This is a genomic window from Acinetobacter sp. YH12144 (assembly GCF_013418345.1).
Classification (GTDB): Bacteria; Pseudomonadota; Gammaproteobacteria; order Pseudomonadales; family Moraxellaceae; genus Acinetobacter; species Acinetobacter amyesii.
On sequence record NZ_VPCD01000002.1, the window covers coordinates 115,344 to 173,014 of the forward strand.

Consider the following 57,671-nt stretch of genomic DNA (forward strand, 5'->3'; position numbering starts at 1 on the left):
TTTTGGGACCTTTCCGAGCTAAATGAGTAATTGCTTGAAAGTTCAATGACAGTAAATACTGAAATGAATCAACTTTTACTCAGTTACGGTGGTTTCCGTGCGCTGACTATATCAAACCTTGCATCATCTGCCTATGGGCTAAGCTTATGTTTCTTGCGAAAAGTATAGCTTAAATGATCAATTTTTAATCAATTTTAGTATTTTTTTAGGTCACAGTAACTGTATGAATTCTACGCAAGAATGGCAAAGCGTCACCTGGTTTGAAGTGGACGAGCATCAGGCGGGTCAACGTATTGATAATTTCCTGTTTAGTCGTCTGAAAGGTGTGCCTAAAAGTCGCATTTATCGTCTGATTCGTGAAAGCCAAGTTCGCGTCAATAAAAAACGCGTCAAAGCGGAAACCAAACTCAATATTGGTGACCAAGTTCGAGTTGCTCCAATTCGTTATGAGCAAAAAGATGAGTCTGCGGTTCCCGTATCGGACAAAGTGGCACAAAGTTTACTGAGCCGTGTGGTGTACGAAGATGAAGGCTTAATGGTGGTAAACAAACCTTCGGGTATTGCAGTTCACGGTGGTAGTGGTGTGGCGTATGGTTTAATCGAAGGTCTACGTGCTGCAACTGGAAAAAAATACCTTGAATTGGTTCATCGTATTGACCGTGATACATCAGGTTTAGTGATGATTTCGAAAAAACGCAGTGTCTTAAAAACCCTTCAAGACATGCTGCGTGAACATAAAATCAAAAAGACTTATGCTGCTGTTGTCAAAGGCAATGTAGCAATTGACCGTCAGTTGATTGATGCACCTTTACACCGTTATGAACTTGCCAATGGTGAACGTCGTGTATGTGTGTCACCAAAAGAAGGTAAAGAATCAAAAACTCAGTGGAATGTTGCTGAACGCTTTATGCATGCAACATTAGTATATGCATCTCCGCTATCGGGTCGAACCCATCAAATTCGTGTGCATGGTTTAAGTATTGGTCATCCATTGGTGGGCGATGAAAAATATGGTCATGAAACTGAATACCGTGGTCCAAAGCCACGTCGTTTATGTCTGCATGCTATGCGTTTAGAAATTCCGGGTTACCAAACCATTGAAGCGCCATTGCCAGAAGATATGCAAAGCCTTGTGGCGCAGCTACGCGCGCAAAAAGCCGACAAAGTGGTGAAGTCTTCAGAAGATGACGAGTAAGTTTTAAATACGAGACTTCTCTCCCTGAGCAGGACTGCTTCGTAAGTTTTCTTTCTCCCTCTCCTTTAAGGAGAGGGCCGGGGTGAGGTAAATAAATTGATGCACTCCAGAATCTGAATTACCAAACACTGAATCAAATCTAGGAAAACGTATGAACTCAGCTGTAAAACTAGTCATTTTCGATTGGGATGGCACTTTATTTGATTCTGTGGGTCAAATTGTAGCGAGTTTAAAATTTGCAGCAGATCAATATTCACAGCCGCTGACCGATGCTGATGCGAAAAGTATTATTGGTTTAGGTCTGCCGGAAGTCGCACAGCAGTTATTTCCGACGGTTCCTGAATTGCACAGCGACATTTTGCAAAGTTATGCCGATCACTATGTGGCCCATTCCAAAGGGGATATGTGGTTTGATGGTGTCGCGGATATGTTGCAGGAATTACGCGATGCCGGTCTACAATTGGCTGTTGCAACAGGAAAAAGTCGTAAAGGTCTAGACCGTGTCTTGGCTCAAACGCAAAGTCATGAGTTGTTTCGTGCGACCCGTGCAGCCAGTGAAACCAAATCTAAGCCAGATCCGTTGATGTTGGCAGAAATTTTGGCGGAAACAGGACTACGTGCCGATCAAGCCATTATGGTCGGTGATACGTCGTATGACTTGGAAATGGCACTGAATATTCAGATGCCGCGTGTAGGCGTGAGCTATGGAGTGCATACTGTAGAAACACTCCAGTATTTTCAACCCTTACATATTGCACATAGCGTAGGTGATTTGACTGAATTTCTACTAGAACACGTGAAATTACGTCTAGCTGTATAGTTTTAGATACAAACGAGTAAAAGGGTGAAATTTGTTTTCACCTTTTTTGTTACCAAATGAATAGTAATGCAAGCTCTACTTGTTGAAATGAGTAAATTCAATTATTTAAAAAAGTAATAACACTAGATTTTTCTATAATAACAAGCAGTCTTCTAGCAAATTTACCTTAAAAAGTTGAGCGCAACTATTTGGCCTTTTATCACAAGCTGGAATAGATTTTTTGTTTGAATTTTTGGTTTTATCTTATTGTTGTTTATTGATTTATTTTTAAATTTTCAATTTATTAAACTAAATTATATGAAATTGAACACCTATGCGTAAAAGTTGGCCTGACGCTAAAATAATCTTTTAATCTTATCTTTTAGTCGTATAAGCCAAGTTTTTTAGTAGAGATTCAGATTTAAGGGCGAAAAAAATAGTGAATTTTATTTAATTATTTTGACTTAAGTTTTTGAATATTAATAATAAATAATGATTAATTTATAGCTAATAGCTATAGTCATAAATAAAATAAGTATTGGTATTCACTTTATAAAATCTCGATGCTAAATGCATCTAAACATAACGTGTAGTATGTCAAGTGAAATGCTTTAGGCGAATCCTGACATGACTTTCATCACTTTGATTTTGATGGTGATGAAACACGTTGTGCATCCAATTTTTGCAGTTTAAGGAAACATTGATGTCGAATTCTGCTGTTGTTGAATCAGTTGCGCAAGCATTACGCGATGCGGAAGTAAATCAGGCTGCGATTGCACCGATCCGTCCACAACTTGGTGGTGAAAGTGCTGATGTAGATATTGCTTATGCCGTTCAAGAAGTGAATACCAAACGTGCGGTGGCAGAAGGTCGTCGCCTTGTAGGTCGTAAAATTGGCTTAACTTCAAAAGTTGTACAAGCGCAGTTAGGCGTTGATCAACCTGACTTCGGTATGTTGTTTGCTGACATGGCGTATGGCGATGGTGAAGAAATCCCTGCTGGTTTATTGATTCAGCCAAAAGTTGAAGCAGAAATTGCTTTGGTGATTAACCAAGATTTGACCAAAGAAAAACACACCTATGCAGACATTATTAGTGCAACAGAATATGCACTGCCTGCAATTGAAGTGGTCGATAGCCGTATCGAAAACTGGAAAATCTCGTTGATTGATACTGTGGCAGATAACGCATCTTCAGCAGGTTTTGTACTGGGTTCTAAGCCTGTAAAACTTGCAGATCTTGACCTTGTAAATTGCAAAATGGTCATGACGCGTGGTGAAGAAGTAGTTTCACAAGGTGTGGGTAAAGCATGTCTTTCTAACCCATTAAATGCAGCAGTGTGGTTGGCTGACGAAATGGTTCGTCGAGGTCGTCCATTGCTTGCAGGTGACATCGTATTGACCGGTGCTTTAGGCCCAATGGTTGTGGCAAATCCTGGTGATGAATTCAAAGTTGAAATTGAAGGCTTTGGTTCTGTGACTGCAGCATTTGCAGCGAAATAAGCTTGGGTTTTACGGAATTTTTAAGAGTACGCATTCATGAAAAAGATTAAATGTGCATTGATCGGTCCAGGGAACATTGGTACTGACTTGCTTTACAAACTTCAACGCAGCGAATTTTTAGAACCAGTATGGATGGTTGGTATTGACCCGACGTCTGAAGGTTTGGCTCGCGCTGCTAAAATGGGTTTAAAAACCACTGCTGAAGGCGTAGATGGTTTACTTGCACACGTAATTGAAGACGACATTAAAATCGCATTTGATGCAACTTCTGCCTATGTTCATGCTGAAAACAGCCGCAAATTAAATGAACTTGGCGTGTTAATGATTGACTTAACACCTGCTGCAATCGGTCCATTCTGCGTACCACCAGTAAACTTAGAAGCGTTATTGGACGCAGGTGAAGTTCCGAACGTCAACATGGTGACATGTGGTGGTCAGGCAACGATTCCTATGGTTGCTGCGATTTCACGAGTTCAGCCTGTTGAATACGGCGAAATCATTGCAACAGTTTCAACAAAATCTGTGGGTCCAGGTACACGTAAAAACATCGATGAATTTACCCGTACCACTGCAGGTGCGATTGAAAAAGTCGGTGGTGCTAAAGCAGGTAAAGCGATCATCATCATTAACCCGGCTGAGCCACCATTGATGATGCGTGATACTGTGCACTGTCTTGTTGAAGGTGAGCCAGATCAAGCTGCGATCACTGAATCAGTGCATGCGATGATCAAAGAAGTTCAAAAATACGTACCAGGTTACAAACTGGTGAATGGTCCTGTATTTGACGGTAACCGTGTTTCAATCTTCCTGGAAGTTGAAGGCCTGGGTGATTACCTGCCTAAATATGCCGGTAACCTTGACATCATGACTGCAGCTGCTGCGCGTACCGCAGAAATGTTTGCGGAACGCGTTTTAAACTCAGTTGAAGCATAAGGAGCGTCTTCATGTCTAAGATTATTATTAATGATATGACTTTACGTGATGGCATGCACCCAATGCGCCATCAAACTACACCTGAACAAATGGTTGCCATTGCAACTGCTTTGGATGATGCAGGTGTACCTTTAATCGAAGTTACGCATGGTGACGGCTTAGGCGGTAACTCTGTGAACTATGGTTTTGCAGCAGCAACCGATGAAGAATACCTAAAAGCGGTGATTCCAAACCTGAAACAGGCGAAAGTATCTGCACTTTTACTTCCTGGTATTGGTACGGTTGACCATTTGAAAATGGCACATGATGTTGGTGTAGCAACCATTCGTGTTGCAACGCACTCAACTGAAGCTGACGTTTCTGAACAGCACATTACTGCTGCACGTAAACTTGGCATGGACACTGTGGGCTTTTTGATGATGGCGCACATGGCAACTCCTGAAAAACTTTTGGAAGAAGCCAGCAAAATGGTGTCATACGGTGCAAACTGTATTTATGTGACTGACTCTGCTGGTTATATGTTGCCGCAAGATGTGACTGACCGTGTTGGCATTTTACGTGCAAACCTAGGTTCAGACATCGAAATTGGTTTCCATGGTCACCATAACTTAGGTATGGGCGTTGCGAACTCTGTATCTGCGGTACAAGCAGGTGCAACACGTGTCGATTTAGCGTCTGCGGGTCTTGGTGCAGGTGCGGGTAATACACCACTTGAATTGTTCGTTGCAGTTGCGAACCGTATGCAACTTGAAACAGGTGTTGACTTGTTTAAAGTGCAAGACGTAGCAGAAGATCTGATCATCCCGATGATGACACATCAAATCCGTGCTGACCGTGATGCAGCAACTTTAGGTTATGCAGGTGTGTATTCTTCATTCCTATTGTTCGCAAAACGCGCTGAAGCGAAATACGGCGTATCTGCTCGTGAAATTCTTCTTGAGCTTGGTCGTCGTGGTACGGTTGGTGGTCAAGAAGATATGATTGAAGACTTGGCATTGACCATGTCTAAAGCAAAAGAAGCCAATGCTTAATTTGCTTTAAGTCAAAAAGCGCCCGAAATGGGTGCTTTTTTTATGTCTCAACTGACTATATGGGCTTGGTTTTTAGTTGAGATTGAATTGATGCATAGAAAGCGGATTGAAATAAGAAAAATTCTGCGAACCAATGGTCGATTTCGAGCAGTCATGGTGGTGAAATTTAACTTTAAGTTGTTGATGATTATATAAATTAAATATCATGTCATAGCTAAATTTTATAACTCAAATAAGGATAAATCTCAGCAAAAAACTTTGTTTAAACTTAAAAGCAATTAATACAGCGCATGTAATTGCAAAAAATAAAAAACTTTAAATTTTATGTTAATAAAACATGGGGTTAATTTAATCAGTTGTTCTAAATGATAAAAAAGAGTTATTGTTTTAATCTCTAAGGAAAATAAGCAGAAATAGCTTCCAAAGTTCAAGTCGCACAAAAGCCTGATAAACCTTAATACTGTAGTCGGATTTTTTTCCAAGGTATTGTTGAGCATGATGATGTCATAGCTTAATTTGATCACTGGGAATAAGCCATGCGTCGTCAAAATTTATGGATAGCAATTCTTGCTGCGACAGCAACATTAGGAACATCTGCAACTTATGCGGACTTTGTTGACGACAGCCAAGTACAATTGAAATTTAAAAACTTCTACTTAGACCGTCAAATTAAAGAAAATCCGGCGAGTAACTGGGGTTCATGGTCACAGGGTGTGACTTTGGATGCCAAGTCAGGGTATCAAGATATTGGTGCAGGTATTCAAGTGGGTGCTGACCTTTTGGTTCAACATGCATTTAAACTTAATGCACGCGATAAAAACCCAGACTGGATCTTGCCGCACGATGGTAAAGAATCAAAAGATAACTTTGGTAAAGTGGGCGTGACCCTTAAAGCCAAAGTATCTGAAACTGAGTTGAAAGTGGGTGAGTTATTACCAGTTTCTCCAGTGTTGGTTTTCGATCCATCTCGTCAGCTAATGACAACTTATAGCGGTGCATGGTTAGAGTCGAAAGAGATTAAAGATACTAAGTTAACTTTGGCATACATTGACGGGATCAATAACCGTTATGACAACCAATTCCGTGATTTATCAATGTTCGCTCCAGGTAAAAGATTACCAGATGGCACCATGGGTCATTATGATCTTGGGCCAACTTCTGATGGTATGTATATTGCGGGTATTGACCATCAATTCACACCTGAAATTGGTGGTAGCTACTGGTATGCCGATGTTCAAGACATCTACACACAGCAATATGTCGGCGCGAACTATAAAACCAAGTTAGGTGACAAAGCCAAACTGGATAGCCATATCCGTTACTTCGATAACTCGGATTCGGGTGACAAACTATATGGCGAAATTGATAACCAAGCGTTATCGGTTGGTGCGAAAGTGAATTACGGTTCGCATACCTTTGGTTTGGGTTATCAACAAATGTTTGGTGATAATGCATTCCCAACACTGGGTGGATGGGTGCCGCAGCCGTACTTAGTCAACTGGGGTATAGCAACATTTACTGCAAAAAATGAAAAATCATGGGGCTTTACGTATGGTTATGACTTTGCAGAGCTTGGTGCGAAAGGCCTAAATGCTACAGCGGTTTACTTTACAGGTTCTGATGCAGAAATTGGTACTGCAAATGGCATCCTGAAAGATCAAAAATCTGATGAGCTTAACTTAATCGTGAACTACACCGTGCCTGAAGGTAAGTTGAAGGGCTTAGGCTTCCAGGCAATGTATATCGATGCCGATTTCGATTACAAATCTGACTTGCAAGAGTACCGTGTCGCGACAACTTATACCTATAAGTTCTAATTTCTCAGGATAAAAAAGAGGGAAGTGGATTCATTGCTTCCCTTTTTATTCGCTGGTTTATTTAAAAAAGAAATACCTCAAAGATTTTATGGATATATTTTTGAGTTATGTATTTAAAAACAATAACTTAAATTATAGTCTATTTGTTGTTTATGATCGTAAATATGTATCAGTTAGCAGTGGCTGAACAGGTAATATGAGACTGTAAAAACCACAAAATCCAAAAGAGTCCCCCTTGTGTTTAAATCCGTTATGGATTGAAACATAAGCTCTACGCAATACGAGGAGCATGTATGAGCACTGTTCAGATTCCTGACTATACAACTGATTCATTCTTTGGTTTAGAAGATAAATGGATTGAAACTGCTGAAGGCGAATTAACGCATTACCACGAAGTGGGTGAAGGCACACCAATTCTATTTTTACACGGTTCAGGTACAGGTGTATCTGCTGCGGCAAACTGGTGGTTAAACCTTCCACAAATTGGTGAACAAGCTCGTTGTATCGCTATCGATACGATTGGCTATGGTCAAACTGTTGTTGCACCGAATACTGCTTATGGTATCCGTGCTTGGGTTGATCACGCTGTACGTACGTTAGATGCCCTAGGTATTGAAAAAACTTGGTTAGTGGGTAACTCACTCGGTGGCTGGTTAGCATTCCAAATGGCTTTGGACTATCCAGAACGTGTATTGGGTATCGTGTCTATGGGTACAGGCGGTGCTAAACAAACTGCAGCACTTAAAGCACATGCAAACCCTGTATTAACCGAAGAAGGCATCAAGAAAACCTTGTCTATGTTTGTTGTAAACAAAGACTTGATCACAGACGAATTGGTAAAAGTACGTTTCGCTTCTGCTGCAAATGACTATGCATCAAATCGTTTGATGGATGTTGTTGGCGCACGCGACCGTGACCGTTTCGAATTCCCACTCGACTTTGAAAAAATGAAAGACATTACTGTGCCAGTATTGTTGATTCACGGTGTACAAGACGTGGTGATTCCAGTATCTCGTACGTGGGATATTTTGAACACAGTTCCAAATGCGGATGCGCATATCTTTAGCCAATGTGGTCACTGGTCACAAGTTGAAAAAGCAGAAGAATTCAACACCGTGATTAAAGATTATTTAAAAGCGCGTGGTGTGTAATTTCTTGTCACTGACATGAAATTCAAAAAAAGGATGGTTTTGCCATCCTTTTTTTTATATAAATCTTTTGAAAGAAATACTTTAAATGAGTATTATTCTCATTAATGGGTCGACAGTGTACGGTCTAAATCAGTAAAAAGGCATAAAATAAGCTCATCTGAATGGTTGGGGAAGGGGAATTATTTATTAGACTTAAGTTGTAAATCGGCAATTTTTAGCAATTTTTATCAATGTCTAAACTAAAATTTATAAGTTATTTTCCATCAAGTCGATATGCATGATAGATAAAATGCGTCGATTAAAACATTTAAACGATTAAAAAAGCGACTTTTTAGCCATAAAAAAAGCACCATTATTCATTTTAAAAATAATGGTGCTATATCTATAAATTATGACTTGGCGAAAATTAACGCTGTTCGCGATTAATATCGAGATAAAAAACTTTGGTTAGCAGTTCAAGGAATTTATCTACAGCCACAGAACTCGCCGTTTTTCGGTAACTTACATACAAGTCTAGATACGGTAATTCGACATCTAAAGGACGAATCACCGTATTGTTCATGGTCAATGGCGCGATGTATCCCGGTAGGATCGTGCAGCCTAAGCCCATGCCGATGGAGTTAATGTTAAACAGGATATTGTCGGCTTTTTGCACGATATTAAATTGAATATCATGGGTCGAAGCAAAGTCCAAAATGGCTTCATGCAACGTGCCAGATTGTTCACGTGCAGGAATGATAAAATCAATCCCATTCAATGCTTTAACTGGAATGCGCTCGTACTTCGCTAAAGGGTGATCTTTGGGTAAAATAAAGATCAGCGGTTCACGCAGTACAAACTGACTTTCAATTTCGTCGCTGTGGAAGTTATTGCGGGTAAAAGTGATGTCCAGTTCACCTTTTTGCAGTAATTTCATCTGATCACGGTTATTTAAACTGAGTAATTCAATTTTGAGTTCTGGGTTCTGAACACGTAGATTAGGTAGTACATAAGGGAAGATTTTCATCTCTGCGACAGGGACAAAACCAATGCGCAGCATCTGTTGCTTGGCTTGTGAAACCTGACGTGCCATCGCCACGGCCTTGTCTGCTTGAGCTAGTGTCAAACGTGCTTGTTCTAGAAATACGGCACCTTCTTCTGTGAGCTCAACTTTACGTTTAGTCCGGTGCAACAATTTTACGCCGACATCTTCTTCAAGATCTTTAATTTGTTGGCTTAAAGAAGGTTGAGCAGTATAAAGTTTTAACGCAGCTTTACTGAAATTGAGTTCTTCAGCGACAGTAATAAAGTAGCGTAAGTGTCGTAATTCCATATAATCAACCCGTGGAGTAATCCAAAAAATGTCTTACTTAGAAGTCCGTTCAGTATAATCTATAAACAACTATTGCGTGAAGATTATTTTACCATTCACGAAATAAATGGTGTTCTCGGCAATTTAAAAAAAATGCTATAAAAAAAATCTACCGTAATAATCCATAAAATCTCTTAATTAAAACAAAATAAATATTTCCCGAATATCGCTCTAAAATCCATCATCGTTGAAAAGTTGAGTCTATTACTTTGTGCCTTATGGTCACAGGAGAGCTTTTCATGAGTGGAAAAATTGATGTGCGCGAAATCGATGCTTTAGTCGATGCACAAAATGGACGTATCACGCCATCTATCTATACAGATCCAGACATCTACGAACTTGAATTAGAACGTGTGTTCGGTCGTACATGGTTATTCCTATGCCATGAGAGCCAAATTCCTAAAGCCGGCGATTTCTTCAATACCTATATGGGTGAAGATCCAATCATCGTGGCACGTCAAAAAGATGGCTCAATCAAAGCATTCTTAAACCAATGTCGTCACCGCTCTATGCGTGTGAGTTTCGCAGACTGTGGTAATACACGTGCATTTACTTGCCCGTACCACGGCTGGTCTTACGGCATTGACGGTTCTTTAAAAGATATTCCACTTGAAGACCGCGCGTTCCCGCACGGTGCTTGCAAAGAGAAATGGGGTCTTGTTGAAGTTAACCGTGTTAAATCATACAAAGGCTTAGTATTCGCTTGTTGGGATGAAACTACACCTGACCTAGAAGAATACATGGGCGATATCGCTTGGTACTTAGATGGTGTTCTTGACCGTCGTCCAGGTGGTACAGAAATTATCGGTGGTGTACACAAGTGGGAAATCGAGTGTAACTGGAAATTTGCAGCTGAACAGTTCGCATCTGACCAATATCACGCATTGTTCTCTCACGCATCTGCAATCCAAGTATTGGGTGCAAAACCAGATGACGAATCATCTAAGAAATTAGGTGCTGCACAAACTGCTCGTCCTGTTTGGGAAACTGCGAAAGACGCGATTCAATATGGTTCACGCGGTCATGGTTCAGGCTTCTTCTTTACTGAAAAACCAGATGCAAACGTTTGGGTAGATGGTGAAGTGGCGAACTACTTCCGTGAAACATTTGATGAAGTGAAAGAGCGCCTTGGTGAAGTACGTGCACTTCGTCTTGCTGGTCATAACACCATGTTCCCAACATTGTCTTGGTTGAACGGTACTGCAACGCTTCGTGTATGGCACCCACGTGGTCCAAACAAAACTGAAGTGTGGGCATTCTGTATTGCAGACGCTGAAGCATCTCAAGAAGTGAAAGAAGCATTCGAACGTTCTGCAACACGTGCATTCGGTCCTGCTGGTTTCCTTGAGCAAGATGACTCTGAGAACTGGATTGAAATTCAAAAAGTTTTACGTGGTTATAAAGCCCGTCAAAACAAATTAATTATGGAAATGGGTAAAGGTAACGAGAAAGTACGTGAAGATGGTATCCCTGGTATCACCAACTACATTTTCTCAGAAACAGCTGCACGTGGTATGTACCGTCGTTGGGCTGACCTATTGATTCATGAAAAATGGGAAGACGTTGAAGCTGCGGCTGACGAATATGAGAAGGAGCTTATGAAATGAGTCAAATTAGTTTAGAACTCCATCACCAAATTAGTCAGTTTCTTTATCGTGAAGCAAAATTGCTTGACGATTGGAAGTTCCGCGATTGGTTAGCTGTATTAGCTGAAGATATTTCTTATACGTTACGCACAACACCAAACGCGCAAACACGTGACCGTCGTCGTTCGATTGAGCCGCCAACAACTTGGGTATTTAACGATACAAAAGATTTGTTGGAACGCCGTGTAGCTCGTTTAGAGACAGGTATGGCTTGGGCTGAAGAACCTCCTTCACGTACAACACACATGGTTTCAAATATGATTGTTGAAGCGACTGAAGTTGAAGGCGAATACGACGTTTACGTAACGTACTTGTTGTACCGTACCCAGAAAGAGAAAGATGTAACAATCTACTGTGGTAAGCGTCACGACAAGATCCGCAAAGTCGACACTGAGCAAGGTTTCGAAATCTTCAACCGTAAGATTACCCTTGATCAGGTGACTTACAACTCACATAACCTGAGCGTGTTCTTCTAATGAATAAGATTTTTGTTTGCCAAGTTGACGAATTAGACGAAGGCGAAGCATTGAAAGTAGATTGCGGCGTTAACGGTATCGATGCGCTTGCAGTATTCAACAACAATGGCGAATTTTTCGCGATGAACGACCGTTGTTCACATGGTAATGCTTCAATGTCTGAAGGTTACCTTGAAGATGATGGCACTGTTGAATGTCCACTTCATTCGGCTCGATTCTGTTTGAAAACTGGTCAAGCATTATGCTTACCAGCAACAGATCCTATCAAGACATTCCCTGTGATTGTTGAAGATGGTGCTTTATACGTAGAGATGGCAGGAGAGTAATCATGGGTTGGCTACAAGGCGAAGTTGCACTTATTACCGGTGGTGGTTCAGGCTTAGGCTGGGCATTGGTTGAACGTTTCTTAGAAGAAGGTGCAAAAGTTGCCGTTCTTCAACGTTCTCAATCGAAAGTTGATGCATTGAAAGAACATTTTGGTGACCGCGTGCTTGCGATCGCAGGAGATGTAGCCAGCTATGAAGATAATGTTCGCGCAGTTCAAGCAACTGTAGAACATTATGGCAAACTTGACTGTTTCGTCGGAAACGCAGGTATTTGGGATCATTACGCAGATATCGTCAATACATCGGGTGAACAGCTGGAGAAAGCTTTTGATGAGATTATGGGTATTAACACCAAATCTCTCATCTTAGGTGCCAAAGCTGCACTTGATGCATTGATAGCTTCAGAAGGTTCTATCATATTTACTTTGTCTAACTCAGCACTGTATTCGGCAGGCGGAGGCCCTGTATACACAGCGTCTAAGCATGCTGGCGTTGGGATTATGAAAGAGTTAGCCTATGAGCTTGCGCCTAAAGTACGAGTGAACGCTGTTGCTCCGTCGGGTATGAATGTAAACATCAAAGGTGCTGCTTCTTTAGGCCAAGAAAACCTCGGTCTACTCGATGCACGTGATCCTGAGAAGATTGCACGCGGCATGCCGCTCAATTTCTTACCCGAACCTGAAGATATGACTGGTTCATACGTGTTATTGGCTTCTCGTCAAAACAACCGCCCATTAACTGGCGTTTTAATCAACGCGGAATGTGGTCTAGGTATCCGTGGTTTACGTCAACCACGTGCTGGCTTCTTTGACGAGATCTAAATCGCCAAAACCGTAAAGGACTTACTCGGCAGCCGTTTTTGGCTGCCTTCCGTTTAGGAGTCACCCATGGCCGTTAAACTTATTTGTGCATCGCACAGTCCCCTAATGGAATTTGCTTCTCCGCAAGAGAAATACAAAGAGGAAAAAGTTCGCGAAACTTTTGCCAAACTTGCTAAAAAAGTTGAAGACTATAATCCAACATTGATCATTACTTTTGGTCCAGACCATTTCAATGGTTTCTTCTATGACCTCATGCCATCTTTCTGCGTCGGTATTCGTGCCAAAGCAGCAGGTGATTGGGATTATGGTAAAGACAATGACCACATCAATGTGCCTGAAGAAACAGCAATCAGTCTGGTTCGTCGCGTATTGGATGAAGGTGTCGATGTTGCATACTCTTATCGTATGCAGGCAGACCACGGTGTGACTCAACCATTACATTTCCTTTGTGGTGGCAAGCTTGATCGTTATCCAACGATTCCAATTTTTATCAATGGTGCAGCTGCGCCGATGCCAACAACCAAGCGTACAGTCGCTTTGGGGCGTGCAGTCGGTCAGTTCATTAAATCATTGAACTTAGAGAATGAACGTGTACTTGTTTTGGGTACAGGTGGTTTGTCTCATGATCCACCAACGCCGCAAATGGGTTCAGTTCCACCAGAAGTGGAAGAGTTCCTGATTGCAGGTCGTAATCCAACTGAAGAGGCACGTAATACACGTCAAGGCAAAATCATTGCTGTCGGTCAAAAACTCGCAGCGGGTGATACTTCTGTCGCAGTGCCTTTAAACCCAGAATGGGATCGTGCATTGCTTGAGACGTTTGCCAAAGCTGACTTTGCTGCCATTGAAGCAATGACTGAAGCTGAAATTCGTGTTGAAGGTGGTCGTGGCGGTCAAGAAGTTCGTTCTTGGATGGCTGCTTTTGCTGCACTACATGAAGTGGGCGAATACGACATGACAACACATTGCTACGAAGACATTAGTGAGTGGATTGCGGGCTTCGGCATCGTATCTGCAGAATTGAAATAAGGAACAAACCCATGAGCCAAAATGGTATCGAAACCATCGTTATTGTTGGAGCTGGTCAAGCTGGTGCTAGCGCCATTTTAGAACTCCGTGCGAACAAGTATGAAGGCAAAATCATTTTGGTGGGTGATGAAACACATCTTCCTTATGAACGTCCGCCTTTGTCTAAAGACGTAATTCTAAAACCTGAAGAGACCAAAATCGAAATTCTGTCAGAAGAAAAATTGGCAGAACTCGGTGTTGAACATATTCGTGGCAATGGCGTTGTGAAAATCCATAGCGATGCAAAAACAGTTGAACTGAAAAATGGCGAAATTGTTGCATTTGACAAGTTGCTTCTAGCAACCGGTGGTGCAGCACGCCGTTTACCGAATTTCGATGCTTTGGGTAAACACGTTTATACCTTACGTAACCTTGAAGATTCACAAGCATTGGTGCCTGTATTACAAGCGGGTCGCCGTATTGTATTGATCGGCGGTGGTGTGATTGGTCTTGAGCTTGCTTCTTCAGCACGTTCTAAAGACTGTATCGTGACCGTGATTGAAATGGGTCCGATGGTCATGGGTCGTTCATCTCCACGTGTTTTAAGTGAATTCTTATTGGCACAGCAACGTCTTGCAGGTGTAGATGTTCGTCTTTCGACTTCTATTGCTGACTGTAAGCTTGATGGCGAAGAAGTGGTGATCACGCTTGAAGGCGGTGAAGAACTTCGTGCAGATGCTGTAGTTTACGGTATTGGCATTGTGCCAAATGCTCAACTTGCAATTGATGCAGGTTTAGACGTTGATTTTGCCATTAAAGTGAATAATAACTGCCAAACTTCGCATCCAGATATTTATGCAGCGGGTGACGTTGCGACTCAGCTTCGTGACTGTGGTAACCACCGTCGTGTCGAAACTTGGGAAAATGCGAACTTGCAAGCAGGTATCTTTGCTCGTCATGTAATGGATGTAGAACATCCAACCCCAAATCCAGCGTGGTTCTGGACAGATCAGTTAAATATCAACTATCAATTTGTAGGTGATATGGCTGCAAGCGAATGGATTGCACGTGGCGAAGTTAATCCTGAATTAGCTGCAGAATCATCATTTGTTTTATTTGGTGTTACTGACGGTGTAATCGTGGGTGGTATCACTGTAAATGCTGCGAAAGAGATGCGTCATTTGAAAAAATTGATTAGCAAGAATGCGGCGTTTGAAGCGGATAAATATTTAGATTTAAGCCAAGATTTACGTAAACTTGTAAAGTAAGCTGAATGTCTAAGAGGAGCAGACTTGCGGTAACGTAGGTCTGTTTTTTTATGTCTTTAGTTTTAGCGTCGCATTTATAAAGCTATTTTGTAGTCCATGTATATAGTTTTAGCTTATGTAGATCTATTCAACGGTTTTAATCCTCCCCAGCCCTCCTTTTTCAAAGGAGGGAGTAGTCTTTGTGAAGAATGGATTTCGTTTGGATGATTCCCCCACTTTTTTTAAAGAGGGGTTAGGGGAGATTATTGATCGTTTGAAGAGAAGTCCTTATACCCCAAACGATCGGGTGGCATTCATACCGCCTCCAATTTAGTTGATAAAGGGGAGAACAATAATTGGTCTTAAACTTTATTAGTTAATGGTCTTACGAGTAGTTCCAGATCTGAATAGTGGGTTTCAGGTTAAGTCGTTAGAACAATCAAATTTGAGAATGAAATGAAATCTTCACTGCCGCTGACGGCAAGTATATATGCTCTTTTGGTACTGATTTGGGCGACGACGCCGCTCGCGATTGTGTGGAGTGTGCAGGAAATACATCCGATGTGGGTGTTGATTATCCGTTACTTCGGCGCATCTATTATTGCGCTGTTTCTGTTGAAATTGATGCGTGATCCTTTGCCGTTTGATGAAACCTCATTAAAAAGTTATGTGGCAGGGAGTTTGAATTTGATTGGCGCACAGTTGTTTATTTATCTCGCAGCCAATTATCTCACCTCTGGTTTAATGGCACTGATTTTTGGTTTTTCACCCTTAATTGCCGGTTTGATTGGGCATGTAATTTTAAAAACACATAAATTGGTCGCTTTGCAGTGGTTGGGCATGGCGGTTGCAGTGGGTGGTCTAACTTTTGTCTTTGCAGATTCTGCTGATAGCAAAGTCAATCCAATTGGCGTTGTACTGATGCTAATCAGCATGGTGTCGTATATTAGTTCGATTTTTTGGGTGAAGCAGATTAATGCACCGTTAAAGCCAATGTCTCAGGCAACAGGTTCTCTGATTGTTTCTGCCTTGGGTTCGGTACTCATCATTCCTTTTATCTGGCAGCATTTTCCAACCGAATTGCCAAGTGGCCGTGCCATGATAGGTTTTGTCTTTACCATGATCATGTCATCTATTGTGGCAATGCTGTGTTACTTCTGGCTGATCAAACGTTTGGCGGCATCAACGGTGTCACTCAGTAATGTGATGACACCTGTCATAGCATTGGTTTTGGGAGCGACGTTGAACAGTGAACATATTAGCTCCAATGCCTTTGTTGGAATCGTGGTCGTGATGTTTGGTATTGTGATGTACTTTTGGAAAGAGTGGCGCGAGCAATATTTTAATAAAGTACGTTGAACCGTGTACATCTACAGAATTATAAGGAAGCTGCGGCTTCCTTTTTTTTCTATACCTTTGCGCTAAAGAGCGTGTTTCACATGGAACATGATGGCATTGTCGAAACAATCGACAGTTGGTGTAAAAACAACAAAATAACAAACAACAGCTACAGTCAGTTTGAGTACTATGGAATGAGTTATAAAATCAAATAGATCTGTTTGATAAAAATAAATTTAGGACAATTTTAAATGTCTGAATCTAACAAAATCGTGGTATATGCAGCGCTCTTCGGCAATTTAGCGATTGCACTGGTGAAGTTTGTCGCTGCCTATATCACGAATAGTTCGGCCATGTTGAGTGAAGCTATTCACTCTGTGGTTGATACTTTAAATGAAATCTTACTGCTCTACGGTATGAAAAAATCGCAGCAGCCAGCAAATGCACGCCATCCGTTTGGCTATGGGCGAGAGCTGTATTTTTGGGCTTTTATTGTGGCGTTGATGGTCTTTGCTTTGGGTGCGATCGTGTCGATTTATCAAGGGATTAGTCATATTTATCACCCCGAAGAAATGCAAAATCCGATGATTAACTATATCGTATTAGGTATTGCGATTTTGTGTGAAGGGACCTCTTGGTTTGTGGCATTGAAAGCATTTCGTAAAATCAAAGGGAAACAGGGCTATTTTGAAGCATTTCGACGCAGTAAAGATCCGACGACATTTACCGTGTTATTTGAAGATTCAGCAGCGCTGATTGGTCTGTTTATTGCCCTGATCGGTATCTATTTATCACACGCGCTGAATATGCCAATGCTTGATGGTCTGGCATCAATTCTAATTGGTGTGGTGCTCGCTATTTCAGCGATCTTACTTGCACGTGAGACTAAAGGATTGCTCATGGGAGAAACTGCTGACCCACAATTGAGGCATAATGTCTTGATGGTTGCAGAGCAAGATCCTGCGGTGCATTCTGCCAATGGGGTGTTAACAGAGCAGATGGGGGCACATCAAGTTTTGGCATCTTTGAGTCTTGAATTTAAAGATAATTTAACGTCAGATGATATCGAAGCTTGTGTCAACAGAATTGAAGCACAAATTAAACAGCTTCATCCTGAAATTGTGGCACTCTTTGTCAAGCCTCAATCTCGGAAGGTTTGGCTTGAGCGCATGAAAGGTCGTCTTGATCAGTAGGTCTGCGAGGTTAAATACTTTGCATGGTTTGTCAGCACAGTGAATGAATTTTAAATACACATGAATCAAAAAACTCAATCAGCACAATTTCAAATCAGTACTGAACGCTGTATGAAACATACGTGGACGAAGCCTGTATTTGATTATCTGGCAACCGACCATTTTAATGGGGAAAAATTCTTTAATACCATTCGAAATCCAGATCCGTTTACGCGTAAAGATATGCTGAAATGGATCATGACGCGTAAAAGCGACACGTGGAAAGTAGATCGTGAGCAAGAATACCAACAGTTTTTTGCCTCTTCGCGTAGCATTCCGCACAATCGGCCATTGGCTAAAATGGATGATTGGTTGGTTTGGTTTGTCGGACATGCGACGGTTTTGATTCAAATTGGGCCATATAATTTTTTGACCGATCCTGTATGGGCGGAGTATGCAGGCCCACGTCAAGGGACTGGACCACGACGTGCTTGTCCTGCAGGAATTGCCTTAGAAGAATTACCTACAATTCATGGGGTTTTACTGAGCCATAATCATTATGATCATATGGATTTAGCAACCTTGAATTGGTTACATGAACAATTTGCTATGCCGATTTATACTGGTTTAGGCAATGCTTATTATTTACCCACACATTTCAATGTCATTGAACTTGATTGGTGGCAATCGGAAATGTTTGAAGATTTGCGTATCGTTTATACGCCTGCACAGCATGGTTCAGGTCGTGGTTGGCGAGATCAAAATCATGCCTTATGGGGAGGTTTTTCCATCGTGCATAGTACAGGACATTTCTTCTTTGCAGGTGATACGGGCTATGCCGCGCATTTCAAACAAATCCATACACGCCTAGGTGCACCACGAGTAGCGTTATTACCGATTGGAGCTTATGAGCCACGTCGTTTAATGAAATATTTGCACATGAATCCCGAAGAAGCTTTTCAGGCGCATAAAGATTTACAGTCAAAATGTTCATTGGCCATGCATTATCGGACTTTTCAGTTGACCGATGAAGCTAGAGATCAGCCGGAGCATGACTTACATCAAGCCATGCGTAAAACGTCAAAGTTAATGAATCCATTTTTGACCATGCATGAAGGCAAAAAACTGATTGTTTAAGGATTAATTAGAAGGTAATTGGAATATTTAATGCCAAGAAAAAACCACCTTAAAAGGTGGTTTTTTTATTCAAAGATAAAACTTAAAGCAAGCCAGGATTACCTTGAGCTGGATCAGTTGCACGAGCAGCTTGCGCATCCGCTACAGTTAAGCCTAATGCTTTTGCAACACCTTCACCATAAGCTGGATCACATGCGTAACAGTTACGGATATGACGATATTTGATGAAGTCGAGTGCATCGCCCATTGCGCCAGCAGTGTTATTAAACAATGCTTGTTTTTGTTCATCATTCATTAAGTTGAATAATGCACGTGGTTGACTGAAATAGTCGCTGTCATCTTCACGATAATCCCACAAGTCAGCATCACCAGTAATTTTCAATGGTGGTTCTTTGTATTGTGGTTGCTCTTGCCATTGGCTGAAGCTGTTTGGTTCATAATGCGGTGTTGCACCATAGTTACCATCCATACGGCCTTGTCCATCACGACGGTTGGAATGAACAGGGCAACGTGGTGCATTTACAGGAATTTGGTAATGGTTTACACCCACGCGATAACGTGCAGCATCAGCATAGTTGAATAAACGCGCTTGCAGCATACGGTCAGGTGAGAAGCTAATACCCGGCACCAAGTTACTTGGTGCGAAAGCGGCTTGTTCAACATCTTGGAAATAGTTTTCAGGGTTACGATTGAGTTCGAATTCACCCACTTCAATCAACGGATAGTCGCCTTTAGGCCATACTTTGGTTAAATCAAATGGGTGATAAGGTACTTTTTCTGCATCAAGTTCAGGCATGATTTGAACGTACATTTTCCATTTTGGAAAATCGCCGCGTTCAATTGCATTGAACAGATCGGTTTGTGAGCTTTCACGGTCTTTGGCAATAATCGCTTCAGCTTCAGCATCGGTTAAGTTTTTAATGCCTTGTTGAGTGCGCATGTGGAATTTAACCCAGAAGCGTTCATTATTGGCATTAATAAAACTGAAAGTATGACTGCCAAAACCATGCATATGACGGTAACCATCTGGAATACCGCGGTCAGACATCACAATCGTAACTTGGTGTAGAGCTTCAGGTAGTAAAGTCCAAAAATCCCAGTTATTAGTTGCACTACGCTTATTGGTTTTAGGATCGCGTTTTACTGCTTTGTTTAAGTCAGGGAATTTACGAGCATCACGTAGGAAGAAGACAGGGGTGTTATTACCAACTAAATCCCAGTTACCTTCTTCAGTATAGAATTTAAGGGCAAAACCACGAATATCGCGTTCTGCATCTGCAGCACCACGCTCACCCGCTACGGTAGAGAAACGAGCAAAAAGTTCAGTTTTTTTACCAACTTCTGAGAAAATTTTAGCGCGGGTATATTGGGTAATATCGTTAGTCACGGTAAACGTACCGAAAGCACCAGAACCTTTGGCATGCATACGACGCTCTGGAATTACTTCACGAACGAAATTACCGAGTTTTTCATTAAGCCATAGGTCTTGGGCAAGTAAAGGACCACGTGCACCTGCCGTCATACTGTTCTGATTATCTACAACAGGAGCACCAGCATCAGTTGTTAGGTGGGTGACAGGACATTTTTTAACGTCGTCGCTCATTGAGTATCTCCATTATTATAATCATGTATTAAAGTTGGGAGTTATAACCTTTCAATTGATAACACGCTCAACAGCACATGACATTAACCGTTTTGTTAATTCATTTTAAAGTGACAATGTGACAACAGTTTTTCTCTTATTCTAAAATTTTTCAAGCAGCAATCAATCGAAGAGAAGTTATAAAACTGTAGCCGTTAAAAGCTTAAAAATCTCTATATACTTATTGACTCTAAAGCTTTCTGTGGCTTTTGACAAATGGAAAAATAGTTTTGTATAAATGGTTAATTCGATTGATTAAGTTATTGAATTTATATTATTTATTTATATATTTTGTTTTAATATTTTATCCATGAATTAAACTCAAATATGTTGCTATGATAGGTAGAAGAGGACGAACTAATTAAATCCATATTTTTATTATGGTTTTTTGCCTTCATATAGGTTTTTTAGCTGATTCTAGTTAATGAAAGACATTTTATGTTGTTAATATTGCAGAGATTTTCAACATTAAAGACATTATTTAATACTTAAAATAAGCTAAAAATACAGCTGAAGAAATATTGGCAAGTGGTCTAAGTTGTTTTAGAAAATTGTAAATAAATTCTTTATGGGGTGATGCTAGTTGTTACAGCTATCTTTATTGTTGTCAGGTCAGGTGTTGTCAGGTCAGGTGTTGTCACTCCAGCGTGAATCGATTCCTACATCATATCAACATACTAGGCAACCTTACGTGATCGCATATCGTAGTTGAGGGGGGGTAATGGCGAACCCATTTTGACCTCGGGATTTATTTTACTCCCAAAAGGATAAGCACTTAAACAAGACTGGACCGTATTGGCATGAGCACATGGCACGACTGTGTGGCTGATACAAGTGCTCCTTCAAGTGATTATACAATGGGCCTGTGTATAGTTTGCAACTAGTCATAGATGGTGCAATCGACAGTTGTTTGAGGCATGGCTATGTAGTGGTTACAACAGATTATCAAGGACTAGGTAAGCCAAAACAGCACCCTTATATGAATGTAGTCAGTTAAGTTTATAATGTGGTGGATTCTGTACATGCACTGCATTCTTGGAAGCCGAAGCAATTTAATAAAGACTGGATGGTGATGGGGGCATAGTCAAGGTGGTGCAGCTGCTATTGCGGTTGCAGCTCAGGGACAAAAAGATGCGCTTGAATTGAATCTTAAAGCTGCAATACCCTTGGCACCGGGTGGTTATCAATATGAATGTATTGCTGAATACGTAGAAACCAATCCAAATCCAGATACCAACGTAGCGGCATTTTTCCCCAGCGTGTTGTTGGGAGCAGCCGAAGCAGATCGATCAATGTAGATCAACAGGTTAGTCCAGATATGCAGTCTTTACTAAATCAGGCCCGTAAACGTTATTTATCAGAAATAAAAAAATTAGTTAAAATAAGCACCTCAGCCAATCTTTTAAAAAATTCAGACTTAAGGCCATCCCCAAGCTATTTAAAACGGCAGTCGATTGAATATATGACCCTAACCGTAACACTGATGTTTGTTTAAGGCGCCGCAGACCATTTGTCGATCACCTTGGTACTCAAAGTTATTACCAAAAAGTGTGCAAATAAAAAATTGCCAGTAGTCTATCAGGCGATCCCAAATGGCTATCATCGTGGTGCATTAGGCCATAGTCCAAAATATACGGCTGAATTTTTAAAGAGCTTACAACTGGCCAGCATTGCAAAGGCGTATAAATGAGACAAGTAAGCTGGCAATAAAAGCTTAACTTCTAAAGCACTTTTATTGACGGATGAAACAAGTGATGAATGATTTTCTTCTACCGTAAAAATGAATTTCCTAAATATCTAAAATAACTGGTTTAAGAGCCGATTTTTTGTAAATAACATGACTTTATTTTATTCACCAATGCATTTGAAACGTCATTAGACTTGTCCGCGAAGTCTAATCGCGCAACATATGAATTATATCTCGCTTTAATTCATCCCATTCAGTAAAGTTTGGTACGATCAACAAGCTTTGCGACACAAAGCCATAACACACTCTTTGTATATTTAAAGCCATTGGCTTGAGCTTTTCCTCGTTATTTATAAAAGGCTTAAGCATGTGTTGCCACATTTGCACCATCATGACATAACTTTTACGGTAACTTTCAATATCTGAAATCCGCCGTTCCAATAAAAACACCTGTGACCATAAAAACTGCTGCGCTTGAATTTGCTCAATTTGGAAGTGGATGATTTGCTGTAAATACTCTTGAAAATCCAAATCTGTGGATAACTTCATCAGCGATTGTGCATAAGTTTTCATCTGTTCGGCATTGTGCTTCACATGTAAATGAATGGTCAGCGCAATCAAATCTTCCTTCTTGGAAAAATATTCATAAAATGTCCCTAAGCCAACGCCTGCAATGTCGGTAATTTCACGAATGGTAATTTTGTCGGCAGGGCGCTCATGCAAAAGCCGAACAAAACTTTCTTGCAATGCCTCTTGCGTCAGTTTGGCACGTGATTGACGTGGCTTACGCCGTATTTGAATGGCTGAATGCTTCATATTTTTAAGCGCGGAAAACCGAACGTCTATGCTTTAAATTTTCTCTATACTGAAATGAAAAGCCAACAAGAACAAGCGGAAAATATAGACGATGAATACATTAGAACAGACATGGATGACGCATCAAATCAGCAACCAATTTAATGAACTGGAAAACTACAATCTATTTTCAAGCGATACGGTTTTACATGAAATCTTAAAGCGCTATGGCAGCCACGATCAGCCGATCTTATGCGAAATGGGCAAAGTCGCAGGTTCGAGTGAATACTTTCAGCATGGGGCTTTAGCCAACAAACATACCCCAATTTTACATGCCTTCGATGCTCGTGGTCGCCGTACTGACTTTATCGAATTTCATCCTTCATGGCATAAATGGATGGGACTCAACCGTCAGTTTGATACCCATGCGCATCCTTTTAATCAGCCAAACTCAAAGAGTAAATGGGTAGAATGGGCAGCACGTTTTTATTTAGCAGGTCAGGTCGAATGCGGCAACTTATGCCCAAACTCCATGACGCTGGGCAGTATTCCACTCATTCAGCGAGAGCCTGAACTGTGGGCAAAGATTGGCGAGAAACTACTTTCGACGGAATATGATGAACGTGATGTGCCGATTGCACAGAAAAAGTCGATTTGGCTCGGTATGGGCATGACTGAAAAGCAGGGCGGTTCGGATGTGCGTGCCAATGAAACCATCGCTGTACCTGTAGCAGAAACAGGACGAGGCGAAGCATATTTGCTCACAGGGCATAAATGGTTTTTCTCTGCGCCGATGTGTGATGCGCATTTGGTGGTGGCAAAAACCGAACAAGATGGCTTGGCGTGTTTCTTTGTACAGCGTTGGTTGGAAGATGGCACGAAGAATAATATTCAGGTGCAACGCCTAAAAGAAAAAGTCGGTAACCGCAGTAATTCAAGCTCGGAAGTCGAATTCAAAAATGCGTGGGGCATTATGATTGGTGAGGCAGGGCGTGGCATTCCAACCATTATTGAAATGGCGAATTACACCCGTCTGACCTGTTCGGTCGGTTCGAGCGCCATGCTGCGTCAAGCTTTGGTGCAATGCATTGCCTATACCCGTCAGCGTCAGGCTTTTGGTAAACATTTGATTGATCAACCGCTTATGCGTGCAGTCTTGGCAGATTTGGCTTTAGAAAGTGAAGCAGCGACGCAGCTCAGTTTCCATTTGGCGCAGTGCTATGAATCGGATGATACTTTGTCTGTGGCATGGAAACGCATCATGACCCCAGCAGCTAAGTTTTGGATTTGTAAACGTGCAGTCGAACTAACTGGTGAGATGATGGAAGTCTTTGGCGGCAATGGTTATGTCGATAACGGCATCATGGCGCGTATCTTTAAAGAAGCGCCTGTAAATACCATTTGGGAAGGTTCAGGCAATGTCATGTGCTTGGATGTGCTGCGCGCGATTGGGCGCGAGCCTGAATCCATTGAAGTGCTGTTTAAAGATTTGGCGAGTACAGTAAGTACAGATGAAAGCTTGCAAACTGAATTGCAGGACTTGTTCAGATTGTTCCATCAATCGCCTGAAGATTTACAATTTATGGGGCGCAGTTTAGTGAGTCGTTTAACCGTATTGGCACAAGCGGTTTTACTAAAACGCTATGCGCCTGACTATGTAGCAAATGGCTTTATTCAAAGCCGTTATAGCGCAAAACACGGGCAAGTGGTGGGCATGCTGGATGCTAAAAAGGTCGATGTAGAGCGAGTATTAGAACGGGCTTTTGCTAGCTAAATACAACGTATTTCCCTCTCTCAATGGGAGAGGGTTAGGGAGAGGGAAATAATGTGGCAAAGCAATTTTTTTATGGCCTTGGGGCTAACTACGCTGTATCAAAAAGCCATAGGAAAGTGCTTGAAAAAATCTAAAAATAGATCAATATATGCACTACAGTACGAGGGTGCTGTATAGGCAAAAAGGTGAATGCAAATGGCAAAGAAAAAAGTCCTGCCTGAAGTTGAAGTTCGCAACTTTGTGGCAAAACACATGAACGATTTTAACAAAAGCCAAACTTTTGTAGATCGAAAGAAAAATGCAAAACGTGGCTATGCAAAGCACAAAAAAGGGGGATATTCGAATGATTATCTCCCTTTTTATTTCAGTGTGTTTTCTCAGTTTGTAGTCTACTAAATGATTCGGCTTCAGCATCTGCTTAAACAAAGTTCACATCATATTCCATACGTTTTACTGTTCGCTTCGCAATCTCTAGGCCATGCAATTTGGCCACAATATAAAGAGATGCATTGATCCCCGAAGAAATCCCCGCAGCATCTAAGACTTCAACTTCGTTGAATAATAAGATACCGACGTTCATTCAGATGGTTCCATGCGGGATTGAACGCATGGGTTTTGAGTTTAAATGTAGAACCTTAAAACACGGCTTATTTTGAAAATAAGTCTTCAAACATTTTGTTGAATGCGGATTTTTGTTGCGGTCTAGACGCTGTACTTTGATGTTTTGAGGCGTCATTGGTTTGCTGGAGTACGTGTTCCACTTGACTGGTCAATTGCTCAAACCATGTTGAGTCAGTGTGATGCGTCTGGTTTAGCTGTTTGGCGCGCTGTGCAGCCAGCACCGATGGATCATTTTTACCTAAGCGGCGCTGCTGTGACGCAGTAATTTCTATACCGAGTAAGGGGGGAATACGAGAGCGGCTGACCGGAGCTTTGGATTTTGTTGGCTTGGTTGGGCGTATATTGACTTGTTGTGCTTGGGACGGTCTAGGTCGAGTTGAGGATACTTTTTCAATCGGTGTATCGTGTTGCAGCTCTAACATTTTTTGTTTGAGTTGCGGATGGATCTTTGTCATATAAAAGGCAATTGCGACAAAAGCCAGAAAAAATAAAAAATCCATCATCACCTCATTTTATTATTTTACATGAGTGTTCTTAAGCACTCACGATTCGGGTTGCCGATTTCACCATATCACCAAGACCATGAGTCTTGAAGTAGTACTCCATCATGCTTTTCACCATCAGTGGATTATTCATGCTCAAAGCACGATCCAAGAGCTCTTTTGCATCTGGCATCGGCACATGGCAGATGGCTTTACGGACTTTGAGGATATTACTCGAACTCATCGATAGGGTATTAAAGCCCATCGCCATCAGTAAAATAGCGGTGAGTGGATCACCGGCCATTTCTCCACAAATACTAATCGGCTTGTCGTATTTATGACATTCTTGCACCAAGCGAGTCAGCGCACGAAGTACGGCTGGGTGTGAGTGTGAATAGACATTGGCAACCCGTGGGTTATTTCGGTCAACCGCAAGTAAGTATTGGGTTAAATCGTTAGATCCGACCGAGAAGAAGTCAACCAATTCAGCAAACTCATCGATCTGTAACAGCACACTCGGCACTTCGACCATGATGCCGATTTTGGGTTTGGTAATTTTCACCTGTTCTTCTTCTTGCACCGCTTGCCAGTCACGATCGAGCAAATACAACGCTTCTTCGACTTCGCTGACACTGGTCACCATCGGCAGCAATATATGCAAGTTATTCAGGCCAATACTGGCTTTGAGCATGGCACGAATTTGGGCTGAAAAAATCTCAGGATGATCGAGGGTAAAGCGAATTCCACGCCAACCTAGTGCTGAGTTTTCTTCTTCAATCGAGAAATAAGGAAGGTCTTTATCTGCACCAATATCGAGGGTACGCATCACCACTGGTTTATTGGCAAAATGACTGAGCTGTTGACGATAAATAGCGCGCTGTTCTTCTTCACCGGGGAAGCGATCACGCAGCATAAATGGAATTTCAGAACGGTATAGACCGACACCTTTGGCGCCACGTTGTACACCGCGAACCACATCGATCATCAAGCCAGTATTTACAAACAATCGAACCGCAACACCGTCAGGGGTGATGGCATCTTTGGTTTCGTATTGCTTCAGATCTTTAGCAATTTGCTCTTCTTCTTTTTGAATCTCTTTATAACGTGTGCGTAAACGACGAGGTGGATTGATGAATACACGACCTTGATGTGCATCGACAATCATTTCAACATCATCGAGGGTATTAATCGGCAGTTCAGTCACGCCGACTACAGTTGGAATGCCGAGGGCACGTGCCACAATCACCATGTGTGAGTTCATGGCACCTTCGGTGGTCACAATCGCCGCTATTTTATCGACAGGGAGTTCAACCAAGGCAGCCGTAGAAATTTCTTCACCAATTAAAATGCTTTCATCGGTGATTTCACGGTGACTGGCATCTGCTTCTTGCAAAAAGGCCAAGATACGACGCCCTAGATCTTTTAAGTCTGAAACACGTTCGCGGAGATAGTCATCTTCCATCTGTGCAAAGAGCGCAATGTGTTTATCAATAACAATGCGTACCGAACCTTGTGCCCAGTTACCGTCACGAATTTCACTTTTGATTTCCGCGGGGAGGGCATTGGCATCGAGCATCCGCAAGAACACGCTAAATAATGCCCGCTCTTCGGCCATGAGGGCATCTTGCATCTTTTCATCGAGAGACAAAATTTCTTGACGAACTGCGTCTATGGCATTGTCGAGTAATTCGAGTTCTTCACTGATGTCATCGGCTTCACGATCGGGGACTGAAGCCAAATCAGCAGGTGGATACAGGATGACTGCACGACCTAGCGCAATACCGCCTGAACCTGAAATACCTTGGAAAGTTTTATAGGCAGGGAGGTTGTTTGGTTTACGAAAGACTTCAATATTCCCGACGGCATGTGCATGGGCAATCACCCCTGAAAGTTGAGCGCACAGGGTCACGAGGAAAGATTCGGCAGCTTCGCTAAAGTCTTGAGGCTCTTTGTTTTGAACCACCAAGACGCCCATAACTTTACGGCGATACATCACCGGAACCCCGAGGAAGGAATTGTAAATTTCTTCCCCCGTTTCTGGCAGATACATAAAGCGTTCATGCTTCGGTGCATTGTCTAAGTTGACGATTTCTTCACGTTGTCCAACTAAGCCGACCAAACCCTCACTGGTATGCAAAGAGACATGCCCAACGGCTTCAGGGTTTAAACCCTTAGAAGCCATCAGTAAATAACGATGATTTCGTTCATCAAGCAAGTAGATTGAGCAGACATCCACATGCATGGCTTCGGCCACTTGATTGACCATAATGTCTAAAGATTCATGCAAACTGGCCGACGCATTAATCTCTTGGACTATGCGTCTTAAGGTATCCAGTTGCATGTTCGACATCGTGTCTGCTCCAAAATTTATTCTGCTTTATTTATAACAACACTCATCCTAAAAATCTGCATCCATTCTGCAAATTTTTACGGTTTTTGCGGAAGCTGATTGCACAGCTCCACCATGGCTTTACGATATACATCGCGTTTAAAATTCACCACTTGACCCAAAGGGTACCAATAGCTGACCCATTGCCATTGATCAAACTCTGGTGGGTCTGACAAATCCAGCTGAATATGCTGTGCCGAAGCCGTCAGTTTTAATAAAAACCACTTTTGTTTTTGACCAATACAAACGGGGTCTGAATCCGTACGTATATACCGATGTGGCAAACGATAGCGCAACCACCCTTGGGTTTGTGCTATCACCTGGACGTGTTCGGGCAGTAAGCCAACTTCTTCTCTCAGCTCACGGTAAAGTGCCTGTTCGGGGGTTTCTCCATGTTGGATACCTCCTTGTGGAAATTGCCAGGCATTGTGACCAATGCGCTTTGCCCATAAAACTTGTCCAATGTCGTTTGCCAAAATGATCCCGACGTTGGGTCGGAAACCTTCTGAATCGATCATTTGGCTACCTAAATATTGTGTAATTTATGACTTTGCTCACGGGGACGTTTATTTCTGTGTCCATCTCGAAAAAGCAAAGTGTAAAAATGTTAAAATTGTTATGATCTTAACGAATTTCTATCGACTAGCGGAGATAGATTTACAATTTTTTTCTTAAATTTCAGCTTTTACGAGTATTTTCATGAAATTGGCACTGTTTGACCTTGATCACACCTTATTAAATACCGACTCAGACCATTCTTGGGGGGAGTTTTTGGTCAATGAAGGCTTGGTTGATCCAATTCATCATCGTGCCATGAATGATAAATTTTATGATGATTATAAAAAAGGCCAGCTTGACCCGATTGCTTATAATGAATTTGTATTTGAGTTTTTAACTCAACATGACAATGCCTACTTAACTGAGTTACATCAGTTGTTTATGAAAAAAGTCATTCGTGCGCAAATGCGTCCAGAGGGCTTTGCTGCCATTCAGCGCCATCAAGATGCAGGGCATCAATTGGTCGGGATCACCGCAACGTCTGATTTTATTACCGCACCGATTTTTCGTGAATTTGGTATTACTGAAATCATTGCAACCAATGCCGAAGTTGTGGATGGTAAATATACGGGTAAAGTGATTAATACTCCGTGCTACCAAAAGGGCAAATTAGTCCGTTTGAATCAATGGTTAGAAGGTCGTGATGTGACAGAATCTTGGGCCTATTCAGATTCGATTAATGACCGCTTCCTATTGGAATATGCCGATCATGCCTTTGCAATTAACCCAGATGACCGTTTAGAGGTCCTAGCAAAAGAACAAGGTTGGGACATTCAAGACTGGTCAATTCAAGCCTAAAAATAGATATGATAAAAAAGCATCATTAGATGCTTTTTTATTTGACGTCCTTTTGATTAAACTTCAGCTCACTAATTTGAACTATCGCTCCGTATGCAGACAGAAGCTTCTTTTAAACATTTAATTCAAATCTTTATAGGGCCACGTGCTCAATCTTATTTAAAGTTCATAGAACAACAAGGTGGGCAGAACAGTGGCCTGAGTTGGGCGGGGTTAATTTTTGGGCCCTATTGGTTACTCTATCGGAAGATGTATCGCTATTTCTTCTTATTCTTTGCGGTTGGTTTTTTGATTAGTATGTTGGCACTCATCATCGGAGTGCCTGATCAAGTCTTGATGGGGCTAGCATTGATTCCTAACCTCATACTCGCTGGCATCGGAAAGCGGCTTTATAGCGATTTTGCGGTGCAAAAGACCAAAGCCTATATGCAGCAGCCGAAATATAGTGAGCAGGTGTTTGCTGAAGAAGGTGGAGTGAACTGGGGGCTGCCTTTGTTGTTGGTATTTATTCAATCTGTCGTGATGATTATGCTTAGTTTGCCTTTTATTCAATTTTCACCACTGTAGAATTCTGTAATTGAGTACGTGTTCGTTCCGTGTTATATCCTTAAAACAGAATAATTTTGTATCCATAAACAATACGTTTTAACACGGAGAACGACAATGAGTGTACGTCCACGCATGACTCATCTATTTGAACAACTGGGTTTAGATTCAAGTGAAGACGCGATTGCTTTATTTATCGTGACGCATCAACTCAGTGCCCAAACTAAAATTACCGAAGCAGATTATTGGACAGATGCTCAGCGCCAGTTCTTGGCCGAAAAAATTAAGTCAGATGGTGAATGGGCGATTATTGTCGATCAATTGAATGAATCATTACATGAAGATTCGTTGACGAAGTAAAACTGACAGGTCTTCCTTGGTTTTTTTAATGGGATCGGCTGAAATAGGTGATCCCATTTTTAATGCAAAATAAATTTAAGCGACCATTCAACATATAGAAAATCATTCGCTTTTTCTAAATGCTCAAACAGATCACTAAAAAAAGCCACCATAGCGGTGGCTTGATTAATAATTGAATTTTGTAGGCAAAAAATGAATTAGATGTGTTTCATCAATTCAACCAGTTTTTGTGCAGCAAGTGATTGAGTACGGCCTGGATGCCATACCATCCCCAATTGACGATTCATGTTTGAAGGTAAATTCAATTGTTTTAAATCTTGGTTCAATAATGTTTTAGGAAGGACTGACCAACCGAGACCAATTGAAACCAACATGCGAATCGACTCAAGTGAGTTATTGCTCATGGTGACTTTTGGCTTCAGGCCATACTTTTCAAACTCAGCCAAGGTAATTTGACTGGTATAGGTTTGCGCCGCAGGCAATAGACTTGGGTATTGGATCAAATCTTCTAAGGTTAAATGCTCAACTTGCGCCAAAGGATGGAAAGGTGCAACCACGAATACCAGTGGATCATTCCATGTCGTGATGTATTTTAAACGGCTGTCACCTTGTGGTGGTAAAGTCAAAAATGCCAACTCTAAGTCGCCAGCCAAAACTTGCTCATGGGCCTGTTCAGAATCAACAAAGTGTACATCTAAGGTTACTTCCGGAAACTGTTGCACATATTGACGCAAATGCGCTGGTAAATGGTGTAAGCCGATATGATGACTGGTACCAATTTTCAGTTTACCTTGAACCTGACCTTGCTCATGGCTGAGCGTATGGTGAATATCACCCAATTCATTCAGCCAGCTTTTCACTTTTGGCAAGAGAGAGTTTGCTGCATGCGTCGCTTGAACACCACGACCCGCGGATTCAAAAAGTTTGACACCGAAGTATTCTTCTAAACTGTGAATACGCTTGGTCACAGCAGGTTGCGTAATGAAGAGCTGATCTGCTGCCAAGGAGATCGAACCAGTTTCCATAACTTTTACAAAGGCTTCAAAGGCTGCGAGATTCATCTTCATTCCTATAAAGAATTTTTATGCGTAGTCTCATTGTTATAATATTTTAAGAATAAATCAAAGGAAAAGTTGTATCTTTTGATTTAAAACTAGGCGTTCAAGCCAGATGACGCTTTAAATCTGAGGGGATTTTCAGGGTTCAATAGTGTTATTTGAGTACTTGGTCACTGCATGATTTAAGATTGGGCTGTGACATTTTCAGCTCAAATGCGCTGTTACAAAGTTATTTTTTAAACCGAAACCAGAGTTATGCATAATATAAAAAATACAGGGCTGGAAAGTAATTCAACCGTTTGAATTAAAGAGGAGCGATGACGTTTCTTTTTAATTCAGTATTGAACTAAAACAAAAAAATGAACTCAAGTTTTGATGGCTTGGGGAACATACTTTTCAGTGAATAATTAAAGCAACAGGTACAGTCAGGGCGGCATCGATTAGCGATGCTGTACCTCACAGGGAGAAGGCGATGGATATTAAACACATTAAAAATTTATTGGATATTTTTGAAGGGACAGTCGAAAAGCGCTGTGCGATATATGAAATCGCAGATGATGAAGACGACGAAAACCGTGCAGCTGCCGAGTGTAATGCGGCAAAAAACAAACTGATTCTTGCGATAGAACAATTGGTTGAGGCGCATGACCAACTGGCTTTACAGCAAAAAACCAAGCTTTGATGATCCGTCTGCAATTGAATCTATAGGATGAAATCGATGGAACGTTAAAGTGGATGGAGTAAAAGAACGTTTTAAGATCATTAAAAAACCACCGTGATGGTGGTTTTTTTACAAGGAGCAGGGTTGGATTAAGCGGGGATATTTTCCTCTGCTGCTTTATCTTTCTTTTCCCATGCTTTTTCGTGGAAGAAAAAAGCAACCGCTTGAACAGTTGGTTCAAGTAAACTTAAGGTAATAGCCATTGCAATACTGCCAGTCACGTAATAACCAACCAACATCGCAACCGTGATATGCATGATGTAATAGCTCAAGGTTTTTTTGAACATGCGCTGATTATTTTCGACGAACTTGTTAATGTGTGCCATGAGAATGCTCCTTGTTAAATTGATAAATCTTGGCAATGAGTTAATAATAATGATTCTTATTTGTAATGTAAAAGAGAAAATTCAATTTATGATCATTGAATTTCTAAATCACTGTTTAAAAATGGCAGAAAGTGATCAAAAACTCGGAGAAAAATCTAAAGTTTCATCTGCTGAAAGTATTGAAGTGAGTGTGTTTTGAACGCATCAATGGTGATTAAAATGCAACGGAAATCAGCAGTTAAATATCATTCCTATAAGTTTTTAAACTAATAAAAATGATAAATTAGATTTATGTGAATACGTGGTTATAATCGATTTAACGAAAGAATTTACCCAGTCCAGTGGAGCAAATCGACATGGCAGGCGAAACCCAAAAAGCGGAAACCCAAACAAAAAAAACCTTGTATGACAAATTGTGGGATGACCATCTAGTAAAACAACGAGATGATGGCTCTTCATTATTGTATATCGACCGTCATTTATTGCATGAAGTGACTTCTCCACAAGCTTTTGAAGGTCTACAACTTGCAGGTCGTAAACCATGGCGTTTAAGCGCTAACGTTGCAACGCCAGACCATAACGTACCTACGTCTACTAAGGAGCGTGCTGAAGGTATTGCGGGTATTGAAGATGATACCTCACGTATCCAAGTGCAAACTTTAGATGACAACTGTAAAACTTTTGATGTTGCCCAGTTTGACATCAACGATGTACGTCAAGGTATTGCGCACGTGGTGGGGCCTGAACAAGGTTTAACCTTGCCCGGTATGACCGTGGTATGTGGTGACTCACATACTGCAACGCATGGTGCATTTGGTTGCTTGGCTCATGGTATCGGCACATCGGAAGTTGAACACGTATTGGCGACTCAATGCTTAGTTCAAAAGAAAATGAAGAATATGTTGGTGCGTGTTGATGGTCAATTGGGTCAAGGCGTAACTCCTAAAGACGTGGTTTTAGCGATTATCGGAAAAATCGGTACGGCGGGTGGTACAGGTCACGCGATTGAATTTGGTGGTCAAGTGTTCCGTGATATGTCGATCGAAGGTCGTATGACGGTATGTAACATGGCGATCGAAGGTGGCGCGCGCGTGGGTATGGTGGCTGTCGATGACAAAACCATTGCCTATGTGAAAGACCGTCCGTATGCACCGAAGGGCGAACAGTGGGACGCTGCAGTAGAGTATTGGAATACTTTAGTGTCTGATGAAGGTGCGCATTTTGATACTGTTGTGGTATTGCAAGGTGAAGATATTGAGCCACAAGTGTCTTGGGGGACTTCTCCTGAGATGGTGATTCCTGTATCTCAAGCAGTGCCAACTTTAGAACAAGCCAAAGATGACGTACAGCGTAATGACTGGACACGTGCATACAACTATATGGGCTTAGAAGCGGGTCAAGCTTTGGCAGATATCCAATTAGACCGTGTATTCATTGGTTCATGTACCAACTCACGCATCGAAGATATTCGTGCAGCGGCTGAAGTGGCCAAAGGCAAAAAAGTGGCGGCATCGATTAAACAAGCCATGGTGGTTCCGGGTTCAGGTTTAGTTAAAGCACAAGCAGAAGCAGAAGGCTTAGATAAAATCTTAATTGAAGCAGGCTTTGAATGGCGTGAGCCGGGTTGCTCAATGTGTTTGGCAATGAATGCTGACAAGTTGCAACCGGGTGAGCACTGTGCATCAACGTCTAACCGTAACTTCGAAGGTCGTCAAGGTAATGGTGGTCGTACGCATTTGGTGAGTCCAGCAATGGCAGCAGCTGCGGCAATTGCAGGTCACTTCGTTGACGTTCGTACCTTCTAATCAGGGCTAATAGGAGCAAATCGCATGAAAAAATATACCGTTGAACAAGGTATCGTTGCACCATTAGACCGTGCCAATGTGGATACAGATTTAATTATTCCAAAACAGTTTTTGAAATCTATTAAGCGTACAGGCTTCGGAGCCAACTTATTTGATGAGTTGCGCTATTTGGATGAAGGCTATTTAGGTCAGGACATTTCAAAACGTCCGATTAACCCCGATTTCGAATTGAACAAACCGCGTTATCAAGGTGCGTCGATTTTGATCTCTCGTGCAAACTTTGGTTGTGGTTCGAGCCGTGAGCATGCGCCTTGGGCATTAGAAGAATATGGTTTCCGTACTGTCATTGCACCAAGCTATGCGGATATTTTCTTTAATAACAGCTTTAAAAATGGCATGTTGCCAGTGATCTTGTCTGAAGAGATCGTCGATCAGTTATTTAAAGAATGTGCTGCATCTGAAGGCTATCAATTAACCATTGATTTGGCTGCGCAAGAAGTACGTACACCGAGTGGTGAAGCATTTACATTTGAAGTCGATCCATTCCGTAAACACTGCCTATTGAATGGCTTGGATGATATCGGTTTAACCTTACAAGCAGCCGATGATATTCGCGCTTATGAAGAAAAAACCAAAGCATCTCGCCCTTGGGTATTTGCAGAAATTAAAGCTTAAGTCAGTGTCACTGTAGAACTTCTTAGTAGTCAGTCGGCTTAAGTCTTGCTAATATCAGGCGAAACAAAATTTATACGTTAGCCAGAATTTATCAGGTTGGGTTCGAAAAATGAAAAAGTTCTTCGGTCAGCTGGTTGTAACGGGAGCGCTGTTCGCAACGCTCTCTGCCTGTCAAAGCTTTGACACGGCACGCATTAAAAATGTGAAAGAAACTGAAAGTACAAAAAATAATGCTCTGATTTACTGTGCAGGTACAGCGCATTGTGAATTTGAGCGTTTTGATCAAATACAAGTGGTTGATCCAAATAATCAACATGTACAACGTGCTGCGATTAAAGCAGGCATTGTACGGTTGAATGGTCGTTCATTGTCTGAACCTAATCCTTTGTATTTGTCTGTACCTACAGGTCAGCATGAAATCGTGATTCGCTATTATCCAATTTCTCAGGAAAAAGCAGAGCGCTTGCATGTCATTCACAACTTTAGGTCCAAACACGAGTACACCTTTAAAATGTACCGTGAGCGTTCAAAAAACAGAGGCAGTTTACTGGATAAATCTGCGCCTGATCCGCTCTGTGTAGACTTAAAGCAAGGTGCAAAAACGATTCGACGTTTCTGCCGACCCTACAATGTCCTCACAGGACTTGGTGAGTTTGTAGAAAAGAAACTTTAAATCTGACTGGTAATCAAGCCAGCGTATAAATGGAAAGACTCATGTCAAAACATATTTTGATTTTACCAGGTGATGGTATTGGTCCTGAAATCGTGAAAGCGGCTGAACAAGTGCTGACACGTGTAAACGAGAAATTCAACTTAGGTTTGACTTGGGAACAAGGTCTTTTAGGTGGTGCAGCGATCGATGCGCACGGTTCACCTTATCCAGATGTAACAGCAGCACAAGCGAAGACTGCTGATGCGATTTTATTGGGTGCAGTGGGTGGTCCTAAGTGGGATACCATTGAGCGTTCAATTCGTCCAGAACGTGGCCTATTAAAAATTCGTTCAGAATTAAATTTATTTGCTAATTTACGTCCAGCCATTCTTTATCCGCAGCTTGCAGATGCGTCGAGCTTAAAACCTGAAATCGTAGCAGGTTTGGATATCTTGATCGTACGTGAGTTAACTGGCGGGATCTATTTCGGTCAACCACGTGGTATTCGTGAACTCGAAAACGGCGAAAAACAAGGTTTCAATACTGACGTATATGCAGAATCTGAAATCAAGCGTATTGCCAAAGTTGCTTTTGAAATGGCGAACTTACGTGGTGGTAAAGTGTGTTCAGTGGATAAAGCCAACGTACTAGAAGTGACTGAGCTTTGGAAACAAACTGTAACTGCGTTAAAAGAAGAGCAGTATCCTGAAATTAACTTGTCTCATATGTATGTTGACAATGCTGCCATGCAATTGGTCCGTGCGCCAAAACAGTTTGATGTAATCGTGACAGGTAACTTGTTCGGCGATATCTTGTCTGATGAAGCGGCGATGTTAACCGGTTCTATCGGCATGCTGCCATCGGCTTCTTTAGATGAAAATGGTAAAGGTATGTATGAACCTTGCCACGGTTCAGCACCAGACATCGCAGGTCAAAACATTGCGAACCCATTAGCAACAATTCTGTCTGTTGCTATGATGCTACGTTATACCTTCCGTGAAGAAGCGGCGGCAAAAGCAATTGAAGATGCTGTAGGTAATGTCTTAGATCAAGGCTTACGTACAGGTGACATCATGTCAGAAGGCAGTACTCAAGTCGGTACTGTTGAAATGGGTCAAGCTGTAGTTTCTGCATTGAACTAATGGCGAATCAAAAAACGCAGCGTTTATGCTGCGTTTTTTTGTGCCTAGAAATTATCAATCCTAGAATTGATGCGCTAACAGGTGCGACCAGTTAATCGGACATCAGTTGCAATATTATGCTTTAAGCGAAATTGAATAAGGCAGTTTAACTCAACCTCATAGCGTGTATTTCCACTGGGAATCGGCACAGCAGCGCCGCTGCCCATGCCCATCGCAGGATTTTCCGCCATCGGTAAAGGAATAGTGATCGGGCGTGCGACACGATAACGAAGGTAGTCTGAACTGACCTCCACGGGAGAGGTTCTTTGATAGCCGAGTTTGCTGAGGTCGAGTTCTGCTTGAATCGTTTGGCTCGATTGACCAATAAATGAGGCTAAATAGCGTTCACGCTCAACGGAGGATATCGTTGATGTCGTGGTACAGCCAGCCAATAATACAATGCTTAGAACGCATCCCATGCTCAGTATCGGGTGAATAAAACGCTGATCTTCGTAAACCTGATGTTCTAAAGTAAATTTCATGGGTCAGTTCCTCACGAAATAAATTCAGTTTAGTCAGATCGGTCTGTATAACACTGTAGTCATTTGATACACGGTCAGCTGAGCAAGATTAGCCTCTAGGATTCTCATGCAGGATCAACAAGCTCTGCCAACATAGTCAATGGATTCAATTATATGATTGCGTAATTTGAACTCGATTTTACATTCCATATCGACAGTGACACCACCTTTAGACGGCGTTGGGATAGGGGCGCCCATGGCTATACTGGTGCCGATATTCGGTGTACCTATCGGAATTGGCATTGAGCGTAAAATGGTATAACTGAGTTTTTCATTGCTTTGTACAGGTGCTCCCATCACTTTGTAGCCCAATTGACTCAAGTTGAGCTCTTTACGAACTTGATCAGCTGGCTGTCCAATATAGTGTTGTAGGGATTGATTGAGTTGCTTTTGGCCTGTCGTGGCGCAAGCAACACAAAAGATAGCACCGACTAATCCTAGATATTTCATATGATTTTATGTCTTTATATTTTGAATTTTATAATCGAATTTTTTATGTTTTTAGACTGTAAAGGAAAGCAATTTTGCAGTCAATTTTTATCATTGCATTGAAATAAATACAAAAAAAGCCACTTATAAAGTGGCTTTTTCGCTTCGCTAAAACTTAGCGCGCACGGTAAGTGATACGACCCTTAGTCAAATCATAAGGTGTCATTTCTACTTTAACACTGTCGCCAGTCAAAATACGGATATAGTGTTTACGCATTTTGCCAGAGATGTGAGCAATCACTTCATGACCGTTTTCTAAACGTACACGGAACATAGTATTAGGAAGCGTCTCGGTGACAACGCCTTCGAACTCGATGAGTTCCTCTTTATTGGCCATAGCCTACCTGAATGAATAAATTAGCAAGGCGCAAATTATAGTCAATTTTTTTTCAGAATACAAGCCGTAAAAGGCTTTGAACTGATCGACTGTCAGTAAAATAAGCGAACAATTCAGTTAAATATTTTCAACAAAAAATGTGCAGTAACAGTTGTCAGTTTGGTCAATCGCAGTTAATCTAAAATCAATCTTTTTAGGTATAAATGAAGTACATACAAGGAAGGTTCTGGAGTGGGTCAGCTAACTGATGCATCTGTTGTGTTGCGTTTAGGGTATCAAGCGATTCGTCGTGCCGGATTGCCAACAGAAGAAATTTTAACAAAAGCGGGTGTGGCATTAAATCAGGTTGAAACCAATGACCGTACCCCATTGAATGCGCAATTTGCGTTCTGGGTGGCTGCAGAAGAAGTCAGTAAGGATCCTGATATTGGTTTGCATCTGGGAGAGCATTTGCCTTTATATCGAGGGCAGGTGATTGAACACTTATTTATTTCATCTGAGAATTTTGGTGAAGGTTTAAAGCGAGCTTTGGCGTATCAACGCCTAATTAGCGATGCCTTTCATGCACAATTGGTGATTGAAGATGACCGCTGCTATTTGACCAATGGTCATCAGCCTTGGGCAGAAAATATCGTGAATCGTCATTTTTCTGAATGCGCGATGTCCGGTGTTTTGCGTTTCTTTAAGTTTATTACTGAAGGGCGTTTTCAGCCGATTTATATCGACTTTAACTTTAGTCAGGGCGCGCCAGATGATGAGTATTTCCGTGTTTATGAATGCCCTGTGAGCTTAGGGCAAAAAGAAACCCGATTGTATTTTGATCCGGCTATTTTAGAGTATCAATTGTGGCAGGCAGAACCTGAGTTATTACAATTGCATGAGCAGTTAGCGATTGAAAAACTTCAGGAGTTGGCGCGTTATGATTTGGTTGGTGAAGTTCGCCGTGCTATTGGTTCAACGCTTGAAAGTGGTGAAACCACACTCGAAACGGTCGCTGCACAGCTCAACATTACCCCACGTCGTTTACGGACTCAGTTGTCAGAAGCCAATACCAGTTTTCAGCAAATTTTGTCAGACTATCGCTGTCGTTTGGCTAAAAAATTATTGGCCAATACCAATGAAAGTGTGGAGCGCATTGTTTACTTAACGGGTTTTTCTGAGCCAAGTACGTTCTATCGCGCATTTAAACGCTGGACCAATGAAACGCCTGTGGAATACCGTAAGCGGAAGCAGCGTTAAGGTTGATCTTCGATAAAATCCTTCCCTAAACAGAATCCCCCCTTTGAAAGGGGTACTTTCATTTTTAGAACCTAGCAATGGCGAAAATGACACTCATCCCTCTGTGAAAGGGAGGTTGGGAGGAATTTTTTATTCAGGCATATTTAACCAATGAGGTCCCAGCGGAACTTGAGGAAGTTCAAACTGTGCTGGATAGTCTGCATGGATAAAATACAGCCCATCGGACGGTGCGGTGACACCAGCTGCTTTTCGGTCTTCAGCCGCAAAAATGTCGTCAATATGGTCAACGTCATACATACCTTGCCCAATTTCCAATAAACAGCCCATGATGTTACGCACCATGTGATGTAAAAAACCATCGGCCTGAATATCTAGGACTAAGTAACATCCGTGTTGGATCAAGCGACAATGGCTGACATGACGAACTGGCTGATTGGACTGACAGGCTGCGGCACGGAAGCTTTCGAAATTATGAGTGCCTTCAAATTTGGCCGCGGCACGTTGCATTTTCAGCACATCTAGCTTGGCATAAACATGGGTCACTTGCTTATGTAATAAAGCTGGACGTTGTGGATTATTATAGACCACATAGCGATAACGACGTGCTTGCGCTTTAAAGCGGGCATGGAAGTCCTGATCCATTTCCTTAATCCATTGGATGGAAATATCACGGGGTAATTGGCTATTGCTGCCCATTAACCATCCACGAATGGGACGAATCGCCTGAGTATCGAAATGTGCCACCATATTGGTTGCATGGACACCAGCATCTGTTCGGCCAGCACCGTGCAACATGATTGGCTCATTGGCCACTTTACTGAGGACGGTTTCAATGGTTTCTTGCACGCTTGGTACGCCCGGTTGCTGAGTTTGCCAGCCCTTGTATTGCATGCCACAAAACTCAATCCCAATCGCAAAACGTTGCATAGTTACCTCAAATGACTTAATCGTTCCAATGCGCAGTCCAGTCTGCGTCACTGCCGTATTGTAAATACATTTTCAAACATTTGGCATAAAGATCTGCATGCCCCAAACAATTACTCAGTAAAATTCCGCTGTCTTTGACCCAGTCACTCACAGCATAGCGCTGATCTATACCGCCATGAACAACCTGTGTACTTAAGATAATTTTGCAATTTTTTTGTTGTATGGCTTTCAATACATTGAGTAATTCAGCATCAACGGCAATGTTGCCTGTGCCAAAACCTTGCAGAATCAAAACGTCTGGCGTGTGTGTAAGCAGAGTCGTTAAATTTTGACTGTGTAGCTTGGTTGCAATCGGTTGCCACATCCAATTCAGGCAATTGAAATGAGCCGCTTTGTCTAAATCATTGGCCTGAACAATATAAGGCGATGTCAGCATTGAAAGTGGCTGTGTGGCTGGCAGCCCATCAAAGGCTTTCAGATCGGTTGTATGCACTTTTAGTGCGGATTGAGCATGCATCAATTGATGGTGAAAGGCCAAATAAACCCCAACACTCAATTGATGTACCGATTCCAATGCAAAATTTAAATTGTCGATGGCATCAGTAAATTCACGGGTATTGTCACCAGCCACATTAAACAGCGGATATTGGCTGCCTGTAAGCACGATATGAGCAGACTGTGCCATAAAGTGTGCAAGCACTGCACTGGCATAGCTAAGCGTGTCTGTACCATGAATAATTACGAAATGCTGAAATTGTTGTAATTGTAAGCTTTGAATTTGTTGAATCAGCGCCAGCCAGTCGGGCGCAGTACAAGCACTACTGTCACGAATGACAGGTGCAACAAAACATTCAATGTTTAGGTGTAGTGGCAGCACATGCTGTAATTTAGGTAAAAACGCATTCGCTGGCATGGGGCTTAACGGTTCACCGATACAACCGAAGGTACCACCCATATATATAAGAGCAATTTTTTTCATCATAAAAAAGCAGCCTTGAAAGACTGCTTTAGTTTAAATCGCTTTTGCTTAAGATGCGATTTGATTCAGTAACTGATCTGCTTGTTGACGCTGAGCTGAAGAAAACTCAGCCTCTTTTTCAGTCAAAATTTCACGTGCAGCGTCATAAGCACCTAGTTTGATGTATTGCGCTGCCAATTCAAGATTCAATTCAATTTCATTGACTTCAACCAGTTCAGGGAAAGATTGAACCAATGGATCGTTTTGGTCTGTAGCAGATGGGGTTGACGGTGTGGCTAAACCGCTAATGTCAAAACTCACACCACTTGATGCAGGCGTGGCAGGTTTCTCTTCAGGTGTAGACTCTAAGTTAAACTCAGTTGCAGGAGCGACAACCGCTTCTTCTGTTTTTGCTGTTTCAAAAGCACCTAAGTCAAAGTTTAAGGTTGGAGCTTCAACTTTGTTTTCTTCTACAGCTGGTGTTTCTGTTGTAAATGAAAAATCTAAAGGCTCGATTTTTTCTTCTACAGTTTCTGTTTTAGTTTCAGCCGCAGCTTCAGTGCTTGGGGCAAAGTCCATTGCAAAATCAATTGGTTTGATTTCTTCAACGGCAGGAGATGGCTGAGCAATCTCTTCGGTTTTCGGTATCGCTTCAAGTGCAGGTTCTGGTGAAATTGAAAGCGTGTCAAATTCAAGCGGCTGTATTTTTTCAGCAGGCGCACTTTCAACTGGGGTAGAAATGTCTGCTTTTGCAGGCGTTTCAGTGGTGAAATTAAAATCTAGAGGCTTTTGTTCTTCAGAGATTGGTTTAGTTGGCGCTGAATTCATGAGCGCATCAAAATCTGAGGTATTGTTTGCAATTTTAGGAGTTGATGATGTAGAAGAATGATGAATCGCAATATCTTCATCAACATGTGAATTGTCAAACTCTACTTTTTTTGCTTCAGCTTGTTCTAAAATTTCATCGAGTTCAAGTGAACGAATATGGCTCAGCAATTGGCTGATGGCAAATTCGTCTTTTTGTAAAATGTGAATATCTAATAGATATAGATACAACTCATGTTGTGAGTTGTCACGTTTTAATGATTGATTAATTTGCGCTTCAGCAGAAAAGAAATTACGTTCCGCAATTAATTTTTCAATTTTACCACGAGCATCGGTCGTTAACGGCGTCATTGATTTTTTTTCAATGACACTGTTTTCAACCACTTGAGTTTTCTTCGGAGTCGCTTTGGCCGAAACACCCGTTTTCTTGGTTTTAGTGGATGTTGGTTTGGCTTTATCTGATTCTTGACCTTTTTGGCGTTTGTTTAAAAAAACCAATACGATCACTAAGATCACTAATGGAATCACATAAATCAGCATGTTTTAACCCCTTGGAGATAGAGCGATATAAAGTTGCACTCATCCCTATAAAATCTTGATTGGTAACGTTTTAGTTTATTGGCTTCTTTTATCTGCTTGTTGAGCTTTCAACTGTTGTTGCAGTTGAGCAAGACGAGCATTTAATAATTGAATTCTGTGATCCTTTTGATTTAGCGCCAATTCTAATTGAGTTACGTTTCTCTGTAATTTAACGTTTTTTTCACGAGATGTCATAACTTTTAATGACAACTCTTTCGAAGTTTTATTCTTTTCTGCCGCACTGTTGGCAGAAGATTGTGCCGAATCTTGCGCTTTCTCTGCAACCAGACTCATTTCAGCTTGATTCAAACGGTATTTGGTTTTACCTGACTGCTTCGAAGGTACTTTGGCAAGTTCTGCAGCAGAGACTTTTACAGGCTGTTTTGCTTGCTGCATACCATGCAGATTTAAGGCTGCACCACGGCGCAGACGGTTTACATCGCCTTGAATGAATGCATGTTCGTTGCTGTTTTTAATTTGTTGCATGACTTCAGAAACAGGGCGGTTTTGTTCTGTCGCAATACGTGAGGCAATCCCCCAAAGGCTTTCATTCGAGCGAACCACATATTTTGCCGCTGGTGTTGCTGTCGATGCCGCTGCAGTACTTGTTGGTTTTGGTGTAGATGCTGTTTGAGCTGTCGTTGTTGGATTTTCACGTTTTTGTGCTGCCTGCTCCGCAGCAAATTTTTGTGCCAATGGGTCTTGAGACCTTGCAGTTGATGCTGTTGCAGCTTGCATTTCTGAACTGACAGAGCCGGTCGAATTGGTTTTTGTAACTTGCGAAATTGATGTTTCAGAACCTGATGAAGTACTTGCGCTATTTTGCTCCGCAGGTGCAACACTATAATTTTGCACATGCGTGACAGGTTCAATCGCAACAGGCGTTGACGTTGCTAATTGTGCTAACTTTGGCGGTGCTTTGGTACTGAGTAATAAGGGTTGTTCTGCAGCTACAGGTGCTTTTGTGGTGTAGAGTGTGCTAACAGGTAAATTTAAGGCAATTTCTTTTTCATTTACGATCACGACAGGTGCTAAAGCACGCTCATTGGCACGGGTTTGAGTCGCATTCGACGGTGCTGGATTGCGTTTTAATGGTGTGCGAATTTGTTGCAGGCGTGAAGCATTACCTTCTTTAATATTGACAATAAAATTAAGCTCAGCATCGGTCACTGGACGCGAAGAGGTAATGGTAATTACCCCATTGCCCGCACCATCACGACGCGTGAAGAAGTTTAAATGCCCCGGTGGTTGATGCCCTGTACCCATACTCAACAAATCTTCTGCCGTGGCTAAACTTGCATTGAGCGGCACAGATGTATTTGAGTGGCGAAAATGAATCTCAGCGTACAGCAATTCCCCGGGTGCTGACTGGACTTGTACAGGATCAATGCTGATCGCTTGAATGTTTTGAGATGCAATAACGGCTAAAATGGCGATCTTTAATTTGTTATATACGGTCATCTTAATCTTTAGCTCGAATATATGTCGCATGGCGAAAATTATAGATTAGCGAGTTGTCGAAGAATTGTAAAATATTTACACGACAGTTACATAAAAAAGCCGATCAATTGTGATCGGCTTCTTGTTCAGAGACTTAAAAATGCTTAAGCATTTTTATAATCAATGAGAATTCTTAGCATACGACGTAAAGGTTCAGCAGCACCCCAAAGCAATTGGTCACCCACAGTGAATGCGCCTAGATATTCTTTACCCATGTTGAGCTTACGTAGACGACCAACTGGAACAGACAAGGTGCCAGTTACAGCAACAGGAGTCAGATCAGTCATTGACGCTTCACGCGTATTTGGCACCACTTTAGACCAATCGTTGGCACTAGCGATGATATCTTCGATTTCATCCAGTGGAACATCTTTACGAAGTTTTAAAGTCAAAGCTTGAGAGTGACAACGCATCGCACCAATACGGACACAGTGTCCATCGATTGGAACGATTTGCTGGTTGCCTAAGATCTTGTTGGTTTCAACTTGACCTTTCCATTCTTCTTTCGACTGACCGCTTTCAAGCTGTTTGTCGATATAAGGAATGAGCGAACCTGCTAAAGGCACACCGAAGTTTGCAGATGGGAAACCTTCGCCACGTTGTAACTGTGCAATTTTAGAATCGATATCTAAAATTGGTGAACGTGGGTCATCTAGCAAATCTTTGGTATTGTTGTACAAGTAGCCCATACCTGAAATCAGTTCACGCATGTTTTGCGCGCCTGCACCAGAAGCCGCTTGATACGTCATAGACGTTGCCCATTCCACTAAATTATTTTGGAATAGACCGCCTAAACCCATTAACATCAATGAAACGGTACAGTTACCGCCCACGAATGTTTTTGTGCCTTTTACTAAGCCGTCTTTGATTACGTTCATGTTTACTGGGTCAAGTACGATGATCGCTTCATCATCCATACGTAAAGTCGATGCCGCATCGATCCAGTAACCATTCCAGTTTTCAGCTTTAAGCTTAGGGAAAACTTCAGTCGTATAATCGCCACCTTGGCAGGTGATAATGACATCCATTTGCTTCAGACTATCAATGTCCGTTGCATCCATAAGTGCTGGGGCAGTCTTACCACCAAACGCAGGGGCTTCACCACCTGCATTACTGGTAGAGAAATAAAACGGTTCGAAATGAGCGAAATCGTTTTCTTCAACCATACGTTGCATAAGGACGGAACCAACCATCCCGCGCCAACCGACCAGACCTACTTTCATGTCACTTTGCCTCGGTGCGTTAAAAAATAAAAGGGGGTTCGAGTGTACCAAAAGGGCGCATAACTGCAAGCGCTACATAATGAAAACACCAATAATATTGTGCAATATATCTTGTTTATGTTACATGCAAAACTGATATAAATTTATGAATCAATAAAAAATAAAGAATATAAGGGAGGCGTGATGATTTGGATTGAAATACTAGCGGGCTTCGTCATTTGGCTGACATTTTGGTCACTGATCCCACGAGATGAATGGTGGTTTCGTGGTGCAGATTTTCCGCGGCTGCAAATCTTGGCTTTGGGCATCTTTGCCTTCATGGGCTTAATTTTATGGAATGCCGAATGGGACTTGGCGCGTGAAATCATTTTAATTGGTTTGATTGCCGCCTTGGCATATCAATTGAAAATGGTTTTGCCGTATACCTTTCTGTGGAAAAAACAAGTCAAACAAGTCCGATCAGACCAGTTAGATACACAAAAACAGATTTCAATCATTGTCTCCAATGTACTCACACCAAACACCCAATATCATTTGTTATTGGCACAAATACAGAAGCATCAACCGGACTTGGTCCTCACGCTAGAAACCGATCAAACTTGGCAAAATGAATTGGGAGTGATTGAGGCTGATTATCCTTACCGCGTTCCAGTGCCTTTGGATAATTTGTATGGCATGCATTTGTATAGCAAGTTAGAACTCACTGAAACTGAAGTTAAATTTATTCTCAGTGATGAAATTCCTTCGATTCATACCCAAGTCACCTTAGCATCAGGAAATCAGGTACAACTATATTGTTTACATCCCAAACCGCCAAGTCCAACGGAAGCAAAAGATTCAACCTTACGCGATGCAGAATTGCTGATTGTCGGCGATCAGATCAAAGATTTAGATGAAAGTTGCATCGTTATGGGGGACCTGAATGATGTGGCATGGTCACGTACCACACGACTCTTTCAACGGATCAGTGGGCTTTTAGACCCACGAGTTGGACGGCATTTCGTGAATACCTTTCATGCCAATTATCCACTGCTGCGCTGGTCGCTCGACCATATTTTTCATAGTACAGATTTTGCCTTAGTACACATGGAACGATTGCCCAATATCGGTTCAGACCATTTCCCAGTCTATGTGGTGCTGCAAACAGGTAGGGTCTTTGAGCAAATCCAAGAAGAATTGGAGCAAACGGATGAAGATGAACAAGAAGCGCAAGAGGCAATTCAGGAAGGCATAGAAAAAGCTGAGAAAGAGGAGAAAGTGGTGACCGATGAAATCGCCCGTGATTATAAGGATGGTACGAAGGCACCTTGATTTTGTTTGATTTAAGAGAAAAGTGTAAGAAATAGCTTACACAGCTTTCGGCTTCTGACGAATGGTCAGGTCAAGTGTATTGACTTATTCTTTGTTCATCGGCACATGGAACTGGGAACGGAACATCCCACTAAGGAAGACGAAGCCGATGGAAGCATCACGGAACGGATGCAGGAAAGGAAAGCCAATAAAAAATAAAAAGAATACTTGTGAAAGCACAACCTCATAGACCCGAGTTTTGCAGGATGCAGAACTCGGGTTTTGCTTTTGTGATATAGAATTTTTTGCTTTTCTTTTGATCAATTTCTTTATACAGTGTGCCAAGAAAAAAACGATGAATTTCCAATAAAAATATAGGTATGAGACGTTCTATGCTGTACGAATGGCACCAAAAAATATTGCAGATTACACACTTATCCACCGATGCACTTTCCATTTACCTTGGCTTAATACTGTTCTTTTTTGTGGCCTTTTGCCATCACCGCCAATTGAAATCACCTTATGCGATTTGGACTGTTGTGGTCGTCGCAGTGGGATTGGAATTGTTTAATGCACGCCATGATATTTTAGATAGAGGCTTTTGGCGTATAGGGCAAAGTTTGCAACATATTCTAAATGTCATGTTGTTGCCGCTGATCCTTTGCTTGATGTCCCGATACCGTGTGTGGAAGGACTAAGTGGAAGCGCGAAATTGAAGGGCTAAATGGAAGGATTAAATCGCCAGTTAAAAAATCCTAATAGAAAAAAAGATATTGTGAAATTCACAATATCCTTTCTAGATGCTGATCTAGGTGCTTAATAAAAAAAATTTTCCGAGCGCTATCCTGCACAGCAAAGATCTATGGCGTGTAGTCAATCAAGCTGAATGCTGAGAGACCACTTGCGTATACAACTCCAAAGTCTGATCACACATCTCTTTTAAACTAAACATGCTGATAGGCTGCACGTGTTGTGGTTGGTCTAAATGCAACTTTAAGGTGTCGAGTAATTGTGTTTCATCATCGACAGTGACTAAACCTTGCGGATAGACATTCGACAAAATTTCAGCTACGCCACCACGGTTCCAACCGATTACAGGTGTACCTACAGACAGTGCTTCAAGTACTGTCCGTCCAAAGGTTTCCGCTTGGCTCGACAAAGACAAAACCAAATCGCTAAAAGCTAACCATTCACGGATATCTGAACGATGACCGACAAAAGTAATCCGATCACTCAGCCCTTTAGCCGCAATACTGTCTTGCATTTCTTGTAAATAAGCCGCTTTTTTCGGATCTGCACCACCGACCACCACCGCATGTACGTCGGGATACTGTGTTTGTAGCTGTTCCATTAAATGGATCAGGGTTTCATGACCTTTCAAACGGGTGATACGGCCTGGTAAGCAAATCAGACGTTTATTTTCTAGTTCAGGGAAATCTTTTAGGGTTTGATTGAGCCACTGTGCTGAGGGTTGATAACCATGTGGAAAAGCAGCGGGGTCAATGCCACGATAAATACGCACAATGTCCTTGGTAGGACAGTTTTTGTAGTTGTCCGTGATGTATTTGACAACACTATCCGAGACCGCAATGACTTTTTCAGCCTGCGTCATGATTTGGCTGTAGCGATTAATCGAATAAAAGCCATGTACAGTTGAAATCAGGTGAGGTCGCTTGTTTGCAGGAATCCCTTTGAGGGCAAAATGCGTGAGCCATGCAGGAACACGTGAGCGCACATGCACGATGTCTGGTTGATGTTGCTCAATCAGTTTACGTAGAGGACGAATTTGCCATAAGCTCGATAAGGCTTTTTTATGGATTGCGAGCGTGAGGTGAGTTGAACCTTCAGCTTCCAATTGAGTTACCATGCGGCCACCATTTGAAACCACTAAGGACTCATGGCCAGCGGTCACTAAAGCACGAGCTATTTCTAAGGTTCCTCGCTCGACACCGCCACTGTTCAATTCAGGTAAAAGCTGCATCACTTTCATAGCATTTCTCTTTTTTTATGTGCTGAGTTGAACTCAATAGATTTTGTCATAGCCTTGTGGGCGGGTTTTAAAGCGGCGATGGAACCACATGTATTGCGTCGGTGCGATTCGCAGCTGATTTTCAATAATTTTATTGGTTCGAATAGCATCCGAAACTTCATCGTCACTTGGAAAATTGTCCAAAGCAGGTTCAATCAGCACATGATATTGAGGGTTGCTGATTTCGCCATCTCGATAAAAATACAACGGGATCGCTACCGCTTTAGCAATTTTTAATAAGCGACGATGTGCAGTAACGGTGGCTGCGGGAGTACCAAAAAACGGTGCCATGACCCCTTGTTTTAAACCAAAGTCCTGATCGGGACTGTACCAAATGGCATGGCTATTTTTTAGATTACGAATTAAGCCACGCATATCATCATGGTCGATTTGGTTGGCATAGATGGTGGCACGGCAACGCACAATCAACATATCCAACAGCGGATTATTTTGCGGACGATAAACCACATCCGGCTCAAAGAACTGTGCGCATAAATAGCCACCAGCATCAAGCAGAGTAGAATGTGTGCCGAGGAGCAAAATACCTTTGCCTTCAGCTTGTGCATTTTGAATATGCTCTAAGCCTTCAATTTGCACCCGATTTTTGAACCACTGCGGGCTGTACCATGCATTTAAGGTTTCAAAAATCCCAATCATTTGGTCGATAAAAACCTGTCGTGCATTGGCTTCAACTTGTTCTGCCGTCCATTCAGGAAAGCAAACTTCCAAATTGCGAATCGTGGTTTTACGACGTGATTTGAGATTATTAAATGCGACAGAACCGAGGAATTGCCCAAGTCGATACTGAATTGCCCACGGAAGAATCGCCAAAATCATAAGAAATACAATCCCTATCCAAATTCCCCAATACTGAGGAAGTAAGAAAGACCATTGGAATTTTCCGGGTTGATATGTTGGCTTTTGACTCATAGGGCTAAATCAAAGATTAAAAAATAGGGTTCAGTTTAGCATGAAGCTGAATTGAAAGAGAAAGTTCAACCTCATGCTGCATCAGACTTAACCTTTGACTTAACCTTTGACTAAACCGCCATCGACAATCAAATTCTGCCCGGTGACCGCACGTGAGTAAGGGGACAAGAACATCATGATGGCCGCAGCAAATTCTTCAGGCGTGGTCACTGTGCGTAAAGGTGTCGATGCCGCGATTAAATCAAACACGGCATCGGGTGTCGCTTTACTGGCATCGGTGCTTTGTAATAAGCCACCAGAAAGCATATTGACGTTAATCCCAAACTCACCCAGTTCATGCGCCGCTGTGCGGGTGAAGGCCAACAGCGCTGCCTTTGCTGCAGTGTAGTCGTGGTAAGGCACGACAGGGTTTTGTACCAGGTTGGTACCAATATTCACAATGCGACCAAAACCCTGTGCTTTCATCTTGGGAAGCGCCGCTTGAGTGGTGTTGAGTGCAGCGACGACTGCTCCATCAAATTGTTGCTGTAAGTGCTGTGCAGTCAGTTCTTCCATTTTAGGACGGGCATCGCCATTAAATTGAAAATGGATGAGGGCATTATTCACGACAGAGGTGATTGAGGCACCAAAATGTGCTCTTGCTGCGGCAAAAAGCTGTTCTACTTGAGCTTTATCAGTGACATCTGCTTGATAGGCAAACACTTGCTGAGGAAATGCGGTCGCCAACTGTTCTGCCGCAGTTTGACTGGATAGATAGTTCACGACCACGCGTGCGCCTTCAGCAATTAAAGTTTGGCTAATCGCCAAACCGAGGCCACGTGCGCCTCCTGTAACTAAAACAATTTGATCTGAAATTTGCATGCTCGTGACTCAATCTTATGTTGAACGTCACCATATCAAGCTTTTCACATTAGCGGAATCGTCTTTACAGATGCTGGATGCTCCAATTTGAAACTGAGTCATCCGATCTAATAATTTAGCCGAGTCATACGACATAAAAAAAGCCGTATCGAAATACGGCTTTTTCTGTGTGAAATATTTGTGGACTTAGCCTTTAGCGAGCGTTTCTAGCTCATCTAAACGTTCCATTTTTTCCAGCATTTCGTCATCAATTTCAGCAAGACGCTGTGATGCTTTGGTCGCAGCATCGGCGTCAGTCATGAACCAAGAACCGTCAGCTAATTTTTCAGACAATTCAGCTTGCTCTTGTTCCAATGCTTCAATTTCAGTCGGCAGTTGTTCTAGGGCACGTTGGTCTTTATAGCTGAGCTTGACTTTTTTAGGCACCGCAGCGGCAGCCGCTGCTTCGGCTTTAGCCATGGCTTTTTTCACATCGCTTTTTTGATCCACGACAGTTTGGTCAGGACGCTGTTCCAAATAGTCTTGGTAACCGCCGATGTATTCATCGATTTGACCTTTACCATCAAAGACCCAAGTTGATGTCACCACGTTGTCCATAAAGGCACGGTCATGCGAAATCAGTAACAGTGTGCCTTTGTAAGCGCTGAGCATTTCTTCCAACAGTTCAAGAGTTACCATATCCAAGTCGTTGGTCGGTTCGTCCATCACGATAAGGTTCGATGGTTTCAGTAGCAGTTTAGCCAACAGAATACGGTTACGCTCACCCCCAGAAAGTGCTTTAACTGGTGTACGTGCGCGTTCTGGAGAGAATAAAAAGTCTTGTAAATAACTGTAGATGTGACGACGGCTACCATTGACATCGACATGGTCTGAGCCTTCAGAAACGTTATCTTTCACTGATTTTTCAAGATCAAGTGCATTTCGAAGCTGATCAAAGTAAGCAACTTCAAGCTGTGTACCTGTTTTCACTGTACCAGTATGTTCTTGCTCACCCAAAATAGCTTTGATGAGGGTAGTTTTACCCACACCGTTGTCACCGACTAAGCCGATACGGTCACCACGTAATACCAGTGCCGAGAAATCTTTGATGATTGGCGCGCTGTTGCCAAATTGCACAGCTAAGTTTTCAATTTCAAAGACCACTTTACCTGAGCGCTGCGCATCTTGCGTTGCCATGCTCACTTTGCCTTGTTGTGAACGGCGCGCTTTAGACTCTTCACGCAATGCTTTTAAGGCACGAACACGACCTTCGTTACGGGTACGACGCGCTTTAATGCCCTGACGAATCCACACTTCTTCTTCAGCGAGTTTTTTATCGAATAGCGCATTTTGCTTTTCTTCCGCTTCCATTTGCTGAGCTTTGAGTTCGAGGTAACGTGAATAGTTACCTTCATAGCTACGCAAAATGCCGCGGTCAAGTTCCACAATACGGGTTGCGATGCTGTCGACAAATGAACGGTCATGCGAAATAAACAACAGGGTTAAGTTGTTTTGATCAAGCAGGAATTTTTCGAGCCATTCAATACTTTCAACGTCCAAATGGTTGGTCGGTTCGTCGAGTAGTAATACGTCGGGCTGCGTCAAGAGAGCACGTGCCAATAAAACACGACGCTTACGACCACCAGACAAATCTGCAAGGTCAGCTTCTGGGTCTAGGCCCATTTTACTGAGGATGGCATTCACTTTAGTTTCAAGTGACCAGCCATCCATTTGATCCATCTGATGTTGTAGGTTACCCATGCGCTCACAGGCGTCCATATCACCGAGTACGCAGGCTTCGCTGGCTTCATGATAAGCACGCAGTACAGTAGCGGCTTCACCTGCACCATCGGCAACAATATCAGCAACTTTGCCCGAATCCATGGGCACATCTTGAGCAAGCATTGAAATCGTAATGCCATTTTGTAATGAAACTTCACCGCCGTCTGGTAATAAAGTTCCCTCAATCAGTTTAAGTAAAGTAGACTTACCTTCACCATTACGACCGATTAGACACACTCGCTCGCCACGTTCTAAACTGAAGTTCGCGCCGTCGAGTAGGGAAGGTCCGCCAAATGCAAGCTGGACGTCCCTTAAAGTAATATAGGCCATAATGTTTCCTGAAATCTTATATGAGGAGTGTAAATTGACTACACAACAAAATCTTGATGAACAGGCGTCATTTTCCGCACCCATTGAAGATTTGCAAGTCCGAATTGCATTTTTAGATGATTTAGTTGACCAACTGAATGATCAAGTTGCGCGTCAAAACGCCGAAATCGCTGATTTAAAGAAACAAATGCAGATGTTGTATCGTCGTATTGAATCGGCAGATTTATCTGAAGGCATCGCAGCATTTGACCCAATGACCAACCGCCCACCGCATTATTAATGTCGATATTGAATGACAGGCAGATGACGAATCAGCGCCAAAGCTGTGGATTGGTGTAAATTTATTTGACCTTTTGCAGCGTGACAGGTCTAATGCACCGCATCTGCTGATCGAAACCCATTATTTCATCTCATGAGTCAAAAAGTTGTCCTGCTAGATTTGGAAAATAACCCGCCCACAGCAAATCTATTGCGCAATATCATTGAACATTACAGTACTTTGTATGTGTTTAGCTGCAATGGAAAATTTGAATATGCACTTGAAGATTTAACTGAAATTGCAGGGTGGATCGCGAGTGGTCAATTGGTGGTTTTGGATATTCCAGAAACGCCGCAAAAAGAATTTGAATATGCGGTAATTGTGGGGCAACTGATGGCCTTGATGGATCCAGATGCGCATATAGAAGTCATTTCAGCGATGCCGGATATTGCATTACTGATGGAACAATTGGATGGCTCTGGACTCAGCGCACATCTCATTCAAATTCAGTCAGAACAAGAAGTTTCACATAAAGTGAAGTATAAAATTCCTGACCTAGAAACCATTCGGAATAAACCTGATTTATTACTGATTAAACACTATTGTGATGGTCTGGAAAAACTCAGTGGCAAACCCAACAGTTTGGATAAACTGAAAAACTCATTGATGAATATTTTGCAAGTCTCTAGCGAAAAAGCTCAGCATTTGGTCGGTATGTTGATCAATCTAAAAATCGTCAAACGCTTTGATGAGCAGATTTCGATTCGAAAAAAAGTACTCAAACAATGGGTGCAGCTAGATTTAAATACGACTGCTGAAACAGCATTGCCGATAAAAACAGACCTGAATGCATTTACTGCTTCACTCGAAGAACAAACCTCAAATACTGATGATACGGCGTCGATGATTCAGGCTGCACAGCAAGGCTTATTTAAAAATTTTAATAAGATTGACCCGGTGCAAATGGAAGTGATCCGAAAATTGCATGAATTAAAGTCAGATAAACCAAAAGATATCTACGCCTTACGTGATTTATTGGAGCAAATGTTCCCACAATCTGATGTTCGACTATTACTTAAAGAGTTGATCGAAAAAGGATATATCTATTGGAATGGTCACGAAGTGCTGTATAGCCACGAGATGTTCCTGAATTAATATAAAATAATTAAATGGGTGAGCTATGAAAAAAATATTATTACTTGATATTGAAAATTTGCATAAAACTGAAAATGAGTTGCTAACTTATTTAAAGCAATACTCATCTATTTATTTAGTTTACGCCAAGTCTCCAATAAGTTTTAGCTTGGATGGTTTGGTTAAGCTCTCTCCATTTATTATGAATGGCAAACTAAAAGTATTAAAAATGCCAAAGATTGGGAAGGATGCAGCTGATTTTGGACTAACATTTATTGCAGGCCAACTTTCTACACAAGTTTCGGCTAAGGAATTTAGTTTTGATGTTATGTCTAATGATCATTCCATGGGGTATGTTGTTGATTTATTAAAAATAGCTAAATTTGAAGCTAAAATTATTCATGAAAAGCCGCTAGTTTCTGCTCATGTAATTAACGAAGTGAAAGCTGAGCAAAATGTGGGTGAGCTAATTTTTCAATATTGTGAATATTTAACAAAAAATGCAGCTAGACCTGCAAAGTTAGAAAGTTTATTAAACTCACTTAAAGCTATACTTAAAGTGAGTGATGATGTTGCCAAGGTTTTAGTTGAGTTATTAAAAAAACACAAAATTATCCGCTTGGATAATAGTAAAATATTTTATCAAGATCCAAGTTTGCAGAAGTTTTTGAAATTAAATAAACAAACTGCTGAAACTGCTGAAACTGCTGAAACTGCTGAAACTGCTGAAACTGCTGAAACTGCTGAAACTGCTGAAACTGCTGAAACTGCTGAAACTGCTGAAACTGCTGAAACTGCTGAAACTGCTGAAACTATTGAGCAAAAATTGATTGAGATAAGAAATAAATTACTCGCTCATATGGATGTAAATAACCATACTCCTCCTAAATCTTTAAGTGGTTTTACTAGTATTTTAAAGAGATGTTTGCCTGAAGATGATGTTATTAACTCATTAGAATTATTGAGGAAATATAGATTGATAGAGGTTAATAGTAAACGGCAAGTTAGTTATAACCCGATATTGCTAACTAATATTATTCATTAAGCATGCTTGCGTTTTATATTGCGCTTATGCAACTCTAATAAAGGAATATAAAGGTTGTGCTATGGAAAATACTGGAATCTGGGTTACTGTTTTTATTGTGGTCTTTGTACTTGGGTCGATTTTTGGACTTCGAGTAAATCCTAGAGAAAAAGCCTTAGGCATTATGCGCGAGAAGGCGCGTAAGATGGGGCTGCACCCACGTTTAGTGGCTGCACCTGCTTGGACCAAGATTCCAATGGCTTCTGAAAAACGTGCCAGTATGGTGGCGTATTACAGTGTGCTGATTCCAGATGCGCGTTTGCCTTTAATGCGTGCTTTAGTGGTCGATGACAAACTTGAACTGGTACATGGTGATGACAAGTTCAAGGATTTAGCCATTACATTAAAGGGCATTTATGCTATTGATATGCAGGCAAACTGTGTAGGACTCTATTGGAACGAAGAATCTGACTTAAGAGCCACACAGCTTGAAGATATGAAAGCATTTTTACATTCATTGGCTGAACTTTAAATTTTAAAAAACCTATTAAACAGGAATGATGGTTAACTATGGCGAACGCTCCTCGGTCCACATCTAAAAGTACCACAGCAAAATCTGCCGATGCTGGGAAAAAGCGTGCGTTAGTGATTGTGGAATCGCCTGCAAAAGCGAAAACAATCAATAAATATTTGGGCTCTGATTACATCGTAAAATCATCGGTGGGTCATGTCCGTGATTTGCCTACAGGTGGCTCTGCGAAAACAGCAGAGAAAAAGCCAGTAACTCGTGCGAAATTAACTGAAGCTGAAAAAGCCAAAAAAGCACAAAAAGCTTTGGTTAATCGTATGGGGGTAGACCCTGAAAATGACTGGAAGGCACAGTACGAAGTCCTACCGGGCAAAGAACATGTTGTTGCAGAACTGAAAAAGCTTGCATCGCAAGTTGACGAGGTCTATCTCGCAACGGATATGGATAGGGAAGGAGAAGCAATTGCTTGGCATTTAAAAGAAGTCATTGGCGGTGACGACTCACGTTATCAACGTGTAGTGTTCAACGAAATTACCAAAAATGCCATCCAAGAAGCGTTTAAACATCCTTCTCGCCTCGATACAGATAAAGTCAATGCTCAGCAAGCCCGTCGTTTCCTCGACCGTATTGTGGGCTTTATGATCTCGCCACTCTTATGGGAAAAAATCGCCCGTGGTTTATCGGCAGGTCGTGTGCAATCTGTGGCTGTTAAACTTGTGGTTGAGCGTGAACGTGAAATTCGTGCCTTCATTCCAGAAGAATTTTGGCAAGTTTTTGCAGATACCAAGTCGAAGAAAGACGATATCCGCTTAGAAGCAGTGAAGCAAAATGGCAAGACTTTAAAACTGCACAATAAAGCTGAAACGGATGCTTTACTGAACCTGATTAAAGATGCCGACTACACAGTTTCAGCACGTGAAGACAAACCAACCAAGGTTAATCCAAGCGCGCCTTACATCACGTCTACATTGCAACAAGCAGCAAGTACACGTTTAGGTTTTTCTGTGAAGAAAACCATGATGCTGGCACAACGCTTATATGAAGCCGGCTTTATTACTTATATGCGTACAGACTCAACATTCTTGAGTGATGACGCTGTAAATATGGTTCGTGGTCATATTGAAACTGAGTTTGGACAAAAATATTTACCGGTTAAACCAAATCGCTATGGCAATAAAGCTGGTGCGCAAGAAGCCCATGAAGCGATTCGTCCATCAAATGTTGCGCTAAAAGGCGATAGTTTGGTGGGTGTAGAGCGTGATGCGCAGCGTCTTTATGACCTGATCTGGCGTCAGTTCGTTGCATGTCAAATGACCCCTGCAGAATATTTATCATCAACGATTTTAGTCAATGCCAATGGTGTTGAACTCAAAGCCAAAGGCCGTACATTGGTCTTTGATGGTTTCACTAAAGTGCGTGGCCAAAACAAATCGGATGATGATGTACTGCTACCTGCTGTAAAAGTTGGGGAAGTACTCAAGCTTGAAAAATTAGATCCATCTCAACACTTTACTAAACCACCTGCGCGCTTCACTGAAGCATCATTGGTCAAAGAGCTTGAGAAAAAAGGGATTGGTCGTCCATCGACGTATGCTGCGATTATCTCAACCATTCAAGACCGTGGTTATGTGAAGCTCGATAACCGTCGTTTGTTCGCCGAGAAAATGGGTGAAATCGTGACAGACCGTCTCGATGAAAACTTTAATAACTTGATGAACTATGCATTTACGGCAGACCTTGAAGGCCAGCTGGATAAAGTCGCCGATGGTGATCGTAACTGGAAAGAGTTACTCAATAGCTTCTACGGTGATTTTAAAACACGCTTAACCACAGCTCAGGGTGAAAATGGCATGCGCCGTAATTTACCTGTAGAAGTGGATGCGGTGCACTGTAAAGAATGTGATCGT

Annotated in this window: 57 protein-coding genes and 1 pseudogene (2 of these 58 cut by a window edge); 37 read left to right on the plus strand and 21 right to left on the minus strand. The window is 41.9% G+C overall.

The annotated features are described in order from the left end of the window. The 8 genes and pseudogenes from FTU79_RS16705 to FTU79_RS02245 form a co-directional block, all read left to right on the plus strand. A pseudogene (locus tag FTU79_RS16705) lies at positions 1–168 on the plus strand (hypothetical protein) (it extends 141 nt beyond the left edge of the window). A gap of 55 nt (positions 169–223) precedes the next feature. Continuing rightward, positions 224–1,195 (plus strand): RluA family pseudouridine synthase, encoded by a 972-nt coding sequence (locus FTU79_RS02215; protein WP_180048812.1) that lies wholly within the window; start codon positions 224–226, stop codon positions 1,193–1,195. Between the two features lie 151 nt (positions 1,196–1,346). Further along, on the plus strand, positions 1,347–2,015 hold the full coding sequence (locus tag FTU79_RS02220) for an HAD-IA family hydrolase (RefSeq protein WP_180048813.1): 669 nt from the start codon (positions 1,347–1,349) through the stop codon (positions 2,013–2,015). Positions 2,016–2,697: 682 nt separating this feature from the next. Beyond that, entirely contained in the window at positions 2,698–3,495 is a 798-nt protein-coding gene (gene mhpD, locus FTU79_RS02225) for a 2-keto-4-pentenoate hydratase (RefSeq protein ID WP_078189749.1), read from the plus strand. A 36-nt stretch (positions 3,496–3,531) separates the two neighbouring features. Beyond that, on the plus strand, positions 3,532–4,428 hold the full coding sequence (locus tag FTU79_RS02230) for an acetaldehyde dehydrogenase (acetylating) (protein WP_180048814.1): 897 nt from the start codon (positions 3,532–3,534) through the stop codon (positions 4,426–4,428). Positions 4,429–4,439: 11 nt separating this feature from the next. After that, a complete protein-coding gene (gene dmpG / locus FTU79_RS02235) occupies positions 4,440–5,459 on the plus strand; it encodes a 4-hydroxy-2-oxovalerate aldolase (RefSeq protein WP_180048815.1) in 1,020 nt (339 codons plus the stop codon). A gap of 536 nt (positions 5,460–5,995) precedes the next feature. Next, a complete protein-coding gene (locus FTU79_RS02240) occupies positions 5,996–7,276 on the plus strand; it encodes an OprD family outer membrane porin (protein ID WP_180048816.1) in 1,281 nt (426 codons plus the stop codon). A 293-nt stretch (positions 7,277–7,569) separates the two neighbouring features. Beyond that, positions 7,570–8,427 carry an alpha/beta fold hydrolase gene (locus FTU79_RS02245; protein WP_168377928.1) on the plus strand — a complete coding sequence of 286 codons (858 nt, stop codon included), beginning with the start codon at positions 7,570–7,572 and terminating at the stop codon, positions 8,425–8,427. Between the two features lie 406 nt (positions 8,428–8,833). Here the strand turns inward: FTU79_RS02245 and hcaR are convergent, their stop codons facing one another. After that, a complete protein-coding gene (gene hcaR / locus FTU79_RS02250) occupies positions 8,834–9,739 on the minus strand; it encodes a DNA-binding transcriptional regulator HcaR (protein ID WP_180002937.1) in 906 nt (301 codons plus the stop codon). 278 nt (positions 9,740–10,017) lie between these two features. Here hcaR and hcaE point away from each other — a divergent pair, with 278 nt between their 5' ends. From hcaE to FTU79_RS02295, 9 genes are all read left to right on the plus strand, one after another. Beyond that, a complete protein-coding gene (gene hcaE, locus FTU79_RS02255) occupies positions 10,018–11,385 on the plus strand; it encodes a 3-phenylpropionate/cinnamic acid dioxygenase subunit alpha (RefSeq protein ID WP_067763943.1) in 1,368 nt (455 codons plus the stop codon). Then, a complete protein-coding gene (hcaF, locus tag FTU79_RS02260; RefSeq protein ID WP_180048817.1) occupies positions 11,382–11,900 on the plus strand; it encodes a 3-phenylpropionate/cinnamic acid dioxygenase subunit beta in 519 nt (172 codons plus the stop codon). The genes hcaE and hcaF overlap by 4 nt, the downstream gene beginning before the upstream one ends. Continuing rightward, positions 11,900–12,226: a 3-phenylpropionate/cinnamic acid dioxygenase ferredoxin subunit gene (gene hcaC / locus FTU79_RS02265; RefSeq protein WP_067763933.1), complete on the plus strand. Its 327-nt coding sequence runs from the start codon at positions 11,900–11,902 to the stop codon at positions 12,224–12,226. Before hcaF ends, hcaC begins: the two co-directional genes overlap by 1 nt. Positions 12,227–12,228: 2 nt before the next feature. Beyond that, on the plus strand, positions 12,229–13,047 hold the full coding sequence (hcaB, locus tag FTU79_RS02270) for a 3-phenylpropionate-dihydrodiol/cinnamic acid-dihydrodiol dehydrogenase (RefSeq protein WP_067763930.1): 819 nt from the start codon (positions 12,229–12,231) through the stop codon (positions 13,045–13,047). Between the two features lie 66 nt (positions 13,048–13,113). Continuing rightward, a complete protein-coding gene (locus FTU79_RS02275; RefSeq protein ID WP_180002939.1) occupies positions 13,114–14,076 on the plus strand; it encodes a 3-carboxyethylcatechol 2,3-dioxygenase in 963 nt (320 codons plus the stop codon). 11 nt (positions 14,077–14,087) lie between these two features. Then, positions 14,088–15,323 (plus strand): 3-phenylpropionate/cinnamic acid dioxygenase ferredoxin--NAD(+) reductase subunit, encoded by a 1,236-nt coding sequence (gene hcaD / locus FTU79_RS02280; protein WP_180048818.1) that lies wholly within the window; start codon positions 14,088–14,090, stop codon positions 15,321–15,323. Between the two features lie 435 nt (positions 15,324–15,758). Beyond that, on the plus strand, positions 15,759–16,661 hold the full coding sequence (locus FTU79_RS02285) for a DMT family transporter (protein ID WP_180021141.1): 903 nt from the start codon (positions 15,759–15,761) through the stop codon (positions 16,659–16,661). Positions 16,662–16,891: 230 nt separating this feature from the next. Then, entirely contained in the window at positions 16,892–17,833 is a 942-nt protein-coding gene (locus tag FTU79_RS02290; RefSeq protein WP_078192768.1) for a cation diffusion facilitator family transporter, read from the plus strand. Between the two features lie 60 nt (positions 17,834–17,893). Continuing rightward, entirely contained in the window at positions 17,894–18,949 is a 1,056-nt protein-coding gene (locus FTU79_RS02295; RefSeq protein WP_180048819.1) for an MBL fold metallo-hydrolase, read from the plus strand. A gap of 82 nt (positions 18,950–19,031) precedes the next feature. Here the strand turns inward: FTU79_RS02295 and FTU79_RS02300 are convergent, their stop codons facing one another. Further along, on the minus strand, positions 19,032–20,552 hold the full coding sequence (locus tag FTU79_RS02300; RefSeq protein WP_111884100.1) for a catalase: 1,521 nt from the start codon (positions 20,550–20,552) through the stop codon (positions 19,032–19,034). 1,181 nt (positions 20,553–21,733) lie between these two features. On the opposite strand from FTU79_RS02300, the gene FTU79_RS02305 reads away from it, so the two are divergent. Together FTU79_RS02305 and FTU79_RS02310 are read left to right on the plus strand one after the other, a co-directional pair. Then, positions 21,734–21,889, plus strand: coding sequence for a hypothetical protein (locus FTU79_RS02305; RefSeq protein ID WP_180048820.1), 156 nt, complete (start codon positions 21,734–21,736; stop codon positions 21,887–21,889). Positions 21,890–22,101: 212 nt separating this feature from the next. Further along, positions 22,102–22,281 carry a hypothetical protein gene (locus tag FTU79_RS02310; RefSeq protein WP_180048821.1) on the plus strand — a complete coding sequence of 60 codons (180 nt, stop codon included), beginning with the start codon at positions 22,102–22,104 and terminating at the stop codon, positions 22,279–22,281. Positions 22,282–22,485: 204 nt separating this feature from the next. Here the strand turns inward: FTU79_RS02310 and FTU79_RS02315 are convergent, their stop codons facing one another. Then, positions 22,486–23,094 (minus strand): TetR/AcrR family transcriptional regulator, encoded by a 609-nt coding sequence (locus FTU79_RS02315; RefSeq protein ID WP_180048822.1) that lies wholly within the window; start codon positions 23,092–23,094, stop codon positions 22,486–22,488. Positions 23,095–23,185: 91 nt separating this feature from the next. On the opposite strand from FTU79_RS02315, the gene FTU79_RS02320 reads away from it, so the two are divergent. Together FTU79_RS02320 and FTU79_RS02325 are read left to right on the plus strand one after the other, a co-directional pair. Further along, positions 23,186–24,847 carry an acyl-CoA dehydrogenase family protein gene (locus FTU79_RS02320; RefSeq protein ID WP_180048823.1) on the plus strand — a complete coding sequence of 554 codons (1,662 nt, stop codon included), beginning with the start codon at positions 23,186–23,188 and terminating at the stop codon, positions 24,845–24,847. Between the two features lie 195 nt (positions 24,848–25,042). Beyond that, the gene (locus FTU79_RS02325) at positions 25,043–25,243 is read left to right on the plus strand and encodes a hypothetical protein (protein WP_180042069.1); all 201 of its coding nucleotides are present in this window, start codon (positions 25,043–25,045) and stop codon (positions 25,241–25,243) included. 22 nt (positions 25,244–25,265) lie between these two features. On the opposite strand, the gene FTU79_RS02330 is transcribed toward FTU79_RS02325, so the two are convergent. From FTU79_RS02330 to FTU79_RS02345, 4 genes are all read right to left on the minus strand, one after another. Continuing rightward, positions 25,266–25,427: a hypothetical protein gene (locus tag FTU79_RS02330; protein ID WP_180048824.1), complete on the minus strand. Its 162-nt coding sequence runs from the start codon at positions 25,425–25,427 to the stop codon at positions 25,266–25,268. A 67-nt stretch (positions 25,428–25,494) separates the two neighbouring features. Beyond that, on the minus strand, positions 25,495–25,923 hold the full coding sequence (locus FTU79_RS02335; RefSeq protein ID WP_180048825.1) for a hypothetical protein: 429 nt from the start codon (positions 25,921–25,923) through the stop codon (positions 25,495–25,497). Positions 25,924–26,002: 79 nt separating this feature from the next. Then, positions 26,003–28,300, minus strand: coding sequence for a phosphoenolpyruvate--protein phosphotransferase (ptsP, locus tag FTU79_RS02340; protein ID WP_180005299.1), 2,298 nt, complete (start codon positions 28,298–28,300; stop codon positions 26,003–26,005). A 77-nt stretch (positions 28,301–28,377) separates the two neighbouring features. Then, on the minus strand, positions 28,378–28,857 hold the full coding sequence (locus FTU79_RS02345) for an RNA pyrophosphohydrolase (protein WP_078189729.1): 480 nt from the start codon (positions 28,855–28,857) through the stop codon (positions 28,378–28,380). A 181-nt stretch (positions 28,858–29,038) separates the two neighbouring features. Between FTU79_RS02345 and FTU79_RS02350 the strand changes: the two genes are divergently transcribed. The 3 genes from FTU79_RS02350 (at position 29,039) to FTU79_RS02360 (ending at position 30,601) form a co-directional block, all read left to right on the plus strand. Further along, positions 29,039–29,695, plus strand: a complete 657-nt coding sequence (locus tag FTU79_RS02350) for an HAD family phosphatase (protein ID WP_078189728.1) — start codon at positions 29,039–29,041, stop codon at positions 29,693–29,695. 93 nt (positions 29,696–29,788) lie between these two features. Beyond that, positions 29,789–30,262 (plus strand): DUF2628 domain-containing protein, encoded by a 474-nt coding sequence (locus FTU79_RS02355; protein WP_168377917.1) that lies wholly within the window; start codon positions 29,789–29,791, stop codon positions 30,260–30,262. A 96-nt stretch (positions 30,263–30,358) separates the two neighbouring features. After that, positions 30,359–30,601 (plus strand): DUF2789 family protein, encoded by a 243-nt coding sequence (locus tag FTU79_RS02360; RefSeq protein WP_078189726.1) that lies wholly within the window; start codon positions 30,359–30,361, stop codon positions 30,599–30,601. Positions 30,602–30,798: 197 nt separating this feature from the next. Here FTU79_RS02360 and FTU79_RS02365 read toward each other — a convergent pair whose 3' ends face one another. Next, positions 30,799–31,662, minus strand: coding sequence for a LysR family transcriptional regulator (locus tag FTU79_RS02365; protein WP_078189725.1), 864 nt, complete (start codon positions 31,660–31,662; stop codon positions 30,799–30,801). 469 nt (positions 31,663–32,131) lie between these two features. On the opposite strand from FTU79_RS02365, the gene FTU79_RS02370 reads away from it, so the two are divergent. After that, a complete protein-coding gene (locus tag FTU79_RS02370; protein ID WP_180024477.1) occupies positions 32,132–32,341 on the plus strand; it encodes a hypothetical protein in 210 nt (69 codons plus the stop codon). Between the two features lie 128 nt (positions 32,342–32,469). Here FTU79_RS02370 and FTU79_RS02375 read toward each other — a convergent pair whose 3' ends face one another. Continuing rightward, positions 32,470–32,706, minus strand: coding sequence for a DUF2061 domain-containing protein (locus FTU79_RS02375; RefSeq protein WP_078189723.1), 237 nt, complete (start codon positions 32,704–32,706; stop codon positions 32,470–32,472). A gap of 356 nt (positions 32,707–33,062) precedes the next feature. On the opposite strand from FTU79_RS02375, the gene leuC reads away from it, so the two are divergent. The 4 genes from leuC (at position 33,063) to leuB (ending at position 36,980) form a co-directional block, all read left to right on the plus strand. Next, entirely contained in the window at positions 33,063–34,511 is a 1,449-nt protein-coding gene (gene leuC, locus FTU79_RS02380) for a 3-isopropylmalate dehydratase large subunit (RefSeq protein WP_180048826.1), read from the plus strand. A 24-nt stretch (positions 34,512–34,535) separates the two neighbouring features. After that, positions 34,536–35,186 carry a 3-isopropylmalate dehydratase small subunit gene (gene leuD / locus FTU79_RS02385; RefSeq protein ID WP_078189721.1) on the plus strand — a complete coding sequence of 217 codons (651 nt, stop codon included), beginning with the start codon at positions 34,536–34,538 and terminating at the stop codon, positions 35,184–35,186. Between the two features lie 109 nt (positions 35,187–35,295). After that, positions 35,296–35,859, plus strand: coding sequence for a hypothetical protein (locus FTU79_RS02390; RefSeq protein ID WP_180048827.1), 564 nt, complete (start codon positions 35,296–35,298; stop codon positions 35,857–35,859). 41 nt (positions 35,860–35,900) lie between these two features. Beyond that, positions 35,901–36,980, plus strand: coding sequence for a 3-isopropylmalate dehydrogenase (gene leuB, locus FTU79_RS02395; protein WP_078189719.1), 1,080 nt, complete (start codon positions 35,901–35,903; stop codon positions 36,978–36,980). A 74-nt stretch (positions 36,981–37,054) separates the two neighbouring features. On the opposite strand, the gene FTU79_RS02400 is transcribed toward leuB, so the two are convergent. The 3 genes from FTU79_RS02400 to infA all read right to left on the minus strand — a co-directional run bounded on the left by FTU79_RS02400 (position 37,055) and on the right by infA (position 38,366). Further along, entirely contained in the window at positions 37,055–37,501 is a 447-nt protein-coding gene (locus tag FTU79_RS02400; protein ID WP_373685640.1) for a hypothetical protein, read from the minus strand. A gap of 114 nt (positions 37,502–37,615) precedes the next feature. Beyond that, complete coding sequence (locus tag FTU79_RS02405; RefSeq protein WP_180048828.1) at positions 37,616–37,990, minus strand: hypothetical protein; 375 nt, start codon at positions 37,988–37,990, stop codon at positions 37,616–37,618. Between the two features lie 154 nt (positions 37,991–38,144). Next, a complete protein-coding gene (gene infA, locus FTU79_RS02410; protein WP_001284370.1) occupies positions 38,145–38,366 on the minus strand; it encodes a translation initiation factor IF-1 in 222 nt (73 codons plus the stop codon). 231 nt (positions 38,367–38,597) lie between these two features. Between infA and FTU79_RS02415 the strand changes: the two genes are divergently transcribed. Further along, complete coding sequence (locus FTU79_RS02415) at positions 38,598–39,605, plus strand: AraC family transcriptional regulator (RefSeq protein WP_078189717.1); 1,008 nt, start codon at positions 38,598–38,600, stop codon at positions 39,603–39,605. 129 nt (positions 39,606–39,734) lie between these two features. On the opposite strand, the gene truA is transcribed toward FTU79_RS02415, so the two are convergent. The 5 genes from truA to asd all read right to left on the minus strand — a co-directional run bounded on the left by truA (position 39,735) and on the right by asd (position 45,617). Further along, positions 39,735–40,532 carry a tRNA pseudouridine(38-40) synthase TruA gene (truA, locus tag FTU79_RS02420; RefSeq protein ID WP_180048829.1) on the minus strand — a complete coding sequence of 266 codons (798 nt, stop codon included), beginning with the start codon at positions 40,530–40,532 and terminating at the stop codon, positions 39,735–39,737. Positions 40,533–40,548: 16 nt separating this feature from the next. Further along, positions 40,549–41,511 carry an asparaginase domain-containing protein gene (locus FTU79_RS02425; protein WP_180048873.1) on the minus strand — a complete coding sequence of 321 codons (963 nt, stop codon included), beginning with the start codon at positions 41,509–41,511 and terminating at the stop codon, positions 40,549–40,551. Positions 41,512–41,559: 48 nt separating this feature from the next. After that, positions 41,560–42,855 carry a fimbrial protein FimV gene (locus FTU79_RS02430; protein ID WP_180048830.1) on the minus strand — a complete coding sequence of 432 codons (1,296 nt, stop codon included), beginning with the start codon at positions 42,853–42,855 and terminating at the stop codon, positions 41,560–41,562. A gap of 75 nt (positions 42,856–42,930) precedes the next feature. Continuing rightward, on the minus strand, positions 42,931–44,355 hold the full coding sequence (locus FTU79_RS02435) for a hypothetical protein (RefSeq protein WP_180048831.1): 1,425 nt from the start codon (positions 44,353–44,355) through the stop codon (positions 42,931–42,933). A 143-nt stretch (positions 44,356–44,498) separates the two neighbouring features. Continuing rightward, a complete protein-coding gene (asd, locus tag FTU79_RS02440; protein WP_180005293.1) occupies positions 44,499–45,617 on the minus strand; it encodes an aspartate-semialdehyde dehydrogenase in 1,119 nt (372 codons plus the stop codon). 183 nt (positions 45,618–45,800) lie between these two features. Between asd and FTU79_RS02445 the strand changes: the two genes are divergently transcribed. Then, entirely contained in the window at positions 45,801–46,928 is a 1,128-nt protein-coding gene (locus FTU79_RS02445; protein ID WP_180048832.1) for an endonuclease/exonuclease/phosphatase family protein, read from the plus strand. 371 nt (positions 46,929–47,299) lie between these two features. Then, positions 47,300–47,605, plus strand: coding sequence for a hypothetical protein (locus FTU79_RS02450; RefSeq protein ID WP_257224235.1), 306 nt, complete (start codon positions 47,300–47,302; stop codon positions 47,603–47,605). Positions 47,606–47,784: 179 nt separating this feature from the next. On the opposite strand, the gene FTU79_RS02455 is transcribed toward FTU79_RS02450, so the two are convergent. The 4 genes from FTU79_RS02455 to FTU79_RS02470 form a co-directional block, all read right to left on the minus strand. Further along, positions 47,785–48,897: a glycosyltransferase family 4 protein gene (locus FTU79_RS02455; RefSeq protein WP_180010178.1), complete on the minus strand. Its 1,113-nt coding sequence runs from the start codon at positions 48,895–48,897 to the stop codon at positions 47,785–47,787. A gap of 33 nt (positions 48,898–48,930) precedes the next feature. Next, the gene (locus FTU79_RS02460) at positions 48,931–49,866 is read right to left on the minus strand and encodes a lauroyl acyltransferase (RefSeq protein WP_180048834.1); all 936 of its coding nucleotides are present in this window, start codon (positions 49,864–49,866) and stop codon (positions 48,931–48,933) included. A gap of 99 nt (positions 49,867–49,965) precedes the next feature. Then, a complete protein-coding gene (locus tag FTU79_RS02465; protein ID WP_180048835.1) occupies positions 49,966–50,727 on the minus strand; it encodes a 3-oxoacyl-ACP reductase in 762 nt (253 codons plus the stop codon). Between the two features lie 186 nt (positions 50,728–50,913). Next, positions 50,914–52,818 carry an ATP-binding cassette domain-containing protein gene (locus FTU79_RS02470; RefSeq protein ID WP_078192744.1) on the minus strand — a complete coding sequence of 635 codons (1,905 nt, stop codon included), beginning with the start codon at positions 52,816–52,818 and terminating at the stop codon, positions 50,914–50,916. 34 nt (positions 52,819–52,852) lie between these two features. On the opposite strand from FTU79_RS02470, the gene FTU79_RS02475 reads away from it, so the two are divergent. The 5 genes from FTU79_RS02475 to topA all read left to right on the plus strand — a co-directional run. After that, entirely contained in the window at positions 52,853–53,098 is a 246-nt protein-coding gene (locus FTU79_RS02475) for a SlyX family protein (protein WP_078189840.1), read from the plus strand. Between the two features lie 132 nt (positions 53,099–53,230). Then, positions 53,231–54,232, plus strand: a complete 1,002-nt coding sequence (locus tag FTU79_RS02480) for a hypothetical protein (RefSeq protein WP_180048836.1) — start codon at positions 53,231–53,233, stop codon at positions 54,230–54,232. Between the two features lie 25 nt (positions 54,233–54,257). Beyond that, the gene (locus FTU79_RS02485) at positions 54,258–55,256 is read left to right on the plus strand and encodes a PIN domain-containing protein (protein ID WP_180048837.1); all 999 of its coding nucleotides are present in this window, start codon (positions 54,258–54,260) and stop codon (positions 55,254–55,256) included. A 61-nt stretch (positions 55,257–55,317) separates the two neighbouring features. Beyond that, on the plus strand, positions 55,318–55,767 hold the full coding sequence (locus FTU79_RS02490; RefSeq protein ID WP_180005286.1) for an ammonium transporter: 450 nt from the start codon (positions 55,318–55,320) through the stop codon (positions 55,765–55,767). 38 nt (positions 55,768–55,805) lie between these two features. Continuing rightward, on the plus strand, positions 55,806–57,671 hold the 5' portion of the coding sequence (topA, locus tag FTU79_RS02495) for a type I DNA topoisomerase (protein WP_180048838.1). Its footprint extends 777 nt past the window's final position; the window shows 1,866 of its 2,643 coding nt (coding positions 1–1,866); the start codon lies at positions 55,806–55,808; its stop codon lies off the right edge, out of view.

Bases quoted from the DNA above. Each gene is read 5' to 3' on its own strand.
- hcaE (WP_067763943.1), top strand. From the start codon at position 10,018: ATGAGTGGAAAAATTGATGTGCGCGAAATCGATGCTTTAGTCGATGCA.
- hcaC (WP_067763933.1), top strand. From the start codon at position 11,900: ATGAATAAGATTTTTGTTTGCCAAGTTGACGAATTAGACGAAGGCGAA.
- infA (WP_001284370.1), bottom strand. From the start codon at position 38,366: ATGGCCAATAAAGAGGAACTCATCGAGTTCGAAGGCGTTGTCACCGAG.
- FTU79_RS02215 (WP_180048812.1), top strand. From the start codon at position 224: ATGAATTCTACGCAAGAATGGCAAAGCGTCACCTGGTTTGAAGTGGAC.
- FTU79_RS02405 (WP_180048828.1), bottom strand. From the start codon at position 37,990: ATGAAATATCTAGGATTAGTCGGTGCTATCTTTTGTGTTGCTTGCGCC.
- FTU79_RS02335 (WP_180048825.1), bottom strand. From the start codon at position 25,923: ATGACAAAGATCCATCCGCAACTCAAACAAAAAATGTTAGAGCTGCAA.
- ptsP (WP_180005299.1), bottom strand. From the start codon at position 28,300: ATGTCGAACATGCAACTGGATACCTTAAGACGCATAGTCCAAGAGATT.
- FTU79_RS02315 (WP_180048822.1), bottom strand. From the start codon at position 23,094: ATGAAGCATTCAGCCATTCAAATACGGCGTAAGCCACGTCAATCACGT.
- FTU79_RS02245 (WP_168377928.1), top strand. From the start codon at position 7,570: ATGAGCACTGTTCAGATTCCTGACTATACAACTGATTCATTCTTTGGT.
- FTU79_RS02320 (WP_180048823.1), top strand. From the start codon at position 23,186: ATGAATACATTAGAACAGACATGGATGACGCATCAAATCAGCAACCAA.
- FTU79_RS02330 (WP_180048824.1), bottom strand. From the start codon at position 25,427: ATGAACGTCGGTATCTTATTATTCAACGAAGTTGAAGTCTTAGATGCT.
- FTU79_RS02365 (WP_078189725.1), bottom strand. From the start codon at position 31,662: ATGAATCTCGCAGCCTTTGAAGCCTTTGTAAAAGTTATGGAAACTGGT.
- dmpG (WP_180048815.1), top strand. From the start codon at position 4,440: ATGTCTAAGATTATTATTAATGATATGACTTTACGTGATGGCATGCAC.
- FTU79_RS02285 (WP_180021141.1), top strand. From the start codon at position 15,759: ATGAAATCTTCACTGCCGCTGACGGCAAGTATATATGCTCTTTTGGTA.
- FTU79_RS02300 (WP_111884100.1), bottom strand. From the start codon at position 20,552: ATGAGCGACGACGTTAAAAAATGTCCTGTCACCCACCTAACAACTGAT.
- truA (WP_180048829.1), bottom strand. From the start codon at position 40,532: ATGCAACGTTTTGCGATTGGGATTGAGTTTTGTGGCATGCAATACAAG.
- FTU79_RS02480 (WP_180048836.1), top strand. From the start codon at position 53,231: ATGAGTCAAAAAGTTGTCCTGCTAGATTTGGAAAATAACCCGCCCACA.
- FTU79_RS02490 (WP_180005286.1), top strand. From the start codon at position 55,318: ATGGAAAATACTGGAATCTGGGTTACTGTTTTTATTGTGGTCTTTGTA.
- hcaF (WP_180048817.1), top strand. From the start codon at position 11,382: ATGAGTCAAATTAGTTTAGAACTCCATCACCAAATTAGTCAGTTTCTT.
- FTU79_RS02460 (WP_180048834.1), bottom strand. From the start codon at position 49,866: ATGAGTCAAAAGCCAACATATCAACCCGGAAAATTCCAATGGTCTTTC.
- leuC (WP_180048826.1), top strand. From the start codon at position 33,063: ATGGCAGGCGAAACCCAAAAAGCGGAAACCCAAACAAAAAAAACCTTG.
- FTU79_RS02450 (WP_257224235.1), top strand. From the start codon at position 47,300: ATGCTGTACGAATGGCACCAAAAAATATTGCAGATTACACACTTATCC.
- hcaB (WP_067763930.1), top strand. From the start codon at position 12,229: ATGGGTTGGCTACAAGGCGAAGTTGCACTTATTACCGGTGGTGGTTCA.
- FTU79_RS02360 (WP_078189726.1), top strand. From the start codon at position 30,359: ATGAGTGTACGTCCACGCATGACTCATCTATTTGAACAACTGGGTTTA.
- FTU79_RS02470 (WP_078192744.1), bottom strand. From the start codon at position 52,818: ATGGCCTATATTACTTTAAGGGACGTCCAGCTTGCATTTGGCGGACCT.
- asd (WP_180005293.1), bottom strand. From the start codon at position 45,617: ATGAAAGTAGGTCTGGTCGGTTGGCGCGGGATGGTTGGTTCCGTCCTT.
- FTU79_RS02325 (WP_180042069.1), top strand. From the start codon at position 25,043: ATGGCAAAGAAAAAAGTCCTGCCTGAAGTTGAAGTTCGCAACTTTGTG.
- FTU79_RS02290 (WP_078192768.1), top strand. From the start codon at position 16,892: ATGTCTGAATCTAACAAAATCGTGGTATATGCAGCGCTCTTCGGCAAT.
- FTU79_RS02435 (WP_180048831.1), bottom strand. From the start codon at position 44,355: ATGACCGTATATAACAAATTAAAGATCGCCATTTTAGCCGTTATTGCA.
- FTU79_RS02455 (WP_180010178.1), bottom strand. From the start codon at position 48,897: ATGAAAGTGATGCAGCTTTTACCTGAATTGAACAGTGGCGGTGTCGAG.
- leuD (WP_078189721.1), top strand. From the start codon at position 34,536: ATGAAAAAATATACCGTTGAACAAGGTATCGTTGCACCATTAGACCGT.
- FTU79_RS02275 (WP_180002939.1), top strand. From the start codon at position 13,114: ATGGCCGTTAAACTTATTTGTGCATCGCACAGTCCCCTAATGGAATTT.
- FTU79_RS02485 (WP_180048837.1), top strand. From the start codon at position 54,258: ATGAAAAAAATATTATTACTTGATATTGAAAATTTGCATAAAACTGAA.
- FTU79_RS02295 (WP_180048819.1), top strand. From the start codon at position 17,894: ATGAATCAAAAAACTCAATCAGCACAATTTCAAATCAGTACTGAACGC.
- FTU79_RS02445 (WP_180048832.1), top strand. From the start codon at position 45,801: ATGATTTGGATTGAAATACTAGCGGGCTTCGTCATTTGGCTGACATTT.
- FTU79_RS02230 (WP_180048814.1), top strand. From the start codon at position 3,532: ATGAAAAAGATTAAATGTGCATTGATCGGTCCAGGGAACATTGGTACT.
- FTU79_RS02240 (WP_180048816.1), top strand. From the start codon at position 5,996: ATGCGTCGTCAAAATTTATGGATAGCAATTCTTGCTGCGACAGCAACA.
- FTU79_RS02220 (WP_180048813.1), top strand. From the start codon at position 1,347: ATGAACTCAGCTGTAAAACTAGTCATTTTCGATTGGGATGGCACTTTA.
- leuB (WP_078189719.1), top strand. From the start codon at position 35,901: ATGTCAAAACATATTTTGATTTTACCAGGTGATGGTATTGGTCCTGAA.
- FTU79_RS02375 (WP_078189723.1), bottom strand. From the start codon at position 32,706: ATGGCACACATTAACAAGTTCGTCGAAAATAATCAGCGCATGTTCAAA.
- FTU79_RS02345 (WP_078189729.1), bottom strand. From the start codon at position 28,857: ATGATCGATTCAGAAGGTTTCCGACCCAACGTCGGGATCATTTTGGCA.
- hcaD (WP_180048818.1), top strand. From the start codon at position 14,088: ATGAGCCAAAATGGTATCGAAACCATCGTTATTGTTGGAGCTGGTCAA.
- FTU79_RS02430 (WP_180048830.1), bottom strand. From the start codon at position 42,855: ATGCTGATTTATGTGATTCCATTAGTGATCTTAGTGATCGTATTGGTT.
- mhpD (WP_078189749.1), top strand. From the start codon at position 2,698: ATGTCGAATTCTGCTGTTGTTGAATCAGTTGCGCAAGCATTACGCGAT.
- FTU79_RS02400 (WP_373685640.1), bottom strand. From the start codon at position 37,501: ATGAAATTTACTTTAGAACATCAGGTTTACGAAGATCAGCGTTTTATT.
- FTU79_RS02425 (WP_180048873.1), bottom strand. From the start codon at position 41,511: ATGAAAAAAATTGCTCTTATATATATGGGTGGTACCTTCGGTTGTATC.
- hcaR (WP_180002937.1), bottom strand. From the start codon at position 9,739: ATGGAATTACGACACTTACGCTACTTTATTACTGTCGCTGAAGAACTC.
- FTU79_RS02370 (WP_180024477.1), top strand. From the start codon at position 32,132: ATGGATATTAAACACATTAAAAATTTATTGGATATTTTTGAAGGGACA.
- FTU79_RS02350 (WP_078189728.1), top strand. From the start codon at position 29,039: ATGAAATTGGCACTGTTTGACCTTGATCACACCTTATTAAATACCGAC.
- FTU79_RS02465 (WP_180048835.1), bottom strand. From the start codon at position 50,727: ATGCAAATTTCAGATCAAATTGTTTTAGTTACAGGAGGCGCACGTGGC.
- FTU79_RS02390 (WP_180048827.1), top strand. From the start codon at position 35,296: ATGAAAAAGTTCTTCGGTCAGCTGGTTGTAACGGGAGCGCTGTTCGCA.
- FTU79_RS02355 (WP_168377917.1), top strand. From the start codon at position 29,789: ATGCAGACAGAAGCTTCTTTTAAACATTTAATTCAAATCTTTATAGGG.